Raw genomic sequence first — 56,816 nt, forward strand, 5'->3', positions numbered from 1 at the left:
TATGTCGGCGCAGCTGTTTTAGGAGCTCTTGCTATGGCAGCAATCGGTCTCTCGAATTATTTCTTACCCTATTTCGGACCGTATGCACCCTTTCCACCAGCGTCTTCTATCGGTGTTGGGGCGATTTTCTTGTTAACATCGTGGATATTGAAGCGAACGGAGTGGGGTTCGTAAAGAGTTTGGGTGGGTGAGCGGGCGTTCATCGGACGTAACTAAGATTTATTCTACCCAAATCACGATTTGTTCTACCCAAACCGCAATTTATTCTACCGAAGTCGTATTATGGAAACTAATCACGCACTTTACAGAAAAAACAGGGTTCGCTCCTCGGAGCGGACCCTGTCCAATTAGCTTTTCTTCAACTTCCCGACCAAAACCGTCAAATCCACAGTAACTGATGGTAACGCCAGTTCGATAAACTCGTTCACTTGCTCAGGTGGTGCATTCCAAGTAAGAGGCGTCATCGCAATGAGGTCGCGCCACTGCTCATCGGTCAACTCGACACTATAGTTCTGTCGACTGACATGAACAGTCTCCAACGTCTTCTCAAACTGCTCTTTTGCGCCTTCGTTTTCATACGTTTCTTTGTCAGTTCCCGCATAAAAGAACTTCCTGAGTTCCTCTAAGTACTGTGCATTTGGAATCACCTTCACCACGTACCCACCAGCTTTCAGTATACGTCTAAACTCTTGATGGTTTGCTGGAGAAAGAATATTCAATACGACATCCACGGAGTGCTCTTGAACAGGAGATTTAGCCAAATCCGCAACGAGCCAGAGTGCATCGACGTCGTGATTCGTTGCTAATTGAATTCCTTCTTTCGCAAGATCTATTCCAATACCCCGACCACTTTTTACTTGTTCTAGAATACCTGCCAGATGTGTCCCTTCCCCGCAGCCCATGTCTACGAGTAGAGGTGATGACAAAGAGGACTCACCTTCTATCCACGTTGCAATCTCAGAAATCACCGGATTGAAAAATCTCGTTTCTGAAAGTAGTGCCTGTCTAGCTCTAAACAATTCTTTTGTGTAACGACTCTTCGCCACAGTCCCCGCCAAGTGAAGGTAGCCTTGTTTGGCCACATCAAACGTATGATGATTCTCACATGTCATACCGGTATCGGTAGCCTGAGCTGCCTTCTGACAATGCGGGCATCGAAGCACAAAGTCTAAACTCTGTAGTTGCGTTAACGCTCGTTGTTTTTTTGAAATCATCTAGTTCTTCCTTCCTGAAGTAATTGGTAACGTTCATTAAAGAGTGTTGGATAGGAAAGGAAACCTTGTGCAATGCTGGTCACTGCAGCAGTCGTTAAAATTAAGAACACGATTAACAACTGGAATTGCACAGCTTGAATCGGGTCTGCCCCTGCAATGATCTGCCCACTCATCATTCCAGGAAGTTGCACGAGACCCATCGTTTTTTGACTTTCAATCGTCGGTATCATACTTGTCTTGATTGCTTGAATCAAACGTGTGTGTATCGCTTGTTTCGGTGTTCCTCCTAAAGATAAGATGAGTTCGATTTGATCTTCGTGACTTTCAATCTCTGAAGTGAATCGGTTCAAAAACAGAATAGCCAGCACCATCGAGTTTCCGATGACCATTCCACTGATAGGAATGACGTACTGAGGAGTGGCTGGTGTGATGGAAAAGCCGATTAAGATTCCCTGCGTTAGTACTTCGACGAAAATAAGCGTCACTGCTACTTTCCACGTGATGCCCGGAATCGACTTTCCTTTTTTCCGAACATTTAGCGTCGCTGCCACAATCATGAGCGCAACCATAAGGAGTATATAAATAAAGCTTTCGGAGTCGAATACGAACTTTAAAATATACCCAATCGCGATTAGTTGAACAATGGAACGCACAGTAGCAACGATTGTGTCTCGCTCTAAATCCAAACGAAAGTTTTGGATAATAGTAACGGGATCAAAACAAAAATTAAAGTGAGCGCGAGTGTTCCATATGTCATGAATTAGTGCCCCTTACAAATTGCTGTACAGCTGGATCTGTGGATTCGTTTAACAATGAACTCTCGCCTTGTTCGATGAGCTGACCGTCAATCATTACCCATGTATAGTGACCGATTCGTTCCGCTTGCTCTAAGTTGTGCGTAATCCAAATAATCGTTGTACCAAACGTTTTATGAATATGCGCGATCAACTCTTCCACCTCCTGACGAGATACGCGGTCGAGAGCTGATGTGATTTCATCTAACAACAAGATTTCCGGTTCCATCAGAAGTGTCCGTGCAATGGAAACTTTCTGACGCTGACCACCGGAAAGGTCGCGGCTATCGCGCTGCAAATAATCTGGATCAAGACCCACCTCTTGAATCACTTTACGCATCTTTTCAACATCAACTTCTGCTCCTTGCAATGCATAAGGAAGTGTCAAATTCTCCTCGACGGTTCCACTGATCATAGGCGCACTTTGAAGAGCCATGCTGGCACGCGTGCGCAATTCGACTGGTTCCCATTCTTCGACGTTCTTTCCAAGAACAAGAATTTCGCCAGTATTCGGACTAAGTAAACCATTGCACAACTTCAATAAAGTTGATTTTCCAGCACCGGACGGACCTACAAGTGTTGTGATTTTTCCTTTTGGGAAATAGCCGGTAATGCCTTTTAAAACTTCTTGTTCTCCTCGTTTCATGGATACATCTGTAAATTCAATGGCTGCTTCTCGCTCCATAAATTTCCCTTCTTTCCTAAGTCGTTTCTATTAGTCTAGAGGGTCAGGCGAATTAATGCCACTCCGGAAACCTTCATGGTATAGTAAGAAAAAATCACTTCGACAGGGGGAACATCGGATGTGCCTGATCGCCTTCCATCTTCAGCAACATCCAACCTATTCACTGATTTTAGCTGCTAACCGAGATGAATTTTATGACCGTCCAACTCAGCCAGCTCACTTTTGGGAAGAGCATCCTGAACTTCTAGCCGGAAAAGATCTCCATGCCGGAGGGACCTGGCTTGGCATTACAAAAACAGGACGACTTGCAGCACTGACAAATTATAGAGACCCATTAAGTGTGCAACAGGATTTAATTTCACGTGGTGAGATAGTGAAAGATTTTTTAACGTCTACGGAACACGCTTCAACGTTTATTGATAAACTAGAGGCACAAAAAACGTGTTACAATGGTTTCAACTTGCTCGCAGGAACCATAGACGAACTGCACTACTATAGCAATATGCTTCCTTCAGGACACCCTATTGAAGAAGGCACACATGCTCTTAGCAATAAGTTTTTAAACACGCCATGGCCAAAAGTTGATAAAGCACGTACAGAGCTGAACGATTATGTGTCTTTATCGGAAACGATTGAAACGGAGAAGCTCTTCGATTTGATGCGGACTTCTGAACAGGCACCTGACCATAAGCTCCCGGATACTGGCGTTGGTCTGGACTTAGAAAGAAAATTGTCATCTGCCTTCATTCAGATGCCAAATTACGGAACGCGTTGTACCACAGTCGTTCTTGTCACGCACGCTGGAAGTGTTCATTTTGAAGAGCGCACATATACGGATGGGAACTTAACAGAAACTATTGTAGAAAAATTTTCAGTGGTTTCGGAACAGTCTGAAGAAACCAAATCTCTTAAATAGCAGCTATTTTCTGCTATACTAGACGGAAAATGATTTTACAAGGAGCGTTTAGGTTTGTCACAGACTCGCTATGTTCTAAGCTACGGAGATGCATTTGTCGACTACATCGCCAGAAGCCATGAAAATAAAGAATTCGATTTGTACCTTGGAGGGGCAACAGTGAATGTTGCAGCAGGTGCTAGTCGCCTCGGACTTCCTTCACGTTTTATTACGATTACAGGAGACGACGAGGTGTCGGATTTTGTACGTGCTCAGATGGATGAAGAAGGTGTTGACCTTCAACATGCAGTATTTGCTCCTGAGAAACGTGCCACTTCGGTCTATGTTCATTTAACAGAAGAGTCGGATCGGACTTTCGCAAACTATATTGATCCAACTCCAGATATACAAGTAAAGCCCGAGCACTTGCAGGAAGAAGCGTTTGAACAGGCCGTCACATTCCACTTTTGTTCAGGCACAATGTTTCATCCAATAGCTCTGGAAACGACTCGCCGTGCGGTTGAACTGGCACGTGATAAAGGCGTTTTATTGTCCTTTGACGTCAATGTACGTCCACTTCGCTGGAAGTCTGAAGAGCGTTGCCGCGAGACGATCATTGAGTTTATGAATCGTTCTCATATGGTGAAGATGACACGTGAAGAGATGTACTTCTTGATGGAGACAGAGGACTTTGAAGAAGGGATCGAGCGTCTTCAAAAGTATTCGATTCCACTCGTATTTTTAACAGATGGTGAGAATGGAACGATTTGTTTAGTGGATGGGCAACAGATCCATGCACCCGTAACACCAGTAGTTCCTGTTGATACAACAGGCGCTGGGGATGCGTTTATTGCAGGAGTCCTGTATCATGTGTATCATTACGGATTTCCGGAAACGCATGCAGATGTGTTAGAGTGCGCAATGTTTGGAAATAAACTTGGGGCTTTATGTGCAACGAAGCAAGGTGCTTTGACCGCTATGCCTCGACTCGAGGAAATCGAAGACTTGTAAGAATTTGACCCCTGGGGTTATCTCAATGCCAAGTTTACTTGGTTGGCGAGACAACCCCAGGGGTCAAAAACATGTTATAGTACTTTCTCTAAGAAATCACGGGCACGGGCAGATTTTGGTGCCGAGAAGAATTCTGCTGGTGTTGCTTCTTCTACTAGTTGCCCATGATCTAGGAATACGATGCGATCCGCTACTTCTCGAGCGAATCCCATCTCATGCGTCACGATGACCATCGTCATTCCCGTATGTGCAAGATCCTTCATTACCATCAATACCTCTTTTACCATCTCTGGATCTAGTGCAGAGGTAGGTTCATCAAACAGCATGACCTCTGGTTCCATAGCCAAGGCACGTGCAATCGCTACACGTTGCTTCTGACCACCTGATAACTGAGAAGGATAGGCCTTTTCTTTTTCACTAAGACCGACTTGTTTCAGTAATGCGCGGCCCTTTTCTTCCGCCGCGGCTTTTGAAAGCTTCTTCACTTGCATCGGTGCATACGTCAGATTCTCTAGTACTGTCATATGCGGGAACAAGTGAAAGTGCTGAAATACCATACCGATTTTCGCACGAACAGCGGAAAGATTCTTCGTCTTGGCAAGAGATTCTCCTTTGTAGGTGATATCCCCTTCAGACGGCTTTTCTAACAAATTGATACAACGAAGAAGCGTCGACTTCCCTGATCCTGAAGGTCCAATTACTGCCACTACTTCTCCGGGCTGAATCGTTGTCGAGATATTGGTCAATACTTGATTCGACCCAAATTTTTTCGAAACGGATTGTATATTAATCACCTTGTCTCAACCTCTTTTCTAGCTTCTTACCGATTAGTGTAAGGCCCATTACGAGCATGTAGTAAATGAGTCCAACGAATAATAAGGGCTCAAAGTTACGGTAAATATCCGACCCAACAACTTGTGCACGACGCATCAAGTCCATATAACTGATTGTCGAAACAAGCGCTGACTCCTTCGTTAACGTGATGAATTCATTCATAAGAGCCGGGAGAATATTTTTCATCGCTTGCGGAAGAATCAAGTCTTTCATCGCTGGCTTGTACGGAATTCCTAAAGCCATTGCTGCTTCCATCTGTCCTTTATCAACGGCTTGAATACCTGCACGAATGATTTCAGAAATGTAGGCAGCTGAGTTTAAACCGAATGCAAGAACTGCCGCCAGAAATGTCGGAATATCATAGCCCGTCAACTGTGGGACAGCGAAATAAATAATCATTAATTGAAGGATTAAAGGCGTTCCACGGAACACCGATGTATACGCATCTGCCAAAAAGCGCAAAAAGCGATTGTTCATAATTTTTACGAGGGCAATCAACGTCCCTAAAATAAATCCAAAAATAAGTGCAACAATAACGAGTTGCAACGTGACCCATATTCCTTGTAGCATAAAAGGAATATAAGGCACGATTTGGCTAAAGTCCAAATTCATGCCTTACCCCGCCTTTCTATTCTTCTGACAACCACTTGTCTTTTAATTCTTGTAATGTGCCGTTCTCTTCAAGAGTAGCAAGTGCTGCATTTACATCTTCAACAAGCTCGCTTCCTTTTGGGAAAGCTGCAGCCATTCCTGGTGATGCAGATGTTGGATCATCAAATCCAGCAAGGTCCTGCTCTTTCTGATAGCCAACCCCTACTGCTTTGTCGATATAGATCGCATCCACACGGTTTGAAAGCAGTTCTTGAATCATGATGGATGAGCTATCAATTGGCTTGATTTCAAATCCGTACTCTTCTTGGATTTTACGAGCACCTTGTTCTTGGATCGTTCCAAGTTGAACACCTAATGTTTTTCCTTCTAAATCTTCGATGCTTTCAATCCCAGCGTCTTTCAAAGATAAGAACATTTCACCCGAGCGATGATATTCTGTAGAGAAATCAACGTTTTCTTTACGCTCGTCTGTAGCGGACATCCCTGACATAACAAAGTCGATACGGTCTGATTGAAGAGCACCGATTAATCCGTCAAACTTCATATCACGTACTTCAAGTTCAACACCAAGTTCTTCTGCGATTGCATTTGCTAGATCAATATCAAATCCAATGATTTCACCTGAAGCATCTACGGATTCAAATGGTGGAAAGTCTGCTGATGTTCCCATTACTAATTTTGTTGTTTCTTCTGAAGAGCCTTCTGAACTTGTAGCCCCCTCTTCTGTTGAACCACATGCTGCTAAAAACAGGACTAAAAGAAGTGCTATACCTGTAAGTATCTTTTTCATAATCTTCATCTCCTAATTTAAAATGTATAGTTATTCGATAAAATGTATAATAACACGGTATTATGTATTTGTATACAGCCCTATTGAAGTTTTATTATTCAGACTATTCATCATAAAAAAAGCCTGATACGCAATGTATCAGACAGCAGTAGTGATTTTTATTTTTGTGCGAACTCCGCTTTCACTTGGCGCATCAATTCAGCATCTGACAATAAGTCAAACCCTGTCAACGCCATGGATAGTGCTCCGCGACTCAAGACTTGATGTGAGTTATCGGTGATTGTTAAGTCAGCTAGTTCCTGTGTGTGGAATACAAGTCCAGGAGAATCAAGACCGATATACGGATGAATAGACGGGCAGATATGACTGACATTTCCCATATCGAGTGAGCCGTATGAATCTTTCGCCGGATGAACTGTTTCAGTTCCCACTGCTAGTAAATTCTGTGTAAATCGTTTCGATAAAGTATGATTTGTTTGCATATCATCATAGCTCAATTCATAATTATGCATCTCGAGTGTAGCACCTGTCATTTGTGCAGCACCGTGTGCAATTGCTTTTACCTTTTCTACGACTTCATTTAAATAAGCGCGTTCAGACGCGCGAATATAAAACTGAGCAGATGCAAATTCCGGGACAACGTTTGCCGCTTTTCCACCTTCTGTGATAATCCCATGAATGCGTACATCTGATTGTACATGTTGACGGAGTGCATTGATTCCATTAAACAATTGAAGGACTGCGTCTAATGCGTTAATCCCTTTTTCCGGGGACGCTGCAGCGTGACTTGGACGGCCTGTATAATCGAACTGAATCGCATCCATTGCAAGAGAGTCGCCACTTTCATAAGATTCATCAGCAGGGTGAAGCATCATTGCCGCATCGATATCTTCAAAGACCCCTTGCTCCGCCATATCAACTTTAGCACCGTTCGTTTCTTCTGCTGGAGTCCCGAGAACATAGATCTTCCCGCCTGTATCAGCTACTACTTTGGAGAGCAAAACTCCAGCGCCGACACCCATTGTTCCAATCATATTGTGCCCGCACCCGTGACCGATTCCCGGAAGAGCGTCGTACTCTGCCAAAAATGCAATCGTCGGTCCTGGAAGGCCACTGTCGTAGGTCGCTTTAAAGGCGGTCGGACGGTTGACGATTCCTTTTTCAACTTGGAAATCATGGCGCGCTAAAAAATCAGTTAGTAGTGTCATTGATTCAAATTCTTGATCACCAAGTTCTGGGTTGTGGTACAAGTGGTCGCTCATGCTCCATAGATCTTGTTGGATTTCTTCTAGATGACGTTGCAATTGTTCTTTCATTGTCTGATGCTCCTTTTTCTATCATTTCCTGCCGCTACTATAACGGAATTCGAAATAAATCGCAATGCCCAATTAATTCACAGGGGTCTCAGGCTCTTTATTTTGTAAGACTGCCAACAAATTCCGTACAGTTAAGTCGGCCATTTCCATACGGGTTGCTACCGTTGAGCTACCGATATGCGGAGCTACTTCGACATTTGGAAGTGTGAGAAGAGGATGATCGGTTGGCACAGGTTCTTGCTCAAATACATCAAGCGCTGCTGCACCAAGCTTTCCGTTCTTCAAGGCTTCATATAATGCCGCTTCATCCACTAAGCCCCCACGTGCCGTATTCACAACAATGGCATCTTCTTTCATCAAAGCAAGTTCTTCTGCACCAATTAAATACTTTAATTCCGGTGCAAATGGCAGCATGATGACCAGAAAGTCGGCTTGCTTCAGTACGTCTTTCAGTTCATGATAGGTTGCCCCAATGGCTTGTTCCGCTTCTGGCTTCTTAGACCGGTTCCAGTAAATGACGTCCATATCAAACCCTTTTGCTCGACGTGCCACGGCTTGTCCAATTCGTCCGAATCCTAAAATACCGATCGTCGAACCGCTGAGCTCTTTTCCTGCAAGCTGTAAAAGCGACCAAGACTTCCACTCGCCTTCACGGACCTCTTTACTCGCTGCACTTAACTTTCGTGCAGCCGCAAGTAATAACGCAAACGTCAAATCCGCCGTAGCGTTTGTTAATACGTCAGGTGTGTTCGTGACACGGATACTGCGCTTTGTCGCTTCTTCCACATCGATATTGTTAAAGCCCACTGCAAGCTGGCTGATCACCTTTACGTTTGGTGCCGCTTCAAGCACCTCTTTATCTAATGGATCGGACAATACACTGATGATGCCATCTACATCCTTTACAGCATCGACTACTTGCTCTTTCGTCATCGGCTGTTCTGCTGAATGCCACTCTTTGTACTCCACGTGTTGTTCCAACTTCTTCACTACTTCTTCAGGAAGCTTTCTTGTTGCAAATACCTTCATCTCTCCTCATCCCTTCTGCTAAATTCTACTATTTAGCATACCAAACTTCTCGAAATAGAGACAATCAAACAAAAAAAACGGATTTCCCCTGAGAGAAATCCGATCCTTCTTATTTCTTTACGATATTCTTACCATAGAAGATTTCATCCATCTCCATCTTCAGCTGGGCTTCGATTTTCTGCTGCTCTTCTGCAGTCAGATCTTCTTTCTTCTTCCCGAACAAGTAATTGTTCAAGTCAAAGTCTTTTAGTTTCGCTTTTGTATGGAAGATGTTTTCTTGGAAGATGTTCACATCAATCATGTTGAACTGCTCCTGAATATCTTCCGGGATATAATTCTGAATTGAATTGATTTCGTGATCGATGAACAATTTGTGCCCCGTTTTGTCACGCGTAAATCCACGGACACGGTAGTCGATCGTCATAATATCTGTATCAAATGAATGAATCATATAGTTCAGCGCTTTTAATGGCGAAATTTCCCCACATGTCGACACATCAATGTCTGCGCGGAACGTACTAATCCCTTCATTCGGGTGGTATTCCGGATACGTATGCACAGTCACGTGAGACTTATCCAAGTGCATAACTACTGTTTCTGGAATCGGTCCTGGCGACTCTTCGAACTGCTCTTTAGGCGCCGATTCAACCGGTCCTTCTGAAACGAGCATCGTCACACTAGCACCTTGCGGAATGTAATCTTGTTTTGCGACGTTCAACACGTGCGCTCCAATGATTTCTGTAACTTTTGTCAAGATCGCTGTTAAACGGTCTGCGTTGTATTGTTCATCGATATACTGGATGTAGCGTTCACGTTCTTCTTTTGTGCCCGTATAACAGATATCGTACATATTAAAACTGAGTGACTTTGTTAAGTTGTTAAATTCATGCAGCTCAATGCGCTGCTCGGGAGTTAACGACACGTTTCCTCATCCCTTCGCGTAAAAAATAAACTTCGGTTACAACTATACCTTTACCCCTGTTATTTGACAAGCAAACGAAGGATTCACAGGGCTTTTGGCGCAAAAAAAGAGAGGAACCTGTCCTCTCTCCTAGTTATGCGTGTTGCGCAATCAAACGTTGTGCGACTGCTTGTACGCGTGTCAGACCTTCTGCAATAATTGCTTCTGCTTGTTGCGGGTTGGCATTGTGTCCTTCGATGATCACGTTCTCGATGATTTCCATACCGAAGACGCCGTTAAAGACGTTTTGCATATAGTTATACGACATTTCCATCGGTGCCATCTCAGGTGCAGAATATAGACCACCGCGCGCGTTCAATAGAATGACTTTCTTCTCTGGCATCAATTGAACAAGATTGCCATTCGCATCATATTTGAATGTAAATCCTGCAGAGTAGACATAATCAATAAATGTTTGAAGTGCTGCTGGAATCGTTAAGTTCCATAGTGGGAAAGCAAATACTAATACGTCTGCTTCTGACACAGCATCCATTGCTTTTTGCTTTGCAGCTAAAATACGACGCTCAACATCTGACAGCTCTTCTTCATTTTGCATCTTTCCAAATGCGTTGAACAGGTCCTGACCGAAGTACGGCATATCCTCTTCAAATACATCGAATACACGGACGTTCATCTCGTTAGTATCTTTAATCGACTCCATGAACGTGTTATACATTTTAGTTGAAATCCCGTCTGGGCGATTGTTAGCTCTTACAAGTAATACGTTTGTCATACAAGTTCCTCCTAGGTTACAAAAAATAATCACAAAAGCCATCCTACCATGCGTGTAGTTCGAGTTCAAGATATTCGCTCACCGGAAACGAGGATTTGCTATACTGAAGAAAACTCTTGAAGGAGTGCTTGGATGAAGACTCTATTTATTGCCGGTCACGCGCGACTACCTGCTGGGATGGCTGCGCAAAACCTATACGAAACATTAACGATTACTGCAGAAATCGATTCGAAATATAGCGTAATCGTAGCAGCTTCCTGTACCCTCGCCACGCAACACGGGCAAGATTTCGTTCATCATTTGCTACGGGGTCACAGTTTGCGAGACGGTATTGACGAGCCTCTTCGCGCTATCCAGACGCAGTATCTCGGGAAAGCTGGAAGCGCCCTGCAGTCTGCTTTGAAAGATCTTTACAAGCATTCTGAACAGTATCAAACAAAATTGTCAGAGTAGTTCGTTTTTTCATTTACAATCCGGTACGCGTCCGGTAAAGTGAAAGTAATGAGCGCCGAGTCACTCGCCAGTGACCATTCACGCTCTACGGAACACAAACCAATTACAATCTGCCGAATCTGACACCATTCATTCCCGAATGTTTCCTCAGATCATCCGCCAGTCTAGAGAACCTGTACGAGGTTTTTTGGACTGGCTTTTTTTATGGCAAGAAAGGAGTGTCTATGCAAGGAGCTTTAGCAGGTCTTCGCATCCTTGATTTAAGTCGTGTTCTCGCGGGTCCATACTGCACCATGATTTTCGGCGATCTAGGTGCGGAAGTCATCAAAGTGGAAGCACCAGGTGGATCTGATGAGACGCGGCACTGGGGTCCTCCGTTTCAGAACGGGGTCAGTGCCTATTACTTGAGTGCCAATCGCAACAAGGAAAGTATCACACTCGACCTTCGAACGACCGAAGACCAGGAACAGTTCAAAAAACTTGTCGCAACAAGTGACGTCGTCGTGCATAACTTTAAAACGGGTACGATGGAAAAGTTCGGCCTCGACTACGATACACTGACGACGCTCAACCCAAGACTTGTATACTGCAGTATCACTGGATTTGGTGAGACAGGGCCTCTAAAAGACCTACCTGGCTATGATTTTATCTTGCAAGGGATGAGTGGCTTGATGCAGATCACTGGTACGGAAGAATCTGGACCGCAAAAGATGGGTGTCGCGATTGTCGATATACTCACTGGACTTTATGCGTGCATCGGGATTCAAGCAGCACTCCTCGAACGCTCGACTTCCGGCCGTGGGCAACGGCTTGATCTGTCACTCTATGATTGTGCTGTCAGTAGTCTCGTCAATATCGGCAGCAGTTATTTGATGACAGGAGTTGAGCCAAAACGACGAGGCAATACGCATGCCCAAATTGCGCCTTATCAAATGTTCGACACAAAGGATGGCTCAGTCATCGTTGCAGTGGGCACAAACGCACAATTCACAGCTCTTTGTTCACTTGTAAACTGGTCGCCCCCTGAAGAATTTGAAACAAATGCCGGACGGGTAGAAAATCGAGATACTCTCACTGCCGTTCTTTCTTTGTACATGAAAGAGCGAACGACGGCTGCATGGGTCGATGCACTGCGAGAAGTAGGCATTCCCTGCGGCCCCGTTCAGACATTCGAACAACTGACGAACGATCCACAACTTCACGCACGGGACATGTGGATCACTCAACATCACAAACAAGCTGGAACAATCCAGCAAATTGGTAGTCCACTCAAATTGTCGCGCACCCCTGTCACCTACCGCCTTGCTCCACCCGAACCAGGCGACCACCAAACTAAATGGATTCAAAGGAGAGAAAACGGATGAACTTTCATTTTTCAGAAGAACAAAAAATGCTTCGCAAAACTGTACGGGATTTTGTAGACAAAGAAATCATTCCCCATATTCGTGATTGGGACCGCCAAGGGAAATTCGATCCTGCCATCATTCAGCGCCTTTCTGACCTGGGCTTAATGGGGGTTTGTATTCCTGAACAATACGGCGGAAGTGGAATGGATTACAACTCACTTGCAATCGTGTGTGAGGAGTTGGAGCGCGGCGACACAGCGTTCCGTACGGCTGTCTCTGTGCACACTGGCCTCAACAGTATGACAATTCTTCAATGGGGAACGGAAGAGCAAAAGCAAAAATATCTTGTACCACAAGCAAAAGGTGAAAAAATCGGAGCATTCGGTTTGACAGAGCCTGCTGCAGGTTCTGACGTAGCGGCACTTGAAACAACAGCAAAACTTGACGGGGATCATTATATTTTAAATGGACAAAAAGCGTGGATCTCGCTCTGCGATATCGCAGACCACTTCCTCATTTTCGCCTACACAGGAAATAAAGAAGACAAACATAAAGCCATTTCAGCATTTATCGTAGAACGCACGTGGGAAGGTTTCTCGTCGCAAGCGGTGAAAGGAAAGCTTGGCATTCGCGCAGGAAATACTGGAGAGTTGTTCTTTGAAGATGTGAAAGTACCGAAAGAGAACTTGCTCGGCAAAGAAGGCGAAGGGTTTAAAATCGCAATGGCTGCACTCGACAACGGCCGCTTTACAGTGGCTGCTGGAGCAGTCGGACTGATCCAAGCCTGCTTAGAAGCCAGTGTTGACTATTGCCACACACGTGAGACGTTCGGTAAACCAATCGGTCGTCACCAGCTCGTCCAGCAGATGCTTGCGAACATGGAAGCAGGTTATCAAATGAGTCGTTTACTTGTATACCGTGCGGGTCAATTGAAAAACGAAGGTAAGCGCAATACACGTGAAACATCTCTTGCAAAGTGGCAAGCCTGTGATTTTGCGAATAAAGCAGCAGATGATGCTGTACAAATTTTCGGTGCAAACGGCTACTCGGATGAATACCCAGTAGAGCGCTTCTTGCGGAATTCAAAGGCACCTGTAATTTATGAAGGTACACGCGAAATCCACACGTTGATGCAAGCAGACTATGTACTCGGCTATCGGGAAGATAAGACACTTTCACAGATGTTACCTGCTTGGGAAGGTCAAGAATAATCGAAGAGTACACAAAAACCCGCGATGCTTAGTCGCGGGTTTTATAGTTTTTCAGGCTTTCTTCGTGTACTTCTTCACAGCTGGCAAAATCTCGCTTCCAATCAACTCGATGTTGCGCTCGAGATCTTCAAACGGCACACCCCCGAAGTCCATCTGTGCAATATAGCGCTGGTGTCCAAACAACTCGTGCTGATACAAAATCTTCTCTATCACCTGTTGCGGGCTTCCGACATTCAACACGTCTTTTGGATCCTGTGCACTCTGTTCAAATGCAAATTTCGGATACCCGCGTCCATTGCTCTTCATCATACCTTTATCTACATACGTATGATACGTATCTATCGCTTCTTGAGACGTAGGAGCAGTAAAGAACATGCCTGCTGTTGCAATTGGTAATTCGTCTGGATTGTGGCCAGCTTGGCGAGCAGACTGTCTGTACGCTTCAACAGAATATTGGAAGTTTACAGCTTGTCCCCCTAGCATCGCAAGCATCATCGGTACTCCAGCAGCGCCTGCTTTCACTGCACTGGCAGGAGGTCCTCCGACAGCACGCCAGATTGGTAACTTACCATCAACAGGTCGTGGTAACACTTCCGCATCACGGAGTGGCGCACGAAAATCGCCGTCCCACGTGATCCGCTCTTTGTCATTGATTTGCAAAAGCAGATCAAACTTCTCTTCATACAATTCTTCGTAATAGCGAATATCATACCCGAGCAACTCAAATAAGCCAATACGTGAGGCACGACCTGCCACGATTTCGGCGCGTCCTCCTGAAATCAAATCAATCGTTGCAAAATTTTCATAGACGCGGACGGGATCAGACGTGCTGACAATCGTTGACGAGCTACCAATCTTCATCGTGTTTGTCGCTTGGGCGATTGCTGCGAGCACAACTGCATGTGCTTGTGTTGCAAAGTATTCCTGATGACTTTCCCCGACACTGAAAAAATCCATTCCCGCTTGTTCGGCCAATTGCGCCAGTCGGATGATTTCGTCGATGCGCTGTTTTGCGGAGATTCGGTCTCCTGTGTGCGGATTTGGCATGTGGTCACCTAGTGTATAAAGGCCAAACTCAAGGCCGTTGTCTCGTTGAATTCGATACTGTTCCATAAATTCTTCTTCCTCTCTTCCGGTTTCCTGCTTCTCAGTATACGCAGTTCAAGAGTCGTCAGAAAGCACAAACACTTCGAATTCGAGATTTTCAGACTTATGACCGAAATTCTGCTACACTAAAACAGGAAAGGGGCGTCTACTTTGAAATTCTTTCAATACCTTGCAATGTTTCTTGCTGGAACATTATTTCTATACATTTATGCACAAGTCATGCCGCGAGAGGGCCCTGTCTGGTCAGTTCTCTATTTTGTGATTGGGATACCTGCCCTTATCTTTTTGATTTACGGAATCCAAAGCCTATTCAAACGCGCAGCAGGCAATTAAAAAAACCGTTTCCTTGTAGGAATTACCCTACACAGGAAACGGTTTTTATTTGACTCTCTTCTGGAGAGAACCCAAGCAACAAATCGGACTTCTTCGTTTTTGTGTACAGTTGGTTCAGTACACCCGCCCAAACTAGTTGATGCCAATCATACGCGTAATCCCAGGACTCATCGTCTCCGAAGCCTCTGTGGAACAATTTCACACACGTCGTACCATCTAAATTTTGCTTAAAGCGCAGATTCACTGTTGTTTGGGGGACCGGAGCATTCATCAGCTCTGCAAATTGACTTGGCCCCTTCCAAGTAAAGGTAAGATCTTTTTGAGGTGTCATGTGAACAATATGACACCCTTCCGTGTTCTTATTTTGGAGGTTACTAGGCACAAAGAATAATTCATATTGCCCACCTATTTTGGGTTCGATACGTGCAATCGGTGCGAACCACTTTTCTACTTCTGACGCAACCGTCCAGAGCTCCCAAACACGCTCAAGCGGTGCTGGAACAGAAAGTTGATGATAAATCACACGTGTCATGACTCCACCTCCTCATAATTGGTTATTTCCTAGTATATACCAGAAACGACCATTTCCACAATAGGGAATATGAGGGAATCTATAGTTTTACTTTTGAACCGTATGATAAATGGATTCGAAGTCTTTCCGACTCATAATAACGGGAACTGGATAGAGAGGATTTGCCTCTTTGTACGCTTTTTTTGCCATCGCTTTTATATCCTTTTCCTCAATCCCGTCAATTTTTTGTGGGATATCCATCTGCTCATTCATCTTTTCAATTGCATTGATAAACATTACAGCCTTCTCATGAACAGACTGCCCCGGCTGCGCTACTCCTGCAAAGTCCGCCAAATCAGCTAGTCGCTCTTCAGCTGCCGCACCATAAAACTTCAACAGAATCGGCAATAACACCGCGTTCGCCAAACCATGCGGAACGTTGTAATAACCACCTAGCGTATGCGCCACTGCATGAACATTTCCAACATATGCTCGCGTAAAAGCAAGACCCGCGAGATAGGAAGCCTTTTGCATAGCACGACGAGCTTCCATATTATGACCGTCTGCATACGCAATAGGCAACCACTTGAAAATCAACTCCACCGCTTCCTTGCTATAGGCTTCTGTTTCCGGTGTATTGCTTTGGCCTATATATGCTTCTACTGCGTGGGTCAACGCATCCATGCCAGTCGTTGCAGTCAAAGCAGCTGGTAATCCCACAGTCAGCTCTGGATCCAGTACGGCGACGTCCGGAATCAATACCGTATCATTTACCGCATATTTCTCTTTTGATTCAGGATTGGAAATAACTGCAGCGACTGTCCCTTCACTTCCTGTACCAGCAGTTGTAGGGATGGCCATTAAAAATGGAGTCTTCTTACGCACTTTCAACTGTCCCCTCATATCTGGAATCAATTTATTTGGCTGAGCAACACGTGCCGCTACACCTTTTGCACAGTCAATCACAGATCCACCACCAAATGCCACGATTGCTTGACAGTTTTGGTCTTGGAAGAGAGCAAAGGCTTGCTCGATATTGGTGATAGTTGGGTTGGGAACAGTTTGATCATATAGGATGGCTTCTATGTGAAGCTCTGCCGCTTTTTCTATAAATGGCATATACAAACCCAAATTCGACATCGCTTGATCTGTCACTAATAGGAAGCGCGTGATGTTGCGGTGCTTTAACTCGTCCACACCTGTCACAACACTTCCTTCTCCTGCAACAAGTAAAGGCGTGCGCCATGGCACTAGTTTTGAAACGCCTCGGTACGCAGCTTGGTAGGTGCGGGCATACAATTTATTCATAGTAGTTCCTCCCATCTTTCACATTCTCTCCGTGCCTATTTCGCCATGTAATCGGCAAGTTCCTGCTTTTGACTTTCCCCGCTACATAGCGTATGATAAGTCATGCGATGAGCTGCTCTGTGTAAGTCGGACAGACACTCCTTCGGGAACACGTTGTGGAGCGTGGTCTGGCCCGCCTCAGATGAGAGACTAGCATAGGCTAGTCCCACCCCTTTCCTTTACTGGAAAGGGGTTTTTTCTATACAACTTGAAAGGAACGATATCTATGATTCGAAAAGCAACTCCTCAAGACGTACCCCATCTAGCTCCTCTTTTATACGATGCCATTCATGAAATCGCCTATACTCTAACGGGTGCATCTTCAACTGCAGAGGCCCTTCCGCTTCTTGACTATTGGATCTCCCAACCTGCAAATCGACTAAGCTATCAAAACATTTGGGTCGAAGAACGTGACAGTTTACCCATCGGCTTGATTTTACTCTATGTGGGTGAGCAGGCTGAAGAACTGGACCACCCCTTACAACAAGCACTGCGCCAACAAAGAAAATCGGATTCATTTGATATAGAGACAGAAGGAAACGTGCTGTATATCGACACAGTTTCGGTTCGTTCTGATTATGGCGGACAAGGAATCGGTACAAACCTCTTACAAGTGGCGTTTGACGAAGCCAAGCGAAGAGAGGTTGAGGCTGTGACGCTCAATGTAGATTTGACGAATGTTCGTGCTCGCAAGCTGTATGAACGTCTCGGGTTTAAAGAACTGTCGATTCGCACAATTTCTCATGCTGAGTTTGCATATATGGGGAAAAATGTGCTTTAAATTCATACAAAAAGCCCACTCGACATGTGCGAGTGGGCAGTGTTTTACGCTTCAATACATGATTTAATTTTTTCGGGATGATCGATTTTGCCATCATGGACAGACACCTGATGCAATTCATTGCCATCCATGAACTTGAAAATACCATTGTTAAAATCCGTACCTACTTCTTTAAAGAAGATTCCTTCAAGCTGACACTCTTTGCGTTGTGTGAAACTCAGCACATACGAGTCGCCTTCTTTGATCAAGTAGCAACGAACGCCTCGCTCAAACAACTCATCTTCAGAAGCACGGATTGTTCGTGCAACAGACACGACATGCAAATCTACAAAAGGTAGTTCGCGCAATAAAGAATTGATGAAAGACCCTTTAGTGATCTCTTCCCAACGACTTTTGGCGGTTTGGCCGATAATGATTTGCGTCACATCAAAATGATTCGCCACTTCGGCAATCACTTTCGCTGCAGGACGCTTCTCATCATCACGAATTACAAACTCTTCAGCACCGACTTCTTTCGTCAGCTCTTTCCATCTATCTATATAAGCCGTTTTGTCGGCATCAAACTCATCAAAAGGCAGAGGATCTACAGTCAAAATATATAAGGGGCATCCCAACATACTTGACAGTTGATGACCGCGACGAATTAAACGCTCCCCGTTCGGACCATAAAACACACATACCAAAATACGTTCATCCATTTTCCCTCGGATTGCTCCCATTTCTGCAAACCTCCAATAATTCTTGTACTTCCAATTTAAACCTCAAAAGTATATAACACTTTCCTCTACTGTGCAACATTCCTTATCATTTTACAAGTTATCTGCTAGCAGGTAGTATTATAGATGAAGAATTCCGTGTTTTTTTAGGAGGATTTTTGCCCATGCTCTTTTTTTACATAGTGCTCCCTCTCTTTGTGGCAGTTGGGATTACACTCATTTCATCAAAAATTAGGAGGGACTTAATCGGCTGGGTCGCATTTAGTGTCCCGGTGATTTTATTCGCTCTATTTGCGCGTCATATTCCATCGATTGCTTCGTCGGAATCAATTCAGACGACATTTTCTTGGATTCCTACTTACGGCATCGACCTCACGTTTATCTTAGACGGTTTAAGTCTCATCTTTGTACTACTCATCACAGGTGTTGGCGCCCTCGTCATTTTATATTCCATCTTTTATCTGTCTCCTACAGATTCGTTCACTCATTTCTATACATACTTGTTGCTCTTCATGACCGCAATGCTTGGTGTCGTATTGTCTGACAGCATCATCGTTCTGTATGTATTTTGGGAACTCACAAGTATTTCCTCCTTCTTATTGATCGCTTTCTGGTTCCACCGCAAAAATTCACGAAACGGGGCAATTAAATCTTTATTAATTACAATGACTGGCGGATTTGCTATGCTTGCCGGTTTCTTGATGTTGCATGTGATGACGGGGTCATTTAGTGTTCGAACAATCCTCACTGAGCTCCCACAACTGACAGAACACGCTCTGTTCTACCCGGCAATGGCACTCGTTTTACTTGGAGCCTTTACGAAATCTGCGCAATTCCCCTTCCACATCTGGCTTCCGGATGCGATGGAAGCACCGACTCCTGTTAGTGCATATTTGCACTCTGCAACAATGGTCAAAGCAGGAATCTATTTGATTGCACGTTTTACTCCTGGATTTGGTGGCGACATGTATTGGTTCTGGGTAATCACTGCAGTCGGACTTGTCACGCTCTTCTGGGGTTCATTCAATGCCGTTCGTCAAAATGATTTAAAAGCATTACTCGCCTTCTCGACCATCAGCCAGCTTGGTCTCATCATGACTTTATTAGGCATTGGCTCTGCTGCTGCAAACGTGACAGGCGAGGCGAAAGCGCTCTACACCTTTGCACTTTTCACTGCTCTTTTCCATTTAGTGAATCACTCGACATTCAAAGGTGCATTGTTTATGGTCGTCGGAATCGTCGATCACCAGGTCGGTACGCGAGATTTACGTCGCCTCGGTGGCTTGATGCGCTTCTTACCTATCACATTTGGACTTGCGATCATTGGAAGTTTTTCGATGGCAGGCTTGCCTCTGTTCAACGGGTTCTTGAGCAAAGAGATGTTCTTAACGGCTGTGTTGTCTGTCAGTGAACTGCCGATCCCAGGTGGTGCACAGCTAGGTTGGTTCATCGTATTGGTTGCTTGGGCAGCCAGCTTGTTCACATTTGTCTATAGTATGATTTTGGTCTTCCGTACGTTTACTGGCCGACCAATCATCGACGAAGAATACAAGATCCCACAAGAGGCCTCTGTTGGAATGCTAATTCCACCAAGCATTTTAGCTACGCTGGTGATCGGCTTATTCTTTTTCCCAACAATTCTCAGTGACTACTTGCTAAAGCCTGCCATCGATGTGTTAGTCGACGGTGGCTCTGCACTCGCACCTGACATTTACGCCTGGCACGGGTTTAATACTGAACTTTACTTAACAGTTGCTATTATCGCTCTTGGAAGTCTTGCATATTTCTTACTGAAGAAATGGCGACCGTATTATCAGTACATCCCATCAGAATGGTCATTCAACAACTTGTTCCGTAAAACACTTTCAGGGTATGAACGATTAGGAGAACGCGTTACAACACGCTATATGAATGGCAACTTGCCATCGTACTTCCTATATATTTTCAGCTTCTTTATCATCGCTGTAGGAGTAACGTGGTTTGTGGTCGATCCAATCGCCGTCACATTTGATAGCCCCTCTTCTATCACTGTTTATGAAGGGTTGTTAGCTGTGGTTATGGCAGCTGCTGCTGTTGCGATTCTTTTCGCTCAATCTCGATTGACTGCTATTTTATTAAATGGTGTTCTTGGGTTTTCAATCGCTATTTTCTTCGTGTTCTTCCGAGCGCCAGACTTAGCGCTTACTCAGCTGGTCATTGAAGCCGTCACGACTGTGTTGTTTCTCGTCTGTTTCAATTACTTGCCTGAGTGGAAAGTGGAAAAGCTTTCGGTCACGAAAAAAGTGCGCAACGGTCTCATTGCAATTTTGGGAGGCCTCACGGTGACCATTGTTGGTTTAGCCGTAAACAATTATTCAAAATTTGAAAGCATCTCCAGCTATTATGAAGGTTCGTATGAACTTGCTGGAGGACGCAATATCGTCAATGCGATTCTTGGCGATTTCCGAGCATTCGATACGATGCTGGAAGGGCTCGTTCTATTCATTGCGGGGATTGGCGTCTTTACGCTGATTCGTATGCGTCAAAAGAAAGGAGCGGAACCACGTGAAAATCAATGATGTGATTTTGAAAACGGTCGTCAAAGGCGTCGTATTGATCATCTTGACGCTCAGTATCTACTTGTTCCTTTCTGGTCACCACACGCCTGGTGGTGGCTTCATCGGCGGACTCGTCATGGCCTCTGCATTCGTTCTTCTGTTTTTGACGTATGACGTCGAGACAGTCAGTGAAGGGATTCCGATTTCATTTAAAAAGATGTCGGCTGTCGGAGTATTGATTTCTGTCAGTAGTGCTACATTTCCGATTTTTCTTGGACAGCCTTTCTTGAGCCAAAGTTTTGGCTACTTTGATTTACCCATCTTTGGAAAGACGGAACTTGCTACAGTTACCATCTTTGAAGCTGGAATTGCACTGACTGTGGTTGGTGTAGTTGTAAACATTATCTTAAGTATTAGTGAGGGGTCGAATAAATGGAAAGCATAATTATTGTACTTGTCGGCATTTTGACCTCTGTCGCTATTTATCTAGTACTAAGTAAAAATCTTATTCGTATCATCCTAGGAACGGCCATCCTTTCTCACGCTGTCCACTTATTGATTCTTACAATGGGCGGTCTTAAATCAGGTACCGTTCCACTTCTCGGAGAAAATGCTGAGCGCTATATCGATGCGTTGCCACAAGCACTAATTTTGACGGCTATTGTTATTAGTTTTGCTGTTACAGCATTTGTCCTAGTGCTCGCTTACCGGGTTTACCAAGAATACGGGACAGATCGAATGGATGAGTTAAGGGGGTCCAATGATGAGCAATAGCTTAGTGCTCTTTATGGTGATTCCTATCATCGTCGGAATCATCTTGATTTTCTTCCGTGAAAGCCCAAAACTACAAAGTTGGTTTAGTATCGGTGTATTGACTGGATTGTTTGGTTTAGGTATATACATTTTGCACTACGTCACGAACATTGGAATTCTTCGTCTTGATTTTGGTGGCTGGGAACCCCCTTTTGGAATTCTATTTGTCGCGGACACTTTCTCACTGTTACTTAGTTTGACAACTCTTTTGGTAACAATTATTTGTCTACTTTATGTAGCGCTATCTCCGCGTGACCGAATGATTAATTATTACTTCTACCCACTCGTCTTATTTTTGAATGCAGGAATCATTGGCTCATACATGACAGGTGACATTTTCAATTTATTTGTTTGCTTTGAAGTCATGCTTCTCTCTTCTTACGTACTAATCACACTTGGAGGAAATCGCATTCAATTAAGAGAAGCCATGAAGTATGTCACAATCAACATTGTGTCTTCGTGGTTCTTCCTAGTTGGAATTGCGTTTTTATATGGTTCTGTCGGGACCTTGAACTTTGCACAAATCGCAGAGCGTGTTGCCGAGACAGGAGTCAATCCGCTGTTAACAGTGATCAGCATTGTCTTTTTAACAGTATTCAGCTTAAAAGCCGGTTTACTTCTGTACGTTTGGCTACCAGGCTCGTATAGTTCTACACCGACTGTAACTTCTGCTCTATTCGGTGCACTTTTAACAAAAGTAGGCGTCTATGCATTGTTTCGCGTCTTTACTCTCATCTTCCACGAAGGGGATGTCGTGCCAACGTTTATTGCTGTCATGGCAGGGCTCACATTAATTGGAGGAAGCCTTGGAGCAGTCGCTTATACAGATATTCGAAAGATTGCTGCGTACAACGTGGTCATCGCTGTCGGATTTATGCTTGCTGGACTTGCTATCGGTAACACACTCGCTATTGAAGGAACCATTTATTACATCATTCATGATATGTTTGCGAAAGCTCTGTTGTTCTTGCTCATTGGAACGATGATCTTCTTGACCAATAAAGTACATATCCACGAGATGAGTGGATTATTGAAAAACTACCCTGTCCTTGGCTGGTCATTTTTCATTGTTATTTTATCACTTGCTGGAATTCCCCCTTTCAGTGGATTTATGGGGAAAATTCTCGTGATGGAAGGGGCTCTCGAGAATGGGTCCTACATTCTTCTATTCTTAGCTGTTGCTTCAAGTTTAGCTGTTTTGTATTCTCTGTTACGCATTTTCACACAATGTTTCTGGGGAGAAACCATCATCGGTTCTGATGAACAACGCCCACTACCGGCTATGCGTTTACTGCCTATCCTTGTGTTAGCTGGTATTACACTGGCCCTTGGTCTCGGTGTTGAAGTCCTTGCACCTTATGTGCAAACGGCCGCTACCCTGCTAGACCCTTCTATCTATATAGAGGCTGTATTAGGAGGAAACGAATGATTTTAGAAAGGTGTGACGTCAGTTGCCCGCTCAATTTATATCAAACTTACTAATTGCCGTCTTGTGGACCTTTTTAATGGATGAAGATGCGTTCTACTTCCCAACCTTTTTGACTGGCTATATATTCGGGGCTATCATTGTATTCTTTATGCACCGTTTCTTTGGAAGTAAGTTCTATTTGTTGCGAGTGTATGCACTTATCAAACTTATTTTCATCTTCATTTCTGAATTGTTCCAATCCAGCATCATTGTATTGAAACAAATTTTGAGTCCAACACTAAAGATCAAGCCTGGAATTTTCACTTACGACCACAATATGCAAGGAGATTATGAACTGACAGCGTTAGCCCTATTGTTAACGCTAACTCCCGGCTCTGTTGTGATGGAAGTTTCACCAGATGGGAAAACGTTTTTCATTCATGCAATGGATATGGAAGTCTCACGAGACGCTGTCCTAAAATCCATTCAAACTTTTGAAAAGGCGATTATGGAGGTGACACGCGCATGATGATTCTGTTGACCATTTCACTCATTCTTTTCACGTGCGCCATCTTCATTGCACTCTATCGCATTATCGTCGGGCCATCTATGCCGGACCGTGTTGTGGCTCTTGATATGATTGGTGTTAACCTCGTATCACTAGTCGCGATATTTTCCATCGTGCTTCACACGCATGCGTATCTTGAAGTTATTCTGATTGTAGGAATTCTAGCCTTCATCAGTACGGTAGGTCTTGCACGATTTGTAGAGAGAGGAGAGATTGTTGAGCATGAGCACGATGATCGAATGGATTAGTGTCATTTTAATTTTTATTGGGAGCATTATGGCTGTAATCAGCGCCTTCGGGATTCTTCGTTTACCCGATGTCTATACGCGCTCACATGCCGCTACAAAAAGCTCAACTCTCGCAGTTCTTTTGTCTCTACTCGGTGCATTTATCTTTTTTTGGGTAGATGAAGGGTTTATTAGTATACGGTTACTTCTTGGTATTATCTTTGTCTTCATCACGGCACCTGTAGCCGGTCATATTATCACGCGTGCAGCTTACCGTTCGAAGGTGAAGTTAGCGGATGTATCTGCAGAAGATGCACTTAAACCATTTCTTGAAAAGACTTCAAAAGAAGACTAAACAAAACCACTTCCTCATGTACAGGAAGTGGTTTTTTGACGACATAGTCAGTCCAGCAAAGTGACATCGATGATATCTTCAAGTGAATAAGCGGTTGTATCGAATGGATCTTCCACATGCAAAAGACGTCGCGTCGCATCGACACGCTTGATCTTTCCGCCTCGAATGTGAAATTCCCCATCCCGCCAATACTTGAGTTTGATGTCTGCATTTTGTGCAAGTGCAAGGCCTATCGACTCTTCTAGTTGGCGCAGGTCCCATTCATCGAGTACAGGTCTTTCCACCTTGCCATCGTTTGCGATGTACTCACGAATCATCGCTACATGCTCTGGTAACATCATCGCCGTCCATTTGATCTTTCCCCGATCGCGAATTCGGGAAGGGTCGGGTCTTTCCATCCTCGTCACCTCCTCCAGCATTCACAATCAGTATAGAACAAATGTTCGATTTTATGCAATGGTTATTTTTTCTTGCGCGGGCTTGTTCGAGTTTTCAAGAACCCTTCTACCGTATCCAGTGTAGCAATAACAATGAAGGTGATCAGCAATGTCCACACTGCCCAATTTTTCATGGACTCTGTCTCTGCTTCTGTCTGACCCAGTACCTGCCCAAACTGCAAAAGCGCTTCTTGAGAAAACAGGTCTGGATGGGTTAAGAACAAAATCGTTCCAATCACCCAAAACAAATTAAAGACGAGGTTCCAAAGAGCCATCGGAACTGTCCAATAACTCTTCACCCATTTATAAATCCCAAAACCGACTTCAATGGCAGCGAGCGCAATGACAGCGGGTAGGAAAAACCGTAATGCTTCCTCGTTCAATAACGGCATGGACTGATCTTCCCAATAGAGTCTCAATAAATTGGAGGCATTCAAATAGATACCGACCCAGATGGCTGTCCAAACAAACCCTCCAACGACTGAAGCACGAGAAATTTGACGCTTTGGCGTGGTGAGCGGCTTAAGTTGCGTCGGATCCCACTTAGATAGCGGAAGAGAATCTCGAGATGAACTGTAGCGTTCAATCAAGGCGAAGACTAACCCTACCCAAAATACGGATTGAATGCCAGCTGCCAGCATGGAACCGACTACTTGTAGAATTCCCTGAATGACGGCTTGTCCCCAAGAAAATTCTTCCGAGAAACTCACTAGTACTCCAAGGAGTGCTGTGATTCCGCTGACTAGTAGTGCAATCGGAACAACAATTTTCAATATGGACAAAAATGTTGGATAGAGCGCTGGTCCAATCAAGTGAAGCGGACGCTCTAAATAACGCGAGGCTAAAATAACCGGATCTCCGAGTTGACGCAAGGCATCGAACAGTTCTTCTTGGGACGGGTTATCCGAGGTCATATCAGCAATCGTTGATTCTAGTTCAAGGGCAACATCTTCACGCATGGTCTGTGGCAGCCTTTTTGTGACTTCTGCAATATAGGCGTCTCGGTATATCATACCCCTTCTCCTCCTTCGAGTAAGTTCTGTAAGTTCTCCGACATCTGTTTCCATTCTTGATAAAGCTGTTCAAGTACTTCTTCTCCTAATGCGGTGAGGACATAATATTTGCGTGGTCGGCTTTCTGTTGTATCCCATGTACTAGTGACAAGTTGTTGTTTTTCAAGTCGGCGTAGGAGCGGATAAAGTGTACTTTGATCAATGGAGACGGACGATTGCTCGAGTGCTTGCACGAGTGAATAACCGTATTGCGGGACTTTGAGCTGGCTGAGAACGGCTAATGTCAGTGTTCCCCGGCGCAATTCGGTGAGAAGCGGGCTGACTCTGTCTGTCATCGAATTCCCTCCTTTTTTTTATACTGTATATCATACACTATAGTTCGATGTACATCATTTGTCAATCTAGGAATCATCTAAAAACTTACTAGCAAGATCTTGAGTAATAAAGAAGTTAGCATGTTTGATTAGTTTCCATAAAACGACTTCAGCTCTACAAATAGATTTACTTGTCGTAGAAAGTGAGTTTCTTGGTCTATAAATCGAATCACTTGTTCCATAACGACCGCTCCCCGCGTACAACTAAAAAAACCGGCACCCACAAAAGAGAAATCTCTTTTGTAAGTGCCGGAGTTTCTGAACAGTCGGCTCCACATCTAAATGGAATCGAGTTGCACCTCCTAGCAATCCCGCAAGAAGCCATCGCAAGAGCATTGACAACTAATGTCCCACCGATCATTAGTTTTGTATGGAGACTCCACTCCCGGAATCGTTTCTTCTGAACAACTTCTAACACGACAATAAACCCTATTCCACCAAATTGCATCAAAAACATTAACACGACCTCACCAAACGTGGTGAATGTTGTAGCAGTATCTGCTACGCCGAGCCCTGTTACTGTCGTGGCAGACGTAGCAAAGAAAAATGCGTCTATAACGCTTAACTCCCCTATATGTGCAATCGGCAAATTTAACAAAGCAGTGCCTGTAAAAATAGTAACTAAAAAACTCAACGCTATAATAGCCGCAGGTGAATAATTTTCAGGGTTGATATAGTGCCATTTTTTCATGAGATTCGCCTTCTTCTATAGGTTATGAACCGCCCTCATCAAAGTTCTCAATATCATCGTTGTTCCCGATGACCACAATTAAATCGCCTCGTTGCACTTCCTCGTCTTCTGTAAAACTAAGAATTGTTTGTTGTCCGCGTTGGATGGCCACCAAATTTACATTAAATCGTTTTTGCAAGTCAAGCTCCGATAACTTTTTGCCGATAGAACGCTCGGTTACTTTAATTTCGGCAATACTAAACGAATTGGAAAGTTCGATAAAATCGATAATTTTTGACGAATGCAAGTTATGCGTAATTCGTTTGGCCATATCACGCTCTGGGTGAATGACACGATCTGCACCGATTTTCTCAAGAATTTTGCCATGATTTTCATCATGTGCCTTTGCCCATACTTTGGGTACGCCAAGTTCTTTTAATACCATCGTCGTGAGCACGCTCGCTTGGATATCTTCCCCGAACGACACAAATGCATGATCAATATTTCGTACACCAAATGCCCGCAATGTTTTTTCATCGTACCCACTAGCCACCACAGCTTGCGTAGCGTATTGCGAGTAGTAATCGACTCTCTCCGGATTTAAATCGACAGCGAGTATCTCTTGCTTCATTTCTGCAAGTTCTTTCACGAGACTGCCACCAAAACTGCCAAGTCCAAACACAGCAAATGTTAAATCTCTATCCTTCATACCAATTCACCCTCGCTCTTTGAATAGGAATAACGTACTCCTCCAAGTATTCTTTGTCAATCAAAAAAACATTCCTCACAAATGCGAGAAATGTCTAATTTATGCGTAATGTTGTTGTTCTGAGATTTTTGGTCGAACGCGACTATATACTTCGATTCGTTTGTTGTCCCCAGCAATTGTATAGCGTTCAAATAAGGTCGGAAGCTGGTCGTACATCTCCGTCATGATCCAATGATTTTGCATTGTATCATAGATGGTTTCAAGTTTTGTTCCCCGAGTCCCTACAAAATAAGTTCCACCTGGCATTTCGTGAAGGCTGAACTCCTTGTTTACAGGAAAACGGTGAGGCACATGGTACCCAATAATCCACTCTTGATTTAGAGAAGTCAGGGGTGACACAGGACACAATGCAATAATTTCCTCAGTCCCTTGTATCGTCAAATATCTTTGCAAAGAAACGAGTCGCTTCATGACAGTTTTATTAAGTTTAATAGTCTGATTAGTTGAGCGAGGAATCGATACGGAAATTCCCACCATGTAGCTACGTTCACACTTTACTAAACGGGCTTGCATCGAATCACTCCTTCTACAGCGACTTTCGACAAGTTACGATTTTATTTTACCATAAAAAGGAGGTGTCAACCATTAATTACTCTCAGGGCCACCCAATTCGCGCACTGGCAAATTCCAGTTACAACGTTGGGAGAGTAAACGTAGAGCTAATATGCCGGCAAACACTAAATAGAGCCCTATGTCTGAAGTAATCCAGTCCATTCCGATAATAAAGCCTGCCACAATCGCCCATAGTAAATAGACTTCTTTCGTAAACACGCTAGGCCGCTTCTGCGCAAGGACGTCCCGAATAATTCCTCCACCAGCACCAGTAATGGATGCGGCAAACATCACAGCAAGCAAGGGCATATCCATTGATTGAGCAGCCATAGCACCTTGTACAGCAAAAGCCGACAAGCCTATTGCGTCAAATATCGACCATTCTTTCATGTGGAAGATGAAACTCTTCGGCAATAAAATGAACAGGGTCATTGCCACGAGTGCGATAATGAAGAGGGGCGTCTGTTGCCATACATCTGCTACTGGAAGTCCAATCATCAGATTGCGCACAGCTCCCCCGCCAAACGCTGTAATCAACCCTAAAATGTAGATGCCCATGATGTCATATTTTACTTCCATTGCGACAAGTGCTCCACTTATACAAAAGGCTAAAGTGCCAATAACATTTAATACATCCCAAACCACTGGGCATTACTCCTCTATATATCCATTTGCGAATAGGTCAGACCTTTGAATTCACTCGTGTTATCATAGCATAATTTTTTTGATAAAAGAATTGTAGGGTTTCAAATGCCATAAAGAAATATTAAATAGGAAAATCGTTTGAATTTCGTAACTTGCTTAGGAAATTTTTCTATGAAATACTGAAAGCAGATAAAGAAAGAAGGGTTTTAGGTGTTCCAAAATAAACAGTATCTCCCGATTCGTCTATTCCGTTTTTTCGGATTGGCTGATGGAGTATCCTTACTTATCCTATTGGGCATTGCGGTGCCATTAAAATATCTTGCCGACCTGCCGCTCGCAGTGACCTATGTGGGCTCGATTCATGGTGCCATTTTCATTGCATATGTTATGAGCATCGTCATTGTACAAGTGACTGTCGGATGGAAGATCTACTGGAGCTTGCTGGGTATCGGAGCAGCTTTTATTCCATTTGCTAATTTTGTACTTGACCGGGCCGTGAAAAAGCGAGAAGCTGCATTCAAGACACGCGCGTTCCCCGTACTTTGGCTCGTGTATGCCATCATCTTCTTTTCATTCATGGATTTGTTTGCTCAACTCCCTATTATGAGCACGTTTGCCACAAGCTTAGGCGCCTCTACCTTCGTTGCTGGAATCGCTGTAGGGATGTACTCATTTTCTAATACGGGTGGCAATTTACTGGCAGGTCTTTTAACAGATCGCTTTGGACCTTATAGACTTCTTGTGATTGGTCTTACAGGTACATCGATACTACTTGGTACATATTCATTTGTTGACACGCCAGAAGCCTTGTTGATTGTCCGTTTCTTCCACGGATTTATCGGAGGGTTCATCGTTCCAGCAGCATTCACATTTGTAGCAAATCAAAGTAAAGAGGGGCGGGCCGGCAGTGAGAATGCTATTACCGGTGCGTTTGTAGGAGCTGCAGCTATTATCGGCCCGGCGTTTAGCGGGATCATGGCGGCTCAGACGTCCGCTCCTTTTGTGTTGCGAACGGTCGGTTTATTTGGTGGGTTTCTCTTACTTGCCGCTTTTGTGGTTTTGCGAGGGCAATTGTTTAATCGAAGTACCACTCGACCCGCCAGACTTCCCTTTCATCCTGCTCTAGTTGGAGCGTTCGGTGGTGCATTTTTGATGATGTTTTCGCAAGGCGCACTTGCCTATCTACTTCCACTTCGTGTAGAAGAACTTGGATTCAGCTCCAGTGTTAGCGGAACATTATTAAGTGTATTCGGATTGACCGCTGTTTTGATTTTTATTTCACCTGCGCGTCGCCTATTCGATCAATGGCCCGCACTTACAAATTTCCGAATTGGATTGGTGTTAATCGGTGCCGCACAGTTTGCTCTTGGCATGGCGGAATCTCTTGCGGTCTTCTATGGAATTCTTTTCGTTTACGGGATTGGATTTGCTTTTACATTTCCTTCTATTAATGTATTCCTATATAAAGGTACAAGTGAAGGAAATCGTGGTCGGGCGTATGGTTATTTTTATGCTTTTTTCTCATTAGGTGTCGTATTGGGTTCGTCTGGACTCGCATTTATCAGTTCGAACCCGTCAACACTATTTACTGTAACGGCTGTTGTTCTTACAGCAGGAGCCGTGTTCAGTGGCTTACTTTCAACCACTAGAAAAGAGCGTTCCGAGTAGGAGCGCTCTTTTTTGTATTTGAAAAAACTTGTTGTTTTAACTTTCACATGCTAAAATAGAACAAATGTTCTTATAGAGGAGTGATGACTTTGTTGTACTCAACCGAGCGTGTACACAACCCTGCATTGAAACCCATTGCTCAAGAGCTTCGCCAACTCGCCAACCTATTTGAAAGTTATGCCTATGAAGAATCACATTTCTCATCCTCCACTTTCCAGCGAACAGTCAGTGAAAAAACAAAAGAACTTGCTTTATTGATTCGCCAAGGAACAGATCCTGTCCTCTACGCAGGAGAGGTCGTGCGTGGGTCTGATGGCCGTCTCTACGTGGAAGACACGCCATTTTGTTTAGAGTCTGGGCAATCTCTTGCCTATTGGTCAGAGCATGAACAGCGCCATATCAACTCACGTCTTGCCTATTACAACCGCTTATTTTTAGTGGATCGCCCCCAACTTCAAATAGAAGGATTGCATATCATCATTCGGGAGTAGCTGTTTCAGCATACTTCCAACGATAGCACGATGAAAATGCCATACCGGTAAAAAACCGCCCGGAAATTAATAATTTCCAAGCGGTCTACCTTTAGCGCAGTGTATTTTGTTGTTTAAGTAAATCCCGAATCTCAATGAGTAACTCTTCTTTTGAATCAATCGTCGGGCCTTCTTCCGGCTTCACTTCTTCTTTTCGCTTAAAGCGACCAAGCAGGCGAACAAACATAAAGATGGCAAATGCGACGATTACGAAATCGATAATCGATTGAATAAACACACCATATGTAACATTTGCGTCACCCACAGAGATTGCAAGACCTGAGAAGTCTACACCGCCCATAATCAATCCGATGATTGGGGTAATGATGTTCTCAACAAGTGAAGACACGATTTTCCCAAATGCCGCTCCAATTACAACTGCAATCGCAAGTTCTAACACGTTGCCTTTAAACGCAAACGCTTTAAAATCATTCCACATCCAAATCCCTACCTTTCACAACCATTTCTTTTGATTATACAAAAGCAGAAAACAAATTGATAGCAACTTTTTCGAATAAAAAAGCAGCCCCTGGAGAGACTGCTCTACTATCCTTACGCTTCTGCCATTTTCTTTTCAATCATCGTAACAAACTTCTTTCTTTGCCATGCTTCGTAACGCTGCTTACTCAACTTCTCACGATTCATACAGCCAATCAACTTTTTCAGTTGTTCGTCGGATTCAATTAACTCTCGCGACTGTTCATCATTCCAATACATTTGAAACCAAATTTTGTTGCGCAGAGCATTTATATTTCTTCGAACTTCTCGGTCCGAAGTATCTTTTAACAATGAAACTGCCACGATCGAAACCAAACTAGCCACATGGACTAAGGTCACCATTGTTTTCACTCCTTTTAGATGTAGAGCCGACTGTTCAGAAATTGTGCGAGATGACAGCGTGGGCTGTGAAGCGCTCTTTGCTTCATAGACCGCGATGGCTTCTTGCGGGATTTCTAGGAGGTGCAACTCGATTTCATTCTAGATGTGTAGAACGCTATTTGTTTCTGCTTTTCTTATAATACTTTGGACGTATGTCCAATTGAAAAGGTTTCATACTTTCTTTTCCTTCTTATATATAAGCTACGTTCTACTGTACGGACAATTTTGAATATGGTAAAGTAGTCTTAATTTGAAAAAATGGGAGGTGCTCTACTTGGGAAGGATATTTTCCGTTCTGGTAAAATGGCGAAATTAACGAATTTGTCTCTTTACCACTCACAAACACACGGCCCCCTTTCAACAGACACCTGCTGTTTACGCACGGAACGCTAGGCGCTGGATTACATAGTTGAAAGAGCCACATTACAACATACATTTACGGAGGTGTCACCCTTTTAGGGGACCTATTGGACAGTAGTATATTATGGCTTAACTTAGGATTGGTAGCTTTATTGATTGCACTCACAGCTTTTTTCGTAGGATCTGAGTTCGCAGTCGTTAAAGTGCGTATGTCACGATTGGATCAATTAATTTCAGAAGGCAATCAAACAGCTGCACTCGCAAAGCGGATTACAACAGACTTGGATTATTATTTGTCTGCATGTCGGCTGGGTATCACCGTCACGGCACTCGGTTTAGGATGGCTCGGGGAACCAACTGTTGAAAAATTGTTGCACCCTACATTTGAAAGTCTCGGTATCGGCGATCCATTCGTTTCTGTACTTTCATTCGGTATCGCTTTTAGCTCAGTAACATTTTTATACGTTGTTATAGGAGAACTAGCACCGAAGACACTCGCTATTCAATTCGCAGAACCGATGACCTTACTTCTTGCAAAACCGCTGTATTGGTTCGGAAAAATCATGTTCCCGTTCATTTGGACGTTAAACGGATCAGCTCGTCTTTTACTTCGTCTATTCGGCGTAAAACCTTCTGCACAAGAACTGGCCCACTCTCAAGAAGAGTTAAAGATTATTATGACCCACAGTTATCAAAGTGGGGAGATCAATCAAACGGAGCTTGCGTTCATGCAAAATGTGTTTTCGTTCGATTCACGCGTTGCAAAAGATTTAATGATTCCACGTACAAAGATTGAAACGGTCTCACTTGAATCCACACGCCAAGAATTAATCGATTTTTTCAGTGAACACCAATTTACTCGTTACCCTGTAACAGAAAATCTCGACAAAGACCATATCATTGGGTATATCAATGTAAAAGAAATGCTCACAGCTCTTGCAACAAAAAAAGAGCATGGGCTTCAACATTTTATTAAAGAAATCCCTGTCATCGTGGAAACGACACCATTAGTTGAAATCTTTGAATTGATGAAGACAAGACAATCTCATATCGCCCTAGTTGTCGATGAATTCGGTGGTACTGCCGGTATCGTGACACTTGAAGATTTACTTGAAGAAATCGTGGGAGAGATACGAGATGAATTTGATGAAGATGAAGTAGATGATATTCAGGAAATTGGCGACAACACTTATATCGTGCAGGGCCGCGTGTTGTTAGATGAGTTGCAAGAAAAATTCAATCTTCAGTTCGAGGACTCTGAAAACATCGATACCCTCTCTGGGTGGATGCAGACACAAAAACTTGAACTCGAGACAGGTGATACTGTAGCGACTGAAACATTTTCAGTAGAAGCTGTTGAAGTAGAGCAACACCATATGGAGTCTGCTCGATTGCAAATCATTCCAAAATTACCTGAGCTATCAGAAGAACTTTAATTTACTCAATTTAATGGAGGTGTCACCCTTTTAGGGGACCATTTGGACATAGAAATAGCATTTAATTTATTTATGATTGTGTTTTTAATTGCAGCAACCGCCTTTTTTGTAGGCTCTGAATTCGCTGTAGTTAAAGTACGTTCATCTCGACTCGACCAGTTGATTGCAGAAGGAAATCAAAGTGCTGTACTTGCAAAAAAAGTGACGTCTGACTTAGATTACTATCTATCTGCCTGCCAGTTAGGTATAACAGTTACCGCTCTTGGCCTTGGATTTTTAGGAAAACCGACTGTAGAATTACTTCTTTACCCAGTGTTTCAACAGTATAATTTGCCAGCTTCTGTGATCTCGGTACTATCATTTCTGCTAGCGTTCTCACTTGTGACATTTTTACACGTTGTAGTAGGTGAACTAGCACCGAAAACGTTGGCTATCCAATTTGCAGAACGCATGACTTTATTGCTATCGCGCCCGCTCTATTGGTTCGGAAAAATCATGTTCCCCTTTATCTGGTTCTTGAATGGATCTGGTCGTCTTTTATTGAGTCTGTTTGGTGTAAAGCCAGCAGGACATGATACAGCACACTCTGAAGAAGAGTTAAAGATTCTCATGGCACAGAGTTTTAAAAGTGGAGAATTGAACCAAACCGAGATTGCTTTTATGCATAATATCTTTGCATTTGATGAGCATGTCGCACGTGATTTGATGGTGCCCCGCACAAAAATGGAAACCATCGATATCACAACAACCCATGAAGAAATGCTTCAAGAATTTGAAGAGCATCAATTTACACGATATGCGATTACAGAAGACTACGACAAAGACAAAATTATTGGGTACATCAATGCGAAAGAAATCTTACTTGAGATTGCTGCAGAAACCCTTCAAGATTTTGCGTCTTATGTGAAGCCTCTTCCTGTTGTCTCTGAAACGACACAGCTTGATAAAACCTTTGCAACAATGAAAGCCAACCATGCGCACATGGTATTGGTTGTCGATGAATACGGTGGTACTGCCGGGATGTTGACACTTGAAGACGTCCTTGAAGAGATTGTCGGAGAAATTCGTGATGAGTTTGATACGGATGAAGTCGATGATATCCATGAGATCGGCCCACGTCAATATGAAGTCGACGGGCGTGTTCTATTGTCCGACTTGACGGAACGTTTCTCTATTCACTTCGAAGAATCTGAAGATATCGAGACGATTGCCGGTTGGATCCATGCACGTTCACTCGATGTCCAACAAGGCGATTCGTTTTCAGAACACAACTTCCAATTACGCGTTATTGAATTCGAGCAAAATCATGTAGAGCGCGTTTTATTAACGCTCCCGGATTTGCCGGAGACATCTAACTCTTTATCTGAAGAAGACTAAAAGAGGCTGTGACAAAACCCAGCAAAGGGAGTTTTTCGTCATGAGAAACTCCCTTTTTGTATGTTCTATTGGGTGTAGGGGAAGCGTTCCGCGGGCGCGGGCTGAGCCTCGGTCTCAGCTTCCGCTTATAATCCCGCTGGAGTCACCCCTACACACTTTTCATTTTGTTATCTTTAACTTCATTTGTGGAATTAACTGAGTTATGTCCCTGCCTCTTTTTGTATAAGGCATCGTAAACGTGCTACACTAATTGTATGAAAAAACGCCAAGCTATGAAGATGTTTGGAATAAATAGGTTTGCTATACTAAAAGCACCCTAGTTTAAAGGAAGCGATTTAAAATGACGCAACACGTAAAGAAACAAACGTCTGATAGCTGCGAAGTGGAATGTACGCACCCTGAAGTAGTCGAACGTGTCACACCACTCATCCACCAAGTAGAGGGTGTCGAAACTATATTTAAAGCTTTGTCAGATGCCACACGGATGAAAATCATCTATGCTTTGACACAAGAAGATGAACTATGTGTTTGTGATGTAGCAGCCATTATTGGTACGTCAACCGCAACAGCCTCTCATCACCTGCGCTTACTACGTACAATGGGGATTGCAAAAAACCGCAAACAAGGTAAGCTTGTCTATTATTCGGTAAAAGACCACCACATCACCGATTTAGTGAAAATCGCAATCGAACATCATAATGAATAATCTCATCTCTAGTTCGCAATGAACTAGAGATTTTTTCATTCAAATGTTTATTTGAATATCATTGACACATCCTAGTAACGAGCATATACTAAAATCAATCAAACATTCATTTGAATGTAAAGGAAGTGAATGACATGCCTACACAACCTCATATCTACCGATTAGAAGGCTTGTCGTGTACAAACTGCGCGGCTAAATTCGAAAAAAATATCAAAGAAATCGAGACTGTTAAAGACCTCCAATTAAATTTTGGTGCTTCCAAACTCACAATCACTGGAGATGTCACGATTGAGCAACTTGAAAAAGCGGGTGCTTTTGACGGAATCCGAGTGTATGAGGACTCTAAACGACCTGTACAACGTGAGAAACGTTCTTTTTGGGCTTCATCTGAAAACCGAGCCACAGTTTTTTCATTGTTCTTTTTACTAGCTGCTCTTTTTGTAGACTACGGAACGCCAGCACCGGACTGGACAGCAATCGGACTCTACATCACTGCAATTGTGGTTGGCGGGCTATCTTTGTTCCGTATAGGCTTTTCAAATCTCGTACGCTTTGAGTTTGATATGAAGACATTGATGACGATTGCCATCATTGGGGCAGCCCTCATTGGTGAATGGCAAGAAGGTGCCGTTGTCGTATTACTTTTTGCTTTTAGTGAAGCACTAGAAGGATATTCGATGGATAGAGCTCGTCAGTCCATACGCAGTCTGATGGACATTGCACCAAGCGAAGCAATCATACGACGCAAGGATCAACTGCTCACTTTAGATGTAAACGACATTCAAATTGGGGATACTCTGCTTGTGAAGCCTGGTCAGAAAATTGCGATGGACGGAATTGTAGCGTCTGGTGAATCTGCTATCAATGAAGCGGCTATTACTGGGGAATCTATGCCGAAATTCAAACAAATTGGCGATGAAGTCTTTGCAGGCTCTTTAAATGAAGAAGGATTCTTAGAAGTAACCGTAACAAAACGCGTCGAAGATACAACAATTGCTAAGATTATTCATCTCGTAGAAGAAGCACAAGCTGAAAAAGCACCTTCCCAACAGTTTGTCGATCGCTTCGCTGCATATTATACACCCGCAATAGTACTGATCGCGCTCTTTGTTGCCGTCCTCCCTCCTCTTGCATTTTCAGGAGATTGGTCGGAATGGATTTATCGAGGGCTAACAGTTTTAGTCGTAGGATGTCCTTGTGCACTTGTCGTTTCTACTCCCGTTGCAATCGTCACAGCTATTGGCAATGCTGCAAAGAACGGTGTATTGATTAAAGGTGGCGTCTATTTAGAAGAGCTCGGGCGTATTCGTGCTATCGCATTTGATAAGACAGGCACTTTATCGGAAGGGCGCCCTGCCGTGACAGACATTATTCCTTTTCACTCGTATACATCTGAGCAAGTCATTGCACTTGCGGCTGGAATCGAACAGTTTTCGCAGCATCCACTAGCTTCTGCGATTGTACGGTACGGGGAATCTCAAGGAATTCCTGCAGTTCAGGTATCCGAATTTCGTTCTCTAACAGGAAAAGGTGCCCAAGGTATGATTGAAGGGCAACTCGTTCAAATCGGAAGTCCAGAATTATTTATAGACCACAAAAAGTTTACACCTGAACTCGAATGGACTATAGGAAACTTACAACAAAACGGAAAAACGGTGATGGTTCTCGGAGACGATTCACAACTACTTGGTCTAGTAGCTGTAGCCGACCCACTCCGGAGTGTCAGCCCATCAGTCATTGAACGCTTGAAAGAAATTGGTATTGAAAAGCTTGTCATGTTGACTGGAGACAATGCGATCACTGCTAATGCAATCAATCAAAAACTAGGACTTGATGCTGTTGAAGCAAGCTTACTACCCGAGCAAAAGCTTGAAAAAATTCGCGAGCTTCAAGCGAAACATGGTTCTGTCGCAATGGTCGGTGATGGCGTGAATGATGCACCCGCTCTTGCCAGTGCGACCGTTGGAATTGCCATGGGGGGCGCTGGAACAGACACAGCCCTTGAAACCGCAGACATCGCTCTACTTGCAGATGATTTGACGAAGCTCCCTTATACGATGGGACTCAGTCGCAAAACTCTTGCAGTTATCAAACAAAATATCGGATTTGCCCTTGCTATCAAAGTGCTCGCCTTGTTGTTGATCATCCCAGGCTGGTTAACACTCTGGATGGCCGTGTTGGCAGACGTGGGTTCAACTGTACTAGTCGTACTGAACTCCATGCGTCTGTTACGCGTGAAGGAATAAGTACAAAGACCCGAACCAGTTGTGGTTCGGGCCTTTTTATGCTCCTTATTTAGCGACGATTAATTCCATACGTACAGTCTTCAATACATGACCATCAAAATCCTCTTCAAATTCGCGGACTACCTCAAAACCTTTAGCTGCATAGAATGAAAGTCCAGACCAATTCTCTTTCTCTACATTGATCCATACGGACCGCACGCCCGAAAGTTCTTCGATTCCACGCTTTAGTAGAGACGAGCCTATTCCTTTCCCTTGATACTGAGGGTGTAGATAGATCGCTGCGAGTTCGGCGGACCCGTCTTCTTTCACGGTCGAATAGTTTGCAAAACCGACAATGCGCTCCCCTTCTTCCGCCACTAAAAATAACGAATGCTCTAGGCGACGCTGTAATTGCTCAGAGTTATACGCCATCTTCAAAAAGTTTGCCTGAACGTCAAGGGGAATAATATCTTCATATGTGCTGTTCCAAGAGGTTCTCGCCACATCTTGAACACTTTCCACATCGTCTTCTCTCATATGCCGGATTGTAAGTGTCATCGCCATCTGCCTTCCTGCTCATCGGTGCCTTTGTTGTTTAATTATACCATTTCGAGAAAACTAGTTGAGAAGAAAAATAAATCTCGATTTCCGACCTTCTCGCTTCATTTCTGAAGTCTTATTTAGTATAATTATAAAGTGAGAATGATTCTCTTAGGGTCATTCGAATGCAAACCATTTTTCACGATCTGAATTAAAGGAGGAGAATTGAGAATGGAAAACAACAATCAAAACCCAGGACACACAGCTGCTGGTGACGGACAATGCCCGGTTACAGGTATGGGTGCAGGCCATAAAGACAGCGCAATCACGACATCTAAGAAACCTGGTGGCACAAACAACAAAGACTGGTGGCCAAATATGCTCAACCTGAACATTTTGCGCCAGCACGATACGAAAGCAAATCCGTTCGGGACTGACTTCGATTATAAAGAGGAGTTCTCTAAGCTCGATTATGATGCGTTAAAAGAGGATCTTCGCAAACTCATGACAGATAGCCAAGACTGGTGGCCAGCAGATTATGGTCATTACGGCGGTCTATTCATTCGTATGTCATGGCACGCAGCGGGTACATACCGCACTTTCGACGGCCGTGGCGGTGGGAACACAGGAAACCAACGTTTCGCTCCACTAAACAGCTGGCCAGATAACGTCAACTTAGACAAAGCACGTCGTCTACTTTGGCCTATCAAACAAAAGTACGGAAACAAGATTTCTTGGGCTGACCTTCTAGTACTTACTGGAAACGTGGCACTTGAGTCTATGGGCTTCAAAACATTCGGTTTCGCAGCAGGACGCGAAGATATTTGGCATCCAGAAGAAGATGTGTACTGGGGGAACGAAAAAGAGTGGTTGGCAGACAACCGTTACTCCGGTGACCGTGAACTTGAAAATCCACTAGCTGCGGTTCAAATGGGTCTGATCTACGTAAACCCAGAAGGACCAAACGGAAAACCAGATCCACTTGCATCTGCTAAAGACATCCGTGATACATTCGCGCGTATGGGAATGAACGATGAAGAAACAGTTGCACTTATTGCAGGTGGTCACACATTCGGTAAAACTCACGGTGCTGGTGATCCATCTCAAGTTGGAGATGACCCTGAAGCAGCAGATATCGAAAACCTAGGTTTAGGTTGGTTGAGTAGCCATAAGTCTGGTAAGGGACGCGACACGATTTCTTCAGGTCTTGAAGGCGCTTGGACAGCAAACCCTACACAATGGGACAACGGGTTCTGGGTACAACTCTTTGAATACGATTGGGAATTAACAAAAAGCCCAGCCGGTGCCTACCAGTGGATTGCGAAAGACTTAAAAGACGAAGACAAAGCTCCAGATGCAGAAGATTCTAGCAAAAAAGTACCGACGATGATGTCAACTGCTGATATGGCTCTAAAAATCGATCCAGATTACGAGAAAATCTCTCGCCGCTTCTACGAAGACCATGCAGCATTCGAAGATGCATTTGCACGCGCTTGGTTCAAACTTCTTCACCGCGACATGGGACCTAAAGATCGTTACTGGGGACCTGAAGTACCAGAAGAGGAATTGATTTGGCAAGATCCAGTTCCAACAGTAGACTATACATTGTCTAACGAAGAAATTGCGGATTTAAAAGAAAAAATCTTGGCTACAGACCTAACAGTAAGCGAACTTGTAAAAGTAGCTTGGGCTTCTGCAAGCACATTCCGCCACACAGATATGCGCGGAGGCGCGAACGGTGCGCGTATCCGTTTTGCTCCACAACGCAGCTGGGAAGCAAACGAGCCACAACTTCTTGAGAAGGCTTTGAAGATCTACGAAGACCTACAAGCTGGACTTGAAAAACATGTGAGCTTGGCTGACCTAATCGTTCTTGGTGGAACAGCAGCAGTTGAAAAAGCAGCACGTGATGCTGGCTTTGATATTGTCGTTCCATTCTCACCAGGCCGCGGTGATGCAACGGAAGAACAAACAGACGCAGAAAGCTTCGAAGTACTCGAGCCAATCTCTGATGGTTTCCGTAACTATCAGAAAGCAGAGTACCCAACAAGCCCTGAAGAAATGCTAGTCGACAAAGCGCATCTACTTGGTCTAACAGCTCCTGAAATGACAGTTCTTGTAGGTGGACTACGTGCTCTTGGTGCAAACCATGGAGATACGAAACACGGCGTATTCGGTGAACAAACTGGCAAGTTGACGAACGACTTCTTCGTAAACTTACTAGATATGAACATCGAATGGAAACCAGCAGGCTTCAACCAATACGAAGGCCGCAACCGTAAGTCTGGCGAAGTAAAACACACAGCTACGCGCTTCGACCTAGTATTCGGTTCAAACTCAATCCTTCGCGCACTTGCAGAAGTGTATGCACAAGACGACAACAAACAGAAATTTGTTAACGACTTTGCAAAAGCTTGGGTAAAAGTGATGGATGCTGACCGTTTCGACTTAAAAAACTAAATGAATGAAAAGAAGCACGTGACTTCCATTTCGGAGGTCACGTGCTTTTTATAATGGAAATTTTAATGTAATGGTCGTTCCTTTTTGAACTTCACTAGTTATGGAGAACGTCCCTTCTAGCTCTCGGACAAGTTGTTGCGTCACACGAAGCCCCTGCCCTGCAATTGAACTGCCCGATCCATAAGTAAGATCCATCAGTCCGACAAGCTGATCTTGAGCAATCCCAATTCCACTGTCATCCACATAGATGTACAGCCAGTTACGCTTGATCATCGCTGAGAGCGTCACTTGTCCTCCTTTAGGAGTGGCATCTAGTGCGTTTTTGACGAGATTGATCAGTACTTGTTTCACTTGTACATATTGAACCTCTACTTCTTCTAATAGATCGATATCCACTGTCATCCGCACACCTTTTTGTTCCGCGTAAGGTCTCAGACTGTCTACCACTTCCTCAGTAAGTATGCTTAGTGATTTTTTATCCGTCCCCATCAAAGCATCTTGTCCCGAGGTGTAGTGATTCAGTGCTTGATTCAATTGTTCTAGCTCCACTTCAATTGCTACTAATTTCGCATTGTCTGCGGAACTGAATTTTCCTTTTAGCTCTCTCAAGTGTTTTTCCGCCTGCTCAATGTGACTCGTTAATTGATTACCAAGCAACTCGCCCACCTCTGTAATGTAGTTCACCTTCTCTGTCGTCAATGCCTCATTTTTCAGTGTAGTATAGTGACGCATATTTTCGGAGAAATAAATAAACGATACACTCGAGACAATATAAAGGATGAACATGCTGCTAAATACCGGAAACGCAATCTCTCGTAGTTCTGGAAGTTGTCCATTCAGTGTAAAGTGTGTCACGATTCCGCCGATGGCCATCCCCCAAGCAATAATACCCAGTCCGCCACTTGCCAAAATGCGGCGCTGGAAAGAGAGCCTTAAGAATCCACGACGCACGAATAAAAATACTAGGATCAACGCTGCGGCTACGCCCACTACAATCAATGCACCTTGAAATCCTCCGAGTGAGAAGCGGAAGAGAATAATGAGCGTAGCTGTGATACCTCCACTTAAAATCCCTCCGTATACTATTGAAATCAGTAGTGCGACCCACCTAAGATCCCAAAGAAACCCGTCTCCTGAAACCATCGGAAATTGCATACAAAGAATAGCGGCGAGTCCAAGAAGGACACCTAAAAATACACGAGCACCGATGGAATTATAGTTCGAGATGATGAACTGGAAAAAGTACAAGGGTGTGAGAATCAATAAAAAATTTAATAAGACATCTGCAAAAAGGACTTCCATGACACCCTCCTATACTTTCAAGATGAAGAGGGTTTGGTCATCTTCCACGGGCAGTGGTTCGAGAGCATTGACTCGATTCAATACGACTTTTGCAAGTTCTGCTGCAGACAGTGTAAAGTCTGCTTCTTCAAGCGCTCGCCGTAAATGTTCCCCATCATCTGATTTATTTTTCTTTCGTTCTGTTAAGCCATCTGTAAATAATACGAGGATATCGCCTTCTTCAAGTTCCAACCGCATTTCTTTAAATGTAGCATCTTCTAAAATACCGAGTAGTGGACCGGTAGGCATTAATTCTCGATAAGTCTTTGTTTTATAGTTGTAGAGAATTCCAGGTTCGTGACCCGCAGATCCATAACATAAAACACGGGTCTGCTGATTGTAGGAACCTTTGAACATGGTGATAAAACGACTCGCCTCCATGTACGTATGCGAAAATGAATTAATTTTAGACAACACAGCTGCTGGTGACTCACGTAGTTCCATCGCAAATTGCATCATCGTCATCTGAATGGCAGCTGGAATCCCTTTTCCTGAGACATCTGCAACCCCAAACACTATTTCTTCACCGTGCGGAATGACTGTGTAAAAATCCCCGTTCAATTCCTTAAATGCTTTACTTACAACACCCATGTCGAGTGGCAATGCAGTGCGCTCCATGGCGTCGAATAAATCTTGTTGCACTTTTGCGGCAAGACCAATCTCAACTTGAACGGCTTGGTGTTCGCGTTCAAGCGCTCGGAGTTTCAGAGGTTCTGTAATGTCTTTGAATGTGACGAGCACCCCTTGCGTTGCGCCGCGTTCGACGACAGGTTGAACAAAGTATTCAATGGGAAACGATTTACCATCTTTGCGCCAAAACTGATCTTCCGCTACAAAGGAGTATTCGGCAGTTTCTAGAGAGAGATAGATAGGACTGTCTTCCATATAATGAGGTCTACCATTCTTTTTGGTGTGATGGATAATAGGATGAATCAATCGACCAACCAATTCATCTCTTCGGAATCCAAGCATTTTCGAAGCTGCGTCATTGATGAATGTCAGTCTCCCTTGCAAGTCGACTCCGAAAATCCCTTCACCAACGGTATTCAAGAAGCGCTCGTAAGTCTCAGATAATTGTTCAATCTCGCGGTACGGTTTTTCACCAAACTGGATATACAGCAAGATAAATAGATAGACAAGCGCTCCCATTTTCATAAGATGTGCCCCGATATAGGTAATGTGACCGGGCGCTCCCGATAAGAGTACAAGATAGAAAAACATATAGTAGATGGCAATCGGTAAGATGAACGAATTCTCAAATGTCGTCAATTTGAGTTCTTTTCGTCCAAACTTCAACCATAGTACTACACCAATATGACCGACAGCTAAAAGAAACAGTCCAATGCGGATGTAGTAACGTGTCTCCACCTGTTCAGGCAAGACAGCTTGAAGTACGAAAATGAGACTAACAACTGACACAATATAGAAAATCGTGACAAGAATACTTGCTCCTTTAAAGTTTTGCAGTTGAATCGGTTGTCGTCGTTGCAGAATCAAGAGCAACAGCATACCTAGCTCGGTGACTCGAGCAATAAACCAAAAATCTCTGGACATCTCAGGAGTTGTAAAAAAGGATGCTGGCATTCCAGGGAACGTCAGTAGATGAAACAGATCGAAGAGGCCGATTGCCAAGAAAATTCCAGCTAAAATTATATTGTTGTAGGAATCACCAATACGCGTATACAACCATGCCTGTACAGCTATCATTAAAGCTATAAAGGAGCTTGTGACTGTCAAAATGATATAGACAACCAAATATATGGGTGCCTCTGTATTCGAATCTGGAAAGCCCAGTAGTGTTTTACCTATAACTACAGCTACAAGCAAAAGACCAAAAAGGAATGCCCCTCGTGCGTGATGGATCAATGGTTGGATAGGTCATTCCTCCTTCGTAAAAAACTTTATACTATGTATTATCACAGATTTGACAAAGATTGTACAACAAGAACTGACAAAATTTGTTTTGAGACAATCCCTGGGTTATCTCAAAACCAAAGTTAACTTAAAAAGTGAGACAACCCCAGGGGTTGTCTCACTATTGAAAATAAGCACCTAATTTATCAATCATCACTTGTGCATCCATTGAAAGGTCATGGAACAAGACATGTCCATCTGGGCGTAAGATGAGTGTACTTCCTTTTTCCATACCAATACCAAGATCCAGATGGCGGTGGACATCATAAATGATTGGTAAAGCCTCTTCTTCTAAATGGAGTGTACCGCCACGCGCGACGACAAACACTTTCATCATTCCTGGATACACAGACTCTACCAGTTTCTTGAAGGTTTGCGCATAGTCAATCAGCTCGCGTTCATAGCAGTCAATGTAAATCAGGCAAACAAATTCATGTTTTTGTACGAACGGATACAATCGCGCCGTTGATTTGCCTTCAAAGAACAATTTTTGGTCAGGCACACGCTGTCCAGCTTGTATGGCCTTGCGTGACAATCGTTTATCTCTAAACTCTTTGTTACGCTTCACTTTATGGTATTCATGATGAATATGCGAGTAGTAGTTTGCCACGAGTGGCTGTACCCAATTTTGACTGAGTACGGCTTTTCCTGCCCAGTTCCGAAGCTTTCCGATGACCCCAGTCTGTTCAATGGCTTTCAATTCAAGTGTTGTATCCCGAATAACTTCTTTTGCAATCGGATAACGTTCTTCATTGTAACTCGCTAAGAAGGAATCTTTTGCATACCCCTTCAATACGAGATCCATCTTCCAACAAATATTTGAAGCGTCTTCAAGCCCTAGATTCATCCCTTGACCACCAAGTGGATTGTTGACATGCGCAGCATCGCCTAGGAAAAACACGTTGCCAACACGGTAATCGGGTACTTGACGGTGAGCTGTCTCAAATGTACGGATCCACTGTGGGACTTCGACACGATAGGGAACATCGAGAATGCGATCGAGACTTTCTTGCAAGGCTTCGAGTGGCATTTCTTTTGGCGCATTCTTCCCTTGGCGAGCCCGGTCCATCCCTACAACGCGATACGTACCGTCTTTGTATGGGAATAAGGCCACAGCACCTCGATCATTCAAATGCATATTGATGAAAATTTCATTCAGCCCTGGAATCTCGACGTCAGAAGTGAAGAATGTGTATCCTTCATCCGCTCCAATAAAGGGAAAATCCAAGTAGTGACGTACTTGGCTTCGGACGCCATCACAAGCTAACGCATATTTCGCAAAATAACGTTTTTCAACACCATGGTGAATGGCGGTCACAAAGACACCGTCATCGTTCTGTTTGATGTCGACGACTTCATGCTCCATATAAATTTCTGCATCTTGCGCCGCAAGATTCGCCACAAACAGTTCTTCAATTTCATTTTGCGGCAAAATAAAAAGATACGGATAGCGACTCTTAATATGGTTTAGCTCGACGTAAGAGGGATTTCTCCCTGCCAAGTGCATTTTCATTCCTGGCCCCGGGTAGCCTCTTCGTAAAAAGAGTTCGTGGATCCCTAAAAATTCTAATAGCTCGACAGACCGTGCTTGGATGCCGAGTGCTTTGGATAATTGGGTCGGACCGGAGCGTTTTTCTAAGCAGATAAAGTCCACGTTTCGTTTCTGGAACTCATTCGCTGCCATCAGCCCTGCTGGCCCTGCTCCGATAATCAGTACGTCTGTTTTGATCACATCTGTCATGTGCGCCGCTCCTCTCTCGTCCAGTCACTTCTAGTATAGTCGCAACACCGCTCCAAATGCGACTTACGTGTTTCCTATAGTGTACCCATTCTGAGAAAGGACTAACGCATTGGCTTCTGAGAAGTTGTGACGAGTCTTTGACGAACTTACCGTCACAGAGGTATTTTCTGCATATTTATCGCACTACTCTGACAATAATCCTACTATTTTACACGGAATAAGGCGTGGTCTATAATTAGAGGCGTTGTGTAGAAGTATACATACATTTGATAGGAGCATGGAACATGATTGATGTACAACACATCACAAAGCGTTACGGCGCATTTATAGCGATAGACGACGTGACGCTCACGATTCCAAAAGGAGCCATTTACGGGATCATCGGAGCGAGTGGTGCTGGGAAGTCGACACTATTACGGATGATGAATCTTTTGGAGAAGCCTGATAGTGGTCGTGTGAACGTGGGAGGTCAGAATCTCACTGCACTTTCTAGCAAAGGTCTTCGGGAAGCACGGAAATCCATTGGGATGATTTTTCAACACTTTCATCTTGTGGCGAATAAGACGGTCCGAGACAATGTTCGTGTCGCGCTCGAACTTGCGCGTTATCCAAAACGGGATCAACTCGCTCGTGTTCAGGAATGCCTGCAATTTGTAGGTCTTCAGGAGATGGCAGATAAGTACCCTGCTGAACTGAGTGGTGGACAGAAGCAGCGTGTGGCGATTGCACGAGCTCTTGCAACAAACCCATCTGTCCTACTTTGTGACGAACCGACCTCTTCACTTGACCCTCAGACGACAGCAGAAGTGTTGGCCGTCTTAAAGGATATCAACGAGCGCCTGGGGATCACGATTGTGATTGTCAGCCATGAGATGGACGTCATCAAAAGTATTTGTACAGCTGTGACAGTACTTGAGAACGGGCATATTTATGAGTCGTTTACACATGAACCACATGGTATCAAGACGCCTGGAAGCTCGTCTGCATATTTTGTAGAGCAGTTGAAAGGAGTTCCTCGCGATGCCTGATGTTCTTGTGCAGTACCAAGGAGAAATTATCCAGTCAATTGGCGAGACGTTTTATATGGTCGGTGTTTCGATTCTTTTCGCTGTTTTGATCGGACTTCCAGTCGGGACATTCTTATTTTTATGTCGCAAAGGCCAGTTGCTTGAAAACCAAGCGGTGTTCTCGACGCTGAACTTGCTCGTGAATAGTACGCGTTCCTTCCCGTTCTTATTACTCGTCGTCTTTTTGATTCCGTTCACGCGACTCATCATCGGCACAGCTATTGGTACAACGGCGGCAACGGTCCCTCTCGCTATCATTGCGATCGCGCATTACTCGCGGTTAGTAGAGCAATCGTTGCTCGATGTTCCACGCGGCGTATTAGAAGCGGCGGTTTCAATGGGCGCATCTGTTCGGGAAATCATCACGAAATTCCTGTATGTGGAAGCACGGTCTAGCCTTGTGATGGGGCTCACGACATCCATCATCAGTTTTATCTCGTATTCGACCATCATGGGCGTCGTCGGTGGTGGCGGTATCGGAGACTTTGCAATCCGCTACGGCTACCAACAATTCAAGACAGACCTCATGACGTATATGATCATCATCATGGTTATCCTCGTCCAGCTCATCCAGTTCAGTGGTATGACGCTTGCGAGATGGCTTGATAAACGCTAAATCACCTTAGGAGGAAACACACATGAAGAAATTACTCGCTTTAGTAGCAATCCTTGTCCTGTTCCTAGCAGCTTGCGGAAACAATGATGAAGCAGCTCCAGCAGAAGACGCTACAGAAACGAACGAGACTACTACTTTAAAAGTAGCTTCTCTTATCCCGCCAATGACAGAAATCTTAGAACTTGTGAAACCAACACTTGCAGAAGAAGGCATTGAACTTCAAGTGGAAGTGCTTGGCGACAACGTGCAACCAAATGCAGCGCTTGCAGCTGAGGAAGTAGACGCTAACTTCTTCCAACATGTGCCGTACATGGAAGAGTTCAACCGTTCGAATGATGCCAACCTTGTACCCATCACACCCATCTATTTCGCAAACTACGGTGTCTATTCAAAAGAGTTTGCTTCTATTGAAGAATTACCAGAAGGTGCAACTGTAACCATTGCCAATGATATCTCAAATATCGACCGCTCACTGTCACTACTTGCACAACATGGTGTAATCACGCTAGGTGAGAAGCAAGATAACTACTATACACAAGCAGATATTACTGAAAACCCAAAGAATTTGGTGTTCGAAGAAGTCGATCTCTTGATGCTTGCGCGCACTTATGATGATGCAGATGCTGTTGTGATGACGCCAGCTTATGCAGCACCACTGGGCTTGACACCGAAATCTGATGCGCTTCTAACAGAAGGGACAGATAATGATTTCGCTATCACACTTGTTGCGCGTGAAGACAACAAAGACGACGAAGCGATTCAAAAGCTTGCGGAAGTCATGACAAGCGACGCAGTTCGTGAATTCTTAGAAGAAAACTATGACGAGACAGCGATTCCCGCTTTCGAATAAGACAGCAAAGCTCCCACATCCAGTTTGATGGATTGGGTGCTTTTATGTTGAGTGCTGCTCTAGTACTTCCACAATTCCTTGAAATGAATACTTACGGAGTACAACGTCCACTATAAAATCTTCTTCAAACTTCTGATCATCAAATCTAAGTTGAAGTCCATTTAATCTATAAAATAATGAAGTTGCTAAAAGAGCGGTTCTTTTATTTGCATTATGAAAGCAATGATTTTGTGCTAAAGATTCTAATAGAGCAGCTGCTTTTTCATGTATAGTCGGATAGGCCTCATTTCCAAAGGCACTTTGATAAGGTCTATTGAGAGCCGAATCAAGTAAGTGATGCTCTTTGATACCAATTAGTTCGTCTGGTGAATGTTCATCAATTACTCGTTTATTTATCAAAATCACCATTTGAATTGTGACCTTCCGAGTCATCGATTAACTAATCCTTTTAAAGCTTTTTCATGAGCTTCCATTTCTTCATCTAAAAATTGAAAAAAGTCCTCCGTGACACCTTCAGGTAAATCTATTCGCTTAGGTAACTTTTTTAGAATTAATTGATTTCCTTCTTTTACGATTTGTACATCGTCACCTTTTGAAACTCCAAGGTCTTCAAGCATTTTATAAGGAAGCGTGACACCAAGAGAATTTCCAAACTGTGTAATACGTCTTTCAATTGAAGCCATTATATTCACTCCTTCCAGTTATAACCGTTAGTACATTATATCATTTAGATTAGTATATGTCTTGTTCAGCAAACTATCACTGTTTTCTACTTTTTTTTACTACTAAATACTTCTGTCTAAGTTAAGACATAAACATCACCTTTATGATCCGTAATTTCTTCTTCAAAAACTAGTGATAGGCTGGGTGCTTTTTTGTTTAATCATATTCAATGCTTTCGCCAGAGACCACTAAATGTTTGTCCGCCGCTTTATCAATAAATCGCCAAACTTCACTATCATTGATTGATTCATCAGGAAAAACTTCAAGCAAATAACCATTAGTAAATACTATTTTTAATCCTCTGAAGCTATCACTCTCAATTTCTTTAACTGTAAATGTAGAGTTTAACTTCCGATTAAACACATCTGTCAATTCATCAAATCGATTTGACCCTATTTCATCCAAATCATATTCTTCATCTTCATCAAACTTACTGTGAGGGTAGTACATATCCCTGAATGTAAGTGTTAGTTGATTCGAATAGGATAGTCTCCAACTACATTCAACATGCAAATAAAATTCATTTCTTTCATCCGGGTTTGTCTTCTTACCAAAATAACACCAGAGCATATTCGCAGCGCGACCAATTTTATATAAGCGTTTGTTCCTGAGCACATTCATAATTTCTGTGATTTCTTTTTCGGTGTTTATATTAGTTTCCTCCTAAACGAGTTCAATTAATTGAGTGATTCAAAATACTGCTCAGGATTTGTGATTTTCTTCTCAATAAAGATTTTGGACCAAGCACTAATCTGTTCAATATAGGACTCTTCATCAACATCGGGTAATACATCAAGTACCTTTCGAAGAGACCCTTCTTTATTGACCTGATGTATATCCAAATCTGTCACTACTGTCATTTGAACTTCACCATTTAATGAAATTATTGCTGTAACTTGCTTCTTAACTAAATCAACATATATATACTTAATTTTTATACCAGTAGGTTTGAAAGTAGTATATCCTTGATTTTGATCCATTGAGTCATCTCCAAGCGATTTTTTCGTTCTCTATACTGCTATTTATTCTCAAACTAATTTCTAGACACATGAAATGGAAACAACCCCCAAGAGGTACCTGGTACCCAAACAATTCCAACACAATTTATATTCACCCACTTTCTAACGTAAGAATGCGGGTTCAGATTGCATATCCTGTGAATAGTCATGAATGTCTGAATTGTTTTTGGGACAGGTACTTTTGAAGTTACTGAAGAGGTCCATATATATCGAGCAATTCTCCAGAATGTGCATCCATTACCACAGTGATTTCCATAGCGTTATCTATCACCGTAATTTCCCATTCTTTTTTATTCCGGATTTTGTTCAAGCCGCCGTTGCTCTCAATTAGAGCGAGCTCTATATCTCCACCAAAGTTTTCATCAAACCCTACAAACGTAAGAGAGTTTTCCCACTCTGGCAGAGGAGATTGCAGATATTTCTCTGCATACTTGATAGCTTCGTCACTAGTAAGTATGTTTGATTCATAAAACACACTTCCAAACCCCCATGCCCCGACTACTAAAATCCCTATGATCAATACTAGTTTTTTCAAATAAACCACTCTCTTCTTGTATCTGCATCCTCTATATACATTTTTATCCATGCAGATAGTTTACCATATTGATTTTCTTGAATGGTTTAATTATTTTCTAGCTTCTCCCACTTCTCTATAAACGCTTCCATGTTCACGCTTACCTCTTCCTTACTAGGCGCACTTTCAAGCAATTCCGCCTGACTATACAACTTCCCACCTTTTACAATCGCATGAATCTCTTGCGTCCATTTGATATCTTTAAGTGGGTTCCCCTTCAAAATAACGAGATCTGCCATCTTGCCTTCTTCGATCAATCCAATATCCGTTAAACCGATAGATTTCGCTGCCTTTGATGTTGCTGCTTGTAAAGCTTCTAATTCTGTAAACCCGATTTCAACAAAGAGTTCTAATTCCCTGTGAAGCGCCATACCAGGATACGTGTGTAAAAGGGCGGGGGTATCCGTTCCTGCAACGACTGTTCCTCCCATGTCGAAATAAGCCTTCGCAATCTGCTTCGTCAAATTCCCCACAACTGCCGTTCGTTCTTTTATCGTATCGATGTACCCTTCATTTCTCTTCCACTCCTGCATAAACACTTCTATGTTTCGCACCGACTCTATCACTTGATTAGGAGGAGACCAAACGTCTGGAAAGTTAAGTGCCTGATCAAACAACACCATCGTCGGACAGAGCTTCACTTGGTGAGCGAGCATCAACTGACACAGTTCTTCTACCTTCTGCTCGTTATGATGATTCCAGTCAATGAAGTGCCACGGTGCTTGATCCACCACCGGACTCCATCCCGGATAGAGTGCCTGTGCCATCCCGGACACGTGCTCGATCCACGTGACCCCTGCCTCAATAGCATCTATAGCTGTCAGGTCTTTAGAATTGATCAAATCAATGGCCAGTTCTAGATTGTTTTTTTGTGCTTCGTCTACTGCGGCTTCCATCACATCACGCGCAATCCACCCGTATAATTTCACAAACTTTGCGCCAGCAGCTGCTTGTCTGCGTACTTCTTCACGGGCTGCTTCGGGATCATCAGTCACAAAGTTCGCATAGCTCGTCTCACCCCATTGCCCCGGAAGTCCGTCAATCATCCGGTCTGATGCGTAAACTCTTGGTGTCGGTGCATCTGGACTAGCTTGAATAAGTGAATCTAACAATAGGACGTTCCCCGCTGTATTTCGTACCGTCGTCACACCAGACGCTACAAAATGTTGTGCGTATCGCTCATGAGTATGGCAATGCATATCAATCAGTCCTGGAATCACATAGAGCCCTTCTACATCTATTGTTTCTACGTTTTCAGGAAGAGTATCTTCACTTCGGAAAATGCGCTGAATTCGAGTCCCCTCAATTAGGATTGTCCCTCTGTAAGACTCTCCAGTTTCTACATCAAGAATCGTCCCATTAGTTACCAGTTTATTCATTTTCAAGTCCTCCTACTGACTAGTTTTCTTTTAGTGTATAGTGGAGAACAAACAGTACATTATTTTTCTCATATAGTGGAATTTTAGAAAGTGAGGATGGTGAATTATATGTACGGAATCACATTGCGCACGGTTCGAAAGAAAAAAGGGATTACACTTCAAACATTGGCAACAGGTGTCTGCTCTGTTTCTTTCTTATCAAAGTTTGAACGCGGGGAATCGGATATCAGCCTCCACTTGATGACACTGCTGCTCGAAAAACTCATGATCAGCTTTGAAGAATTTCTATTCATCCATCACGACTATTCGCTCAATCAAGTTGAGCTATTCTTCAAACAAGCTGATACACTTTATTTGGCTAGAGATTTGGATGGATTAGCCCTTTTAAAAGAAGAACAACTAATAAAATGGCAGACACATGGGCTAGGAACGCACATCAATAATGCACTTTTATTGGAAGTATATGAAGGCATTATAGGTGAAACACCAAAATCTGAGGAAGTCCAAAGAGTGAACGTACAACGCCTCTCAGACTATTTATTTGGAGTGGAAGAATGGGGCTATTATGAGTTGTCTCTGTATAGCGGAACAATGCTACTCCTCGAGCCAGATATGGTCATTACCTTATCAAAAACGGCCTACTTTAAAAGTGTACGGTTCAGAGAGTACGAAAAAATAACGACGTTGGTCATCTCTGTGCTCTTGAATACAGTCATTTATCTACTTGGCCCCGTCAATCGGTTCAATGAGCCATTCAAGTATACATCTGAACTGAATCAGTTTTTCAATTTCCTAGATGAAATTACTAGTCCGGAGCAACGTCTGATAGAGAGATTACATGTGAACTATCTGAAGGGTATTTTTCAAATGAGAGTTGGACGAATTGCAACAGGTACAGCTGAAGTAGAGTCAACCATCCAACTTTTACATCAATTGAAAGCCCCCAAGCTTGCAGACAATATTGCGCATTACTTGAAACAGATTCAAAAGCATATGTGATGGTACTATACTTCATCCAATACGCATGGGTTACGGGAGGTTTAAAATGATTACTAATTTCTACACTTGCCCTTGCTGCGGCTATAAGACTTTGGAAGAGCCGCCAGGAAGTTTTGAGATTTGCCCTATCTGTTATTGGGAAGATGATACTCTTCAGCGAGAAGATCCATTTTATACAGGTGGTGCAAATGAGGAATCTTTATACGAAGCACAACAAAACTTCTTAAAGTTTGGGGCTTCAAGCGAAAAGTATTTAGAATTAGTCCGAAAACCCACCCCGAAAGATCGGAAAGATATAGGCTTTCAACTTATCAAAACGTGAGAAAACTTTATAGAAACAAATTCTGTGCATCTTTAAGGCTATGTTCATCCACCCACTCCTGATGCTTTTCATACAGCGGTCGCAGTGTTTCACGATTTGCTGCAATCACTTCGCAACCTCGGTCGTCATAAATGAAGAAGAGTGCATTTCTCGTAAGGTTAACGAAAAACACATCTGGATAATTCCGTCTCTTACTTGAACGAAAATTCGGCTTTAGTGGAAAATCTTCGTTGCATGCAGCTTGACTGAGATAATAAGAATTCAAATCTCGCGTTCTACATTTCAGATGATACTGAGCGATGTACATTTCATCTTCCTCTTCCTCATCAAGTAAATATGGAAGGTTCTTCACAGTAAGCTGATAGAGTAATTCTTTGTTTTTCAATCCTCTTTTGTAAACTTTAAACGGCCTATTCTTATCCTTCGAATCTTTAAGTTTATAGACATTCGTGACCAGTACCATGTCATCTTCTCTCGAGAAAATTTCATTAAAAATGGTAGTTGCTTGCGTGTAAACTGTCTCAAAACGACACCTGTTCAATCTTCCTCTTTGATCAAACTGGTAGATGTCTTCCCCATGTTCAAAATGAAGTCTTGTTTCCCATTGAAAATAAAGGCTCGGTCGCAATTGCAACCCTGGAAACGTCTTCTGCATGTATTCATCTAAATCAAACAGTTCTTTCACTCCTTTTGCTAAGTAGTTAATTCAATATCCTCCCAAGCTTCATCACTGATCACCCATTCGAGAGCGTACTGTCTCCAGTACGCGACAAGCTGAATACGAGCTTGATCTTCTGCATTTAATTCTTCAAATGCTCTTCCGTCTACTAAGAAATCCTTATGTTCACCTTTAACCAGATTCATCTTTTTCACTATTTTTAAATAGGCGTCTCCAAAAGTTGACACTATTACTTCTTTTACGGGATGGGTACTAAAAACTGGATTGTTTGACTCTTTAGTTCTCCAATGCCAGAGTATCGCTATTTCGTTTTGTAGATACACGTCTTCCCTATCTCTCAGCTCACTTTTCAAAAGTAAATTTTCTAATGAATGATTTCCTCCGATTTCTAATATAGGGTGAAAATCTTCTATCACAAAATCCTTGTAGCTAGATAACGTGTCTATAAATCCTAGAGACCAAAGAAGGGGTTCTACTGCTTCATATTGAATCTGCTTCGAGAGTATTTCACTCGTGTTTCCTTTCCCCACTTCCTGTTCAACTAGTCTTTTTTCTTCTGAAGTTAAAAAATCACTATATCCTTTATCTATTATCCATTGATAAATTGCCTTTCTCTGGCCTTCTCTTTGTTCTAGTGAATAGGTAATCCCCTCAATGGTGCCTTTTTCTAATGCCGCTCGGTCAGATAAGCACACTAAGAGAATAGCTCGAATTATAATTTCTTCTGCTCGTTTCATAGATACTTAGAACCCCCTTCTTTCATCTCTTTATCTACTGGAAAGCTTAAACGCAAAATTTTATTATCACTATTTACTAAAAATCAAAGTCGGTTAAATCGTACTTAATCTTGTTATCTACGTAGTCAAATTCGCTATTCCCAATGACCTTCTGCTCGATCTCATGTTGAATAGCCCTTAGACTTTTCTCCTCAATACCGTATCGTTCTAACAAAAGTACTATTGCATCAAAGTAGAATTTTATATAGGGAACTTCTTGACTAGGTGCAGATGTGATTTCATCATATGGCAACCAGAGAGCCCAGGTGATGATTTCTTCCTTTTTGTCTAAACCTGGACCTTTCGCTTCAACCTCAACAGTCTTAGAACTCGTAGACACCATAAGGCTAATGTATTCGAATCCTTCTTCTTTGGGAGGAAGCCTTAGTTCTGAACTAATCTGTTTATTCAAAGCTTTTTCGATTTCTATATCAATTTTATAACTAACTGAGAAAAAACAATTTACTTCTGCATACAGGCTGCTTGTAAAGAATTGCATGTTCTATCATCTCCTAACAGATGCTATTAGAAAGATTTTATGATTTACTAGTTTCTCTGTATTTCGCAATTGAAAAGTAAACCACTTTCGCAATCATTAAGTAAGCCACTAAAAATTCACTGTATCCTTGAAACGTACAAGTGGGCTTTATTTGGAGAAGTGAGCATGATAGCGTAGTATAAGGCGTGAAACTATGTGGCAAGCCTTTCACGAGAGATTCATGCTCACAGAGGCTCCATGTCAAGCCTATTAACACATAAAATCAATTACAGCTCGCGTGCACAGAGTGGCAAACAATTTGAGTAGCTTTTTGGCTTACTTTTCAGTTGCGAAATACATTTCTCTTTAAATCATTCTGAGCAATCCTTTGAAAGTCTTTCATCTTATGTGAGTAATACTTTTTTTCAGTAAACGTAACATCTCTCACTGCTTCAAGATAACTTAAATCCCCATCTCCAACATCAGTATTCCAAAGGCAAATGTGGTTCAAGTTCTTCATTTTTTTTACGAAGCTTAAATTTGGAATTTCACGACTTGAATCAATTCTTAAGTCTTCTAGGAACTCCAATGCACCAAGACCCTCATATGAATGGATGTTAGGACAGTTTTGAATATCTATCCCTTTTAAACTAGAGCTAGCGGTAGATACTTCATCTAATTTTTTGAAGTTTCTTAAGTAATATAAGTTTAAGGATTCTAATGACTCTAGGTTGGAAATACCTTCCAAGTGCTCAATAGAAGATTGGACCAAGGTAAGCTCTCTTAGATTCTTCAAAATAGCTAGTTCTGTCACTCCTTTTGATTTCGGTCTATACCCGCTAAGTGAAACTTTCTCTAATTGTTTGCAGCTATTTAAATTGAGCACGTTCTTGTTCCAACCAATATATAGTTTTTTTAAATTTTGCATGTAGGACAAATCTAATTCTGATTTTGGTGAATCCGAGTATAGTGCCCTAATATGATCCGCTTCGTAGAGAGCAGTAAAATCCGTAATCTCGCAATCCACATTATTGACTTCAGTTATGCTTGGACAAAACCTGAGGAATTTCAAATCTGTTTCTTTGTAATACCAGCTATTCAGTTGAACGT

Annotated in this window: 63 protein-coding genes and 1 pseudogene (2 of these 64 cut by a window edge); 27 read left to right on the top strand and 37 right to left on the bottom strand. The window is 43.2% G+C overall.

Annotation, left to right across the window (positions count from 1 at the left end; all coding sequences use genetic code 11):
* Positions 1-174: the end of a DUF1129 family protein gene (locus AB5N96_RS07770; RefSeq protein ID WP_499705158.1), read on the top strand. 513 nt of this gene lie to the left of the window's left edge; 174 of the gene's 687 nt are visible here — the last part of the coding sequence; the start codon falls outside the window, past its left edge; its stop codon occupies positions 172-174.
* Between the two features lie 173 nt (positions 175-347).
* Here AB5N96_RS07770 and AB5N96_RS07775 read toward each other — a convergent pair whose 3' ends face one another.
* The 3 genes and pseudogenes from AB5N96_RS07775 to AB5N96_RS07785 all read right to left on the bottom strand — a co-directional run bounded on the left by AB5N96_RS07775 (position 348) and on the right by AB5N96_RS07785 (position 2,693).
* On the bottom strand, positions 348-1,214 hold the full coding sequence (locus AB5N96_RS07775; RefSeq protein ID WP_204589471.1) for a putative RNA methyltransferase: 867 nt from the start codon (positions 1,212-1,214) through the stop codon (positions 348-350).
* Positions 1,211-1,971: pseudogene (locus AB5N96_RS07780) on the bottom strand (ABC transporter permease). Before AB5N96_RS07780 ends, AB5N96_RS07775 begins: the two are co-directional and overlap by 4 nt.
* Positions 1,968-2,693, bottom strand: a complete 726-nt coding sequence (locus tag AB5N96_RS07785) for an ABC transporter ATP-binding protein (protein ID WP_499705159.1) — start codon at positions 2,691-2,693, stop codon at positions 1,968-1,970. The pseudogene AB5N96_RS07780 and the gene AB5N96_RS07785 overlap by 4 nt, the downstream one beginning before the upstream one ends.
* Before the next feature lie 118 nt (positions 2,694-2,811).
* Between AB5N96_RS07785 and AB5N96_RS07790 the strand changes: the two genes are divergently transcribed.
* Complete coding sequence (locus AB5N96_RS07790) at positions 2,812-3,609, top strand: NRDE family protein (RefSeq protein ID WP_499705160.1); 798 nt, start codon at positions 2,812-2,814, stop codon at positions 3,607-3,609.
* A 54-nt stretch (positions 3,610-3,663) separates the two neighbouring features.
* On the top strand, positions 3,664-4,599 hold the full coding sequence (locus AB5N96_RS07795) for a carbohydrate kinase family protein (protein ID WP_499705161.1): 936 nt from the start codon (positions 3,664-3,666) through the stop codon (positions 4,597-4,599).
* 74 nt (positions 4,600-4,673) lie between these two features.
* Here the strand turns inward: AB5N96_RS07795 and AB5N96_RS07800 are convergent, their stop codons facing one another.
* The 7 genes from AB5N96_RS07800 to AB5N96_RS07830 form a co-directional block, all read right to left on the bottom strand.
* Complete coding sequence (locus tag AB5N96_RS07800; protein ID WP_392454889.1) at positions 4,674-5,393, bottom strand: amino acid ABC transporter ATP-binding protein; 720 nt, start codon at positions 5,391-5,393, stop codon at positions 4,674-4,676.
* On the bottom strand, positions 5,386-6,045 hold the full coding sequence (locus tag AB5N96_RS07805) for an amino acid ABC transporter permease (protein ID WP_204589464.1): 660 nt from the start codon (positions 6,043-6,045) through the stop codon (positions 5,386-5,388). Before AB5N96_RS07805 ends, AB5N96_RS07800 begins: the two co-directional genes overlap by 8 nt.
* A gap of 16 nt (positions 6,046-6,061) precedes the next feature.
* Positions 6,062-6,835: a transporter substrate-binding domain-containing protein gene (locus AB5N96_RS07810; RefSeq protein WP_392454891.1), complete on the bottom strand. Its 774-nt coding sequence runs from the start codon at positions 6,833-6,835 to the stop codon at positions 6,062-6,064.
* Positions 6,836-6,993: 158 nt separating this feature from the next.
* Complete coding sequence (locus AB5N96_RS07815) at positions 6,994-8,151, bottom strand: M20 family metallopeptidase (RefSeq protein WP_499705162.1); 1,158 nt, start codon at positions 8,149-8,151, stop codon at positions 6,994-6,996.
* 72 nt (positions 8,152-8,223) lie between these two features.
* Positions 8,224-9,180 (bottom strand): 2-hydroxyacid dehydrogenase, encoded by a 957-nt coding sequence (locus AB5N96_RS07820; RefSeq protein WP_499705163.1) that lies wholly within the window; start codon positions 9,178-9,180, stop codon positions 8,224-8,226.
* 109 nt (positions 9,181-9,289) lie between these two features.
* On the bottom strand, positions 9,290-10,102 hold the full coding sequence (gene speD / locus AB5N96_RS07825; RefSeq protein WP_204589460.1) for an adenosylmethionine decarboxylase: 813 nt from the start codon (positions 10,100-10,102) through the stop codon (positions 9,290-9,292).
* 133 nt (positions 10,103-10,235) lie between these two features.
* Positions 10,236-10,874, bottom strand: coding sequence for an FMN-dependent NADH-azoreductase (locus AB5N96_RS07830; protein ID WP_499705164.1), 639 nt, complete (start codon positions 10,872-10,874; stop codon positions 10,236-10,238).
* A 132-nt stretch (positions 10,875-11,006) separates the two neighbouring features.
* On the opposite strand from AB5N96_RS07830, the gene AB5N96_RS07835 reads away from it, so the two are divergent.
* The 3 genes from AB5N96_RS07835 (at position 11,007) to AB5N96_RS07845 (ending at position 13,884) form a co-directional block, all read left to right on the top strand.
* Positions 11,007-11,327, top strand: a complete 321-nt coding sequence (locus tag AB5N96_RS07835; protein ID WP_204589458.1) for a DUF3870 domain-containing protein — start codon at positions 11,007-11,009, stop codon at positions 11,325-11,327.
* A gap of 224 nt (positions 11,328-11,551) precedes the next feature.
* Entirely contained in the window at positions 11,552-12,691 is a 1,140-nt protein-coding gene (locus AB5N96_RS07840) for a CaiB/BaiF CoA transferase family protein (protein WP_204589457.1), read from the top strand.
* A complete protein-coding gene (locus tag AB5N96_RS07845; protein WP_204589456.1) occupies positions 12,688-13,884 on the top strand; it encodes an acyl-CoA dehydrogenase family protein in 1,197 nt (398 codons plus the stop codon). Before AB5N96_RS07840 ends, AB5N96_RS07845 begins: the two co-directional genes overlap by 4 nt.
* Positions 13,885-13,935: 51 nt before the next feature.
* On the opposite strand, the gene AB5N96_RS07850 is transcribed toward AB5N96_RS07845, so the two are convergent.
* Positions 13,936-14,997 carry an LLM class flavin-dependent oxidoreductase gene (locus AB5N96_RS07850; RefSeq protein ID WP_204589455.1) on the bottom strand — a complete coding sequence of 354 codons (1,062 nt, stop codon included), beginning with the start codon at positions 14,995-14,997 and terminating at the stop codon, positions 13,936-13,938.
* A 144-nt stretch (positions 14,998-15,141) separates the two neighbouring features.
* Here AB5N96_RS07850 and AB5N96_RS07855 point away from each other — a divergent pair, with 144 nt between their 5' ends.
* Positions 15,142-15,324, top strand: a complete 183-nt coding sequence (locus AB5N96_RS07855; RefSeq protein WP_204589454.1) for a hypothetical protein — start codon at positions 15,142-15,144, stop codon at positions 15,322-15,324.
* A 22-nt stretch (positions 15,325-15,346) separates the two neighbouring features.
* Here the strand turns inward: AB5N96_RS07855 and AB5N96_RS07860 are convergent, their stop codons facing one another.
* The gene (locus tag AB5N96_RS07860; protein WP_204589453.1) at positions 15,347-15,856 is read right to left on the bottom strand and encodes an SRPBCC family protein; all 510 of its coding nucleotides are present in this window, start codon (positions 15,854-15,856) and stop codon (positions 15,347-15,349) included.
* A gap of 87 nt (positions 15,857-15,943) precedes the next feature.
* Positions 15,944-17,143, bottom strand: a complete 1,200-nt coding sequence (locus AB5N96_RS07865) for an iron-containing alcohol dehydrogenase (protein WP_499705165.1) — start codon at positions 17,141-17,143, stop codon at positions 15,944-15,946.
* Positions 17,144-17,408: 265 nt separating this feature from the next.
* Between AB5N96_RS07865 and AB5N96_RS07870 the strand changes: the two genes are divergently transcribed.
* Positions 17,409-17,963 carry a GNAT family N-acetyltransferase gene (locus AB5N96_RS07870; RefSeq protein WP_499705166.1) on the top strand — a complete coding sequence of 185 codons (555 nt, stop codon included), beginning with the start codon at positions 17,409-17,411 and terminating at the stop codon, positions 17,961-17,963.
* Positions 17,964-18,007: 44 nt separating this feature from the next.
* Here the strand turns inward: AB5N96_RS07870 and AB5N96_RS07875 are convergent, their stop codons facing one another.
* A complete protein-coding gene (locus AB5N96_RS07875) occupies positions 18,008-18,682 on the bottom strand; it encodes a universal stress protein (RefSeq protein ID WP_204589450.1) in 675 nt (224 codons plus the stop codon).
* A gap of 161 nt (positions 18,683-18,843) precedes the next feature.
* On the opposite strand from AB5N96_RS07875, the gene AB5N96_RS07880 reads away from it, so the two are divergent.
* Genes AB5N96_RS07880 through AB5N96_RS07910 form a run of 7 tightly spaced genes read left to right on the top strand, consistent with a single transcriptional unit; the run spans position 18,844 to position 24,587 of the window.
* A complete protein-coding gene (locus AB5N96_RS07880; RefSeq protein ID WP_204589449.1) occupies positions 18,844-21,237 on the top strand; it encodes a Na+/H+ antiporter subunit A in 2,394 nt (797 codons plus the stop codon).
* Positions 21,224-21,661 (top strand): Na(+)/H(+) antiporter subunit B, encoded by a 438-nt coding sequence (locus AB5N96_RS07885; protein ID WP_204589448.1) that lies wholly within the window; start codon positions 21,224-21,226, stop codon positions 21,659-21,661. The genes AB5N96_RS07880 and AB5N96_RS07885 overlap by 14 nt, the downstream gene beginning before the upstream one ends.
* On the top strand, positions 21,649-21,990 hold the full coding sequence (locus AB5N96_RS07890) for a Na(+)/H(+) antiporter subunit C (RefSeq protein ID WP_499705167.1): 342 nt from the start codon (positions 21,649-21,651) through the stop codon (positions 21,988-21,990). The genes AB5N96_RS07885 and AB5N96_RS07890 overlap by 13 nt, the downstream gene beginning before the upstream one ends.
* On the top strand, positions 21,980-23,458 hold the full coding sequence (locus AB5N96_RS07895; RefSeq protein ID WP_499705168.1) for a Na+/H+ antiporter subunit D: 1,479 nt from the start codon (positions 21,980-21,982) through the stop codon (positions 23,456-23,458). Before AB5N96_RS07890 ends, AB5N96_RS07895 begins: the two co-directional genes overlap by 11 nt.
* 22 nt (positions 23,459-23,480) lie before the next feature.
* Positions 23,481-23,966, top strand: a complete 486-nt coding sequence (locus AB5N96_RS07900; RefSeq protein ID WP_204589445.1) for a Na+/H+ antiporter subunit E — start codon at positions 23,481-23,483, stop codon at positions 23,964-23,966.
* Positions 23,963-24,253 (top strand): Na(+)/H(+) antiporter subunit F1, encoded by a 291-nt coding sequence (locus AB5N96_RS07905; protein WP_499705169.1) that lies wholly within the window; start codon positions 23,963-23,965, stop codon positions 24,251-24,253. Before AB5N96_RS07900 ends, AB5N96_RS07905 begins: the two co-directional genes overlap by 4 nt.
* Entirely contained in the window at positions 24,237-24,587 is a 351-nt protein-coding gene (locus AB5N96_RS07910) for a Na+/H+ antiporter subunit G (RefSeq protein WP_499705233.1), read from the top strand. The genes AB5N96_RS07905 and AB5N96_RS07910 overlap by 17 nt, the downstream gene beginning before the upstream one ends.
* Positions 24,588-24,634: 47 nt before the next feature.
* Here AB5N96_RS07910 and AB5N96_RS07915 read toward each other — a convergent pair whose 3' ends face one another.
* The 7 genes from AB5N96_RS07915 to AB5N96_RS07945 all read right to left on the bottom strand — a co-directional run bounded on the left by AB5N96_RS07915 (position 24,635) and on the right by AB5N96_RS07945 (position 29,047).
* Positions 24,635-24,985 carry a YolD-like family protein gene (locus tag AB5N96_RS07915; protein WP_499705170.1) on the bottom strand — a complete coding sequence of 117 codons (351 nt, stop codon included), beginning with the start codon at positions 24,983-24,985 and terminating at the stop codon, positions 24,635-24,637.
* Between the two features lie 62 nt (positions 24,986-25,047).
* Positions 25,048-26,037 carry an HAAS signaling domain-containing protein gene (locus AB5N96_RS07920; protein WP_499705171.1) on the bottom strand — a complete coding sequence of 330 codons (990 nt, stop codon included), beginning with the start codon at positions 26,035-26,037 and terminating at the stop codon, positions 25,048-25,050.
* Positions 26,034-26,372 (bottom strand): PadR family transcriptional regulator, encoded by a 339-nt coding sequence (locus AB5N96_RS07925; RefSeq protein WP_204589438.1) that lies wholly within the window; start codon positions 26,370-26,372, stop codon positions 26,034-26,036. The genes AB5N96_RS07920 and AB5N96_RS07925 overlap by 4 nt, the downstream gene beginning before the upstream one ends.
* A 208-nt stretch (positions 26,373-26,580) precedes the next feature.
* Positions 26,581-27,102, bottom strand: coding sequence for a hypothetical protein (locus AB5N96_RS07930; protein WP_499705172.1), 522 nt, complete (start codon positions 27,100-27,102; stop codon positions 26,581-26,583).
* Between the two features lie 22 nt (positions 27,103-27,124).
* Positions 27,125-27,790, bottom strand: a complete 666-nt coding sequence (locus tag AB5N96_RS07935) for a potassium channel family protein (protein ID WP_204589435.1) — start codon at positions 27,788-27,790, stop codon at positions 27,125-27,127.
* Positions 27,791-27,889: 99 nt separating this feature from the next.
* Positions 27,890-28,363, bottom strand: a complete 474-nt coding sequence (locus tag AB5N96_RS07940) for a GyrI-like domain-containing protein (protein ID WP_204589434.1) — start codon at positions 28,361-28,363, stop codon at positions 27,890-27,892.
* 72 nt (positions 28,364-28,435) lie between these two features.
* The gene (locus tag AB5N96_RS07945) at positions 28,436-29,047 is read right to left on the bottom strand and encodes a TRIC cation channel family protein (protein WP_204589433.1); all 612 of its coding nucleotides are present in this window, start codon (positions 29,045-29,047) and stop codon (positions 28,436-28,438) included.
* 210 nt (positions 29,048-29,257) lie between these two features.
* On the opposite strand from AB5N96_RS07945, the gene AB5N96_RS07950 reads away from it, so the two are divergent.
* Both AB5N96_RS07950 and AB5N96_RS07955 read left to right on the top strand, forming a co-directional pair.
* Entirely contained in the window at positions 29,258-30,715 is a 1,458-nt protein-coding gene (locus AB5N96_RS07950; RefSeq protein WP_499705173.1) for an MFS transporter, read from the top strand.
* An 89-nt stretch (positions 30,716-30,804) separates the two neighbouring features.
* On the top strand, positions 30,805-31,206 hold the full coding sequence (locus AB5N96_RS07955; protein ID WP_499705174.1) for a hypothetical protein: 402 nt from the start codon (positions 30,805-30,807) through the stop codon (positions 31,204-31,206).
* A gap of 91 nt (positions 31,207-31,297) precedes the next feature.
* On the opposite strand, the gene mscL is transcribed toward AB5N96_RS07955, so the two are convergent.
* Entirely contained in the window at positions 31,298-31,684 is a 387-nt protein-coding gene (gene mscL / locus AB5N96_RS07960) for a large conductance mechanosensitive channel protein MscL (RefSeq protein ID WP_499705175.1), read from the bottom strand.
* A 113-nt stretch (positions 31,685-31,797) separates the two neighbouring features.
* Entirely contained in the window at positions 31,798-32,085 is a 288-nt protein-coding gene (locus tag AB5N96_RS07965; protein WP_204589428.1) for a hypothetical protein, read from the bottom strand.
* A gap of 506 nt (positions 32,086-32,591) precedes the next feature.
* Here AB5N96_RS07965 and AB5N96_RS07970 point away from each other — a divergent pair.
* From AB5N96_RS07970 to AB5N96_RS07985, 4 genes are all read left to right on the top strand, one after another.
* On the top strand, positions 32,592-33,920 hold the full coding sequence (locus AB5N96_RS07970; RefSeq protein WP_204589427.1) for a hemolysin family protein: 1,329 nt from the start codon (positions 32,592-32,594) through the stop codon (positions 33,918-33,920).
* A 42-nt stretch (positions 33,921-33,962) separates the two neighbouring features.
* Positions 33,963-35,297: a hemolysin family protein gene (locus tag AB5N96_RS07975; protein WP_499705176.1), complete on the top strand. Its 1,335-nt coding sequence runs from the start codon at positions 33,963-33,965 to the stop codon at positions 35,295-35,297.
* A gap of 340 nt (positions 35,298-35,637) precedes the next feature.
* Positions 35,638-36,003 carry an ArsR/SmtB family transcription factor gene (locus tag AB5N96_RS07980; RefSeq protein WP_204589426.1) on the top strand — a complete coding sequence of 122 codons (366 nt, stop codon included), beginning with the start codon at positions 35,638-35,640 and terminating at the stop codon, positions 36,001-36,003.
* 134 nt (positions 36,004-36,137) lie between these two features.
* Positions 36,138-38,249 (top strand): heavy metal translocating P-type ATPase, encoded by a 2,112-nt coding sequence (locus tag AB5N96_RS07985; protein WP_499705177.1) that lies wholly within the window; start codon positions 36,138-36,140, stop codon positions 38,247-38,249.
* Between the two features lie 45 nt (positions 38,250-38,294).
* On the opposite strand, the gene AB5N96_RS07990 is transcribed toward AB5N96_RS07985, so the two are convergent.
* Positions 38,295-38,786, bottom strand: coding sequence for a GNAT family N-acetyltransferase (locus AB5N96_RS07990; protein WP_204589573.1), 492 nt, complete (start codon positions 38,784-38,786; stop codon positions 38,295-38,297).
* A 213-nt stretch (positions 38,787-38,999) separates the two neighbouring features.
* On the opposite strand from AB5N96_RS07990, the gene katG reads away from it, so the two are divergent.
* Positions 39,000-41,228, top strand: a complete 2,229-nt coding sequence (katG, locus tag AB5N96_RS07995; RefSeq protein WP_499705178.1) for a catalase/peroxidase HPI — start codon at positions 39,000-39,002, stop codon at positions 41,226-41,228.
* Between the two features lie 48 nt (positions 41,229-41,276).
* Here katG and AB5N96_RS08000 read toward each other — a convergent pair whose 3' ends face one another.
* The 3 genes from AB5N96_RS08000 to AB5N96_RS08010 form a co-directional block, all read right to left on the bottom strand.
* A complete protein-coding gene (locus AB5N96_RS08000) occupies positions 41,277-42,530 on the bottom strand; it encodes an ATP-binding protein (protein ID WP_499705179.1) in 1,254 nt (417 codons plus the stop codon).
* A 9-nt stretch (positions 42,531-42,539) separates the two neighbouring features.
* On the bottom strand, positions 42,540-44,435 hold the full coding sequence (locus AB5N96_RS08005) for a SpoIIE family protein phosphatase (RefSeq protein ID WP_499705180.1): 1,896 nt from the start codon (positions 44,433-44,435) through the stop codon (positions 42,540-42,542).
* A 169-nt stretch (positions 44,436-44,604) separates the two neighbouring features.
* A complete protein-coding gene (locus tag AB5N96_RS08010) occupies positions 44,605-46,224 on the bottom strand; it encodes an FAD-dependent monooxygenase (RefSeq protein ID WP_204589421.1) in 1,620 nt (539 codons plus the stop codon).
* A 284-nt stretch (positions 46,225-46,508) separates the two neighbouring features.
* Here AB5N96_RS08010 and AB5N96_RS08015 point away from each other — a divergent pair, with 284 nt between their 5' ends.
* From AB5N96_RS08015 to AB5N96_RS08025, 3 genes are read left to right on the top strand one after another with little or no spacing between them, the layout of a single operon-like run.
* Positions 46,509-47,252 (top strand): methionine ABC transporter ATP-binding protein, encoded by a 744-nt coding sequence (locus tag AB5N96_RS08015; RefSeq protein ID WP_499705181.1) that lies wholly within the window; start codon positions 46,509-46,511, stop codon positions 47,250-47,252.
* A complete protein-coding gene (locus tag AB5N96_RS08020) occupies positions 47,245-47,907 on the top strand; it encodes a methionine ABC transporter permease (protein ID WP_204589419.1) in 663 nt (220 codons plus the stop codon). The genes AB5N96_RS08015 and AB5N96_RS08020 overlap by 8 nt, the downstream gene beginning before the upstream one ends.
* Before the next feature lie 22 nt (positions 47,908-47,929).
* A complete protein-coding gene (locus tag AB5N96_RS08025) occupies positions 47,930-48,757 on the top strand; it encodes a MetQ/NlpA family ABC transporter substrate-binding protein (RefSeq protein ID WP_499705182.1) in 828 nt (275 codons plus the stop codon).
* Between the two features lie 42 nt (positions 48,758-48,799).
* Here the strand turns inward: AB5N96_RS08025 and AB5N96_RS08030 are convergent, their stop codons facing one another.
* From AB5N96_RS08030 to AB5N96_RS08055, 6 genes are all read right to left on the bottom strand, one after another.
* Complete coding sequence (locus tag AB5N96_RS08030) at positions 48,800-49,189, bottom strand: type II toxin-antitoxin system death-on-curing family toxin (protein WP_499705183.1); 390 nt, start codon at positions 49,187-49,189, stop codon at positions 48,800-48,802.
* Complete coding sequence (locus AB5N96_RS08035; RefSeq protein ID WP_499705184.1) at positions 49,186-49,440, bottom strand: AbrB/MazE/SpoVT family DNA-binding domain-containing protein; 255 nt, start codon at positions 49,438-49,440, stop codon at positions 49,186-49,188. The genes AB5N96_RS08030 and AB5N96_RS08035 overlap by 4 nt, the downstream gene beginning before the upstream one ends.
* Positions 49,441-49,636: 196 nt before the next feature.
* Positions 49,637-50,101: a hypothetical protein gene (locus AB5N96_RS08040; RefSeq protein WP_499705185.1), complete on the bottom strand. Its 465-nt coding sequence runs from the start codon at positions 50,099-50,101 to the stop codon at positions 49,637-49,639.
* A gap of 56 nt (positions 50,102-50,157) precedes the next feature.
* Positions 50,158-50,460, bottom strand: a complete 303-nt coding sequence (locus AB5N96_RS08045; RefSeq protein WP_499705186.1) for a hypothetical protein — start codon at positions 50,458-50,460, stop codon at positions 50,158-50,160.
* Between the two features lie 226 nt (positions 50,461-50,686).
* Positions 50,687-51,034 carry a PepSY domain-containing protein gene (locus AB5N96_RS08050; protein ID WP_499705187.1) on the bottom strand — a complete coding sequence of 116 codons (348 nt, stop codon included), beginning with the start codon at positions 51,032-51,034 and terminating at the stop codon, positions 50,687-50,689.
* Between the two features lie 86 nt (positions 51,035-51,120).
* Positions 51,121-52,452 (bottom strand): amidohydrolase family protein, encoded by a 1,332-nt coding sequence (locus tag AB5N96_RS08055; RefSeq protein WP_499705188.1) that lies wholly within the window; start codon positions 52,450-52,452, stop codon positions 51,121-51,123.
* 108 nt (positions 52,453-52,560) lie between these two features.
* Here AB5N96_RS08055 and AB5N96_RS08060 point away from each other — a divergent pair, with 108 nt between their 5' ends.
* Both AB5N96_RS08060 and AB5N96_RS08065 read left to right on the top strand, forming a co-directional pair.
* Complete coding sequence (locus AB5N96_RS08060) at positions 52,561-53,451, top strand: helix-turn-helix domain-containing protein (protein ID WP_499705189.1); 891 nt, start codon at positions 52,561-52,563, stop codon at positions 53,449-53,451.
* Positions 53,452-53,497: 46 nt separating this feature from the next.
* On the top strand, positions 53,498-53,773 hold the full coding sequence (locus AB5N96_RS08065) for a CPCC family cysteine-rich protein (protein ID WP_499705190.1): 276 nt from the start codon (positions 53,498-53,500) through the stop codon (positions 53,771-53,773).
* Between the two features lie 7 nt (positions 53,774-53,780).
* Here the strand turns inward: AB5N96_RS08065 and AB5N96_RS08070 are convergent, their stop codons facing one another.
* From AB5N96_RS08070 to AB5N96_RS08085, 4 genes are all read right to left on the bottom strand, one after another.
* Positions 53,781-54,458: a DUF3885 domain-containing protein gene (locus AB5N96_RS08070; RefSeq protein ID WP_499705191.1), complete on the bottom strand. Its 678-nt coding sequence runs from the start codon at positions 54,456-54,458 to the stop codon at positions 53,781-53,783.
* Positions 54,459-54,466: 8 nt separating this feature from the next.
* A complete protein-coding gene (locus AB5N96_RS08075) occupies positions 54,467-55,189 on the bottom strand; it encodes a DUF4272 domain-containing protein (protein WP_499705192.1) in 723 nt (240 codons plus the stop codon).
* 76 nt (positions 55,190-55,265) lie between these two features.
* Entirely contained in the window at positions 55,266-55,727 is a 462-nt protein-coding gene (locus AB5N96_RS08080; RefSeq protein ID WP_499705193.1) for a hypothetical protein, read from the bottom strand.
* Positions 55,728-56,049: 322 nt separating this feature from the next.
* Positions 56,050-56,816, bottom strand: partial view of a leucine-rich repeat domain-containing protein gene (locus tag AB5N96_RS08085; RefSeq protein WP_499705194.1) — the 3' portion only. Its footprint extends 100 nt past the window's final position; 767 of the gene's 867 nt are visible here — the last part of the coding sequence; its start codon lies off the right edge, out of view; its stop codon occupies positions 56,050-56,052.

Source organism: Chryseomicrobium imtechense, assembly GCF_041475995.1.
Lineage (GTDB): Bacteria > Bacillota > Bacilli > Bacillales_A > Planococcaceae > Chryseomicrobium > Chryseomicrobium aureum.

Coding starts and splice junctions, on each gene's coding strand:
- AB5N96_RS07935 (WP_204589435.1), bottom strand. CDS start 27,790: ATGAAGGATAGAGATTTAACATTTGCTGTGTTTGGACTTGGCAGTTTT.
- AB5N96_RS07785 (WP_499705159.1), bottom strand. CDS start 2,693: ATGGAGCGAGAAGCAGCCATTGAATTTACAGATGTATCCATGAAACGA.
- AB5N96_RS07895 (WP_499705168.1), top strand. CDS start 21,980: ATGAGCAATAGCTTAGTGCTCTTTATGGTGATTCCTATCATCGTCGGA.
- AB5N96_RS08015 (WP_499705181.1), top strand. CDS start 46,509: ATGATTGATGTACAACACATCACAAAGCGTTACGGCGCATTTATAGCG.
- AB5N96_RS07845 (WP_204589456.1), top strand. CDS start 12,688: ATGAACTTTCATTTTTCAGAAGAACAAAAAATGCTTCGCAAAACTGTA.
- AB5N96_RS07985 (WP_499705177.1), top strand. CDS start 36,138: ATGCCTACACAACCTCATATCTACCGATTAGAAGGCTTGTCGTGTACA.
- AB5N96_RS08080 (WP_499705193.1), bottom strand. CDS start 55,727: ATGCAATTCTTTACAAGCAGCCTGTATGCAGAAGTAAATTGTTTTTTC.
- AB5N96_RS07915 (WP_499705170.1), bottom strand. CDS start 24,985: ATGGAAAGACCCGACCCTTCCCGAATTCGCGATCGGGGAAAGATCAAA.
- AB5N96_RS07910 (WP_499705233.1), top strand. CDS start 24,237: ATGATCGAATGGATTAGTGTCATTTTAATTTTTATTGGGAGCATTATG.
- AB5N96_RS07805 (WP_204589464.1), bottom strand. CDS start 6,045: ATGAATTTGGACTTTAGCCAAATCGTGCCTTATATTCCTTTTATGCTA.
- katG (WP_499705178.1), top strand. CDS start 39,000: ATGGAAAACAACAATCAAAACCCAGGACACACAGCTGCTGGTGACGGA.
- AB5N96_RS08000 (WP_499705179.1), bottom strand. CDS start 42,530: ATGGAAGTCCTTTTTGCAGATGTCTTATTAAATTTTTTATTGATTCTC.
- AB5N96_RS07870 (WP_499705166.1), top strand. CDS start 17,409: ATGATTCGAAAAGCAACTCCTCAAGACGTACCCCATCTAGCTCCTCTT.
- AB5N96_RS08055 (WP_499705188.1), bottom strand. CDS start 52,452: ATGAATAAACTGGTAACTAATGGGACGATTCTTGATGTAGAAACTGGA.
- AB5N96_RS07820 (WP_499705163.1), bottom strand. CDS start 9,180: ATGAAGGTATTTGCAACAAGAAAGCTTCCTGAAGAAGTAGTGAAGAAG.
- AB5N96_RS08045 (WP_499705186.1), bottom strand. CDS start 50,460: ATGGATCAAAATCAAGGATATACTACTTTCAAACCTACTGGTATAAAA.
- AB5N96_RS07840 (WP_204589457.1), top strand. CDS start 11,552: ATGCAAGGAGCTTTAGCAGGTCTTCGCATCCTTGATTTAAGTCGTGTT.
- AB5N96_RS07835 (WP_204589458.1), top strand. CDS start 11,007: ATGAAGACTCTATTTATTGCCGGTCACGCGCGACTACCTGCTGGGATG.
- AB5N96_RS07920 (WP_499705171.1), bottom strand. CDS start 26,037: ATGATATACCGAGACGCCTATATTGCAGAAGTCACAAAAAGGCTGCCA.
- AB5N96_RS07775 (WP_204589471.1), bottom strand. CDS start 1,214: ATGATTTCAAAAAAACAACGAGCGTTAACGCAACTACAGAGTTTAGAC.
- AB5N96_RS07860 (WP_204589453.1), bottom strand. CDS start 15,856: ATGACACGTGTGATTTATCATCAACTTTCTGTTCCAGCACCGCTTGAG.
- AB5N96_RS08035 (WP_499705184.1), bottom strand. CDS start 49,440: ATGGCTTCAATTGAAAGACGTATTACACAGTTTGGAAATTCTCTTGGT.
- AB5N96_RS07790 (WP_499705160.1), top strand. CDS start 2,812: ATGTGCCTGATCGCCTTCCATCTTCAGCAACATCCAACCTATTCACTG.
- AB5N96_RS08075 (WP_499705192.1), bottom strand. CDS start 55,189: ATGAAACGAGCAGAAGAAATTATAATTCGAGCTATTCTCTTAGTGTGC.
- AB5N96_RS07905 (WP_499705169.1), top strand. CDS start 23,963: ATGATGATTCTGTTGACCATTTCACTCATTCTTTTCACGTGCGCCATC.
- AB5N96_RS07865 (WP_499705165.1), bottom strand. CDS start 17,143: ATGAATAAATTGTATGCCCGCACCTACCAAGCTGCGTACCGAGGCGTT.
- AB5N96_RS08010 (WP_204589421.1), bottom strand. CDS start 46,224: ATGACAGATGTGATCAAAACAGACGTACTGATTATCGGAGCAGGGCCA.
- AB5N96_RS07890 (WP_499705167.1), top strand. CDS start 21,649: ATGGAAAGCATAATTATTGTACTTGTCGGCATTTTGACCTCTGTCGCT.
- AB5N96_RS07875 (WP_204589450.1), bottom strand. CDS start 18,682: ATGGGAGCAATCCGAGGGAAAATGGATGAACGTATTTTGGTATGTGTG.
- AB5N96_RS07850 (WP_204589455.1), bottom strand. CDS start 14,997: ATGGAACAGTATCGAATTCAACGAGACAACGGCCTTGAGTTTGGCCTT.
- AB5N96_RS07925 (WP_204589438.1), bottom strand. CDS start 26,372: ATGACAGACAGAGTCAGCCCGCTTCTCACCGAATTGCGCCGGGGAACA.
- AB5N96_RS08060 (WP_499705189.1), top strand. CDS start 52,561: ATGTACGGAATCACATTGCGCACGGTTCGAAAGAAAAAAGGGATTACA.
- AB5N96_RS07880 (WP_204589449.1), top strand. CDS start 18,844: ATGCTCTTTTTTTACATAGTGCTCCCTCTCTTTGTGGCAGTTGGGATT.
- AB5N96_RS07810 (WP_392454891.1), bottom strand. CDS start 6,835: ATGAAAAAGATACTTACAGGTATAGCACTTCTTTTAGTCCTGTTTTTA.
- AB5N96_RS07940 (WP_204589434.1), bottom strand. CDS start 28,363: ATGCAAGCCCGTTTAGTAAAGTGTGAACGTAGCTACATGGTGGGAATT.
- AB5N96_RS07980 (WP_204589426.1), top strand. CDS start 35,638: ATGACGCAACACGTAAAGAAACAAACGTCTGATAGCTGCGAAGTGGAA.
- AB5N96_RS07815 (WP_499705162.1), bottom strand. CDS start 8,151: ATGAAAGAACAATTGCAACGTCATCTAGAAGAAATCCAACAAGATCTA.
- AB5N96_RS08065 (WP_499705190.1), top strand. CDS start 53,498: ATGATTACTAATTTCTACACTTGCCCTTGCTGCGGCTATAAGACTTTG.
- AB5N96_RS08040 (WP_499705185.1), bottom strand. CDS start 50,101: ATGAATGTGCTCAGGAACAAACGCTTATATAAAATTGGTCGCGCTGCG.
- AB5N96_RS08030 (WP_499705183.1), bottom strand. CDS start 49,189: ATGACTCGGAAGGTCACAATTCAAATGGTGATTTTGATAAATAAACGA.
- AB5N96_RS07990 (WP_204589573.1), bottom strand. CDS start 38,786: ATGACACTTACAATCCGGCATATGAGAGAAGACGATGTGGAAAGTGTT.
- AB5N96_RS08020 (WP_204589419.1), top strand. CDS start 47,245: ATGCCTGATGTTCTTGTGCAGTACCAAGGAGAAATTATCCAGTCAATT.
- AB5N96_RS07830 (WP_499705164.1), bottom strand. CDS start 10,874: ATGACAAACGTATTACTTGTAAGAGCTAACAATCGCCCAGACGGGATT.
- AB5N96_RS07965 (WP_204589428.1), bottom strand. CDS start 32,085: ATGGTGACCTTAGTCCATGTGGCTAGTTTGGTTTCGATCGTGGCAGTT.
- mscL (WP_499705175.1), bottom strand. CDS start 31,684: ATGTGGAATGATTTTAAAGCGTTTGCGTTTAAAGGCAACGTGTTAGAA.
- AB5N96_RS08025 (WP_499705182.1), top strand. CDS start 47,930: ATGAAGAAATTACTCGCTTTAGTAGCAATCCTTGTCCTGTTCCTAGCA.
- AB5N96_RS07930 (WP_499705172.1), bottom strand. CDS start 27,102: ATGAAAAAATGGCACTATATCAACCCTGAAAATTATTCACCTGCGGCT.